Source organism: Kitasatospora griseola (assembly GCF_014648555.1).
In the GTDB taxonomy this organism is placed as follows: domain Bacteria; phylum Actinomycetota; class Actinomycetes; order Streptomycetales; family Streptomycetaceae; genus Kitasatospora; species Kitasatospora griseola.
The window spans coordinates 181,380-236,427 of sequence record NZ_BMRI01000001.1; the positions used below are offsets into that span (position 1 = coordinate 181,380).

The following is a 55,048-nucleotide window of genomic DNA, read 5'->3' on the forward strand; positions in this document are numbered from 1 at the left end:
GAGACCTCGCCCTCGACGGCGACCAGCTGCCCGGCCAGCGCGGTGGTCGGCGGGGCGCCGACGAAGTCGAACACGGCCTGCGCGCCGAGCCCGCCGGTCAGTTCGCGGACCTTCCCGGCGGCCGAGCCGTCCGACCGCACGGCCTCGTGCGCGCCGACGGCGCGGGCCAGTTCGAGCTTCTCCTCGCTGATGTCCAGGGCGATCACCCGGGCCGCGGTCATCGCCCGCAGCAGCTGGACGGCGACGTGCCCGAGGCCGCCGGCGCCGATCACCACGGCCGTGGAACCGGGGACGAGCTTCGGCAGCGCGCTCTTGATCGCGTGATAGGGCGTCAGCCCGGCGTCGGTGAGCGGCACGGCGCGCACCGGGTCGAGGTCGCCGAGCGGGACCAGGTGCCGCGGGTCGTCGACCAGCAGGTACTCGGCCATCGCGCCGGGCGCGCCGAGCCCGGGCGGCGCGATGCCCAGCTCACGCGCCCGCAGGCAGTAGTTCTCCTTGCCCTCCGCGCACTTGGCGCAGCTGCCGCAGCCCCACGGGCCGTACACGGCGACCGACTCGCCCTCGGTGAAGCCGGTGACGCCGGCGCCCAGCGCGGCGATCGTGCCGACGCCCTCGTGGCCGAGGGTGAGCGGCAGCGGGAACGGCAGCCGGTCGGCGGGCCAACTCATCACGGCGATGTCGGAGTGGCAGGCCCCGGCGGCGGTGACCTTCAGCAGGACCTGCCCGGGGCCGGGCTCGGGGTCGGGGACGGTGACCACCTCGGGGTGGCCGCCGACGGTGCGGTACTGGACTGCCTTCATGTGCTCGGAACCCTCTCTGGTGCGCGCCCCCTCGACGGACGGTCAGCGGGCGGAGTAGCCGCCGTCGACCAGGTGGTAGCTGCCGGTGACGAAGGACGCCCGGTCGGAGAGCAGGAACGCGGTGAGCTCGGCGACCTCCTCGGCCCGGCCGAGCCGTCCGGCGGGGTGCAGCGAGATCAGCAGCTCGCGCCCGGCCGGGTCGGTGTCCTTCAGCAGCGGGGTGTCGATGAAGCCGGGGCCGACCGCGTTGACCCGGACGCCCTGCGGGGCGTACTCGATCGCGGTCGTCTTGGTCAGGCCGACCACGCCGTGCTTGGCGGCGACGTACGCGGGCGAGCCGGCGAAGCCGTTGGTGCCGAGGATGGAGGCCATGTTGACGATCGCCCCGCCGCCCGCGGCGAGGATCTCCGGGAGTTCGTAGCGCATCGAGTAGAAGACGCCGTCCAGGTTGGTGGCGAGCACCCGCCGCCAGGCCTCCGGCTCGTACGCGCCGGTGGGGGCGATCGCGCCGCCGATGCCGGCGTTGTTGACGGCCAGCGAGAGCGGGCCGAGGCCCTGCACGGTGGCGCGGACGGCGGCCTCGACGGAGGCCGGGTCGGTGACGTCGACCTGCACGGCGAGCGCCTCGGCGCCGGTCGCGCCGAGGGCGGCGGCGGCCTCCCGGGCGCCGTCCAGGTTGTAGTCGGCGACGGCGACGTTCGCGCCGCGCTCGGCGAGCAGGGTGGCGACGGCCAGGCCGATGCCGGAGGCGGCGCCGGTGACGAGAGCGGTGCGGCCGGTGAACTCCTGTGCGGTCATGGGTGGTCGGTCCTTTCGTGCGCCGCGCCCGGGGCGGGCGCGGGTGGTGCGGGGGTTTCTGACGGTCGGTCAGCGCGGGGGTTCGGCCGCGACCAGGTCGAAGGCGCGGTCGATCAGGGCGGGCAGGTCGCCCGCCGGGTCGCGCACCCAAGTGCGGGTGGCGGCGTGCAGGGCGGTGACGCCGAGACCGACGGCGACGGCGGGCCGCAGGTCGGTCTCCGGGTGCAGGCCGAGCCGGGCGGCGACCAGCCGGATCGACAGCTCCTCCTCGGCGACGGCGATCCGCCGGTAGGCCGCGGTCAGCGCGGGCTCCTCGTCGATCAGCGCGAACAGCGCGCGCATGCCGGGACGGCGGTGCCAGGCGGGGTGGTCGCCGTCGTGCAGCCAGGCGGTGACGGCGGCCCGGTACGCGGCGACCGGGGCCTCGGCGGCGGGCCGGGCGGCGAGGCGCTCGTTGATCCGGGCGAAGTCGGCGCGCAGCGAGTCCAGGACGGCGTCCTCGCGGGACGCGAAGTAGCGGCTGAAGGTGCGCCGGGAGACGTCGGCGGCGTCGGTGACCTGCTCGACGGCGAGGGCGGCCGGGCCGTGCTCCAGCGCCAGGCGCAGCGCGGCGTCGGCCATCGCCTCGCGGGTGCGGCGGGCCTTGCGGTCGCGCCGCCCGGGCGGGACCGGCGCCTGCTGCGGGTCGGTGCTCATACGAACACCGTACTACCGGAAATGTCCCGGCGGGACATCAGTCCCACCGGGACACTCGGGCCCGGAACGCGCTGCTCACGTCCCGGACAGGTGCGGGACGGGACTCACTGGCCCGCCGGGCCCCACAGACGGTCGGTGCAGCGGGCGTAGGTGTCGCGCCAGTGCGGCCAGTGGCGGACGGTCTCGTCGTCGCAGTCGGCCAGCAGCCGGTCGATCTGCACCGGGTCGACGCCTTCCAGCAGCCAGACCAGGGCGTCGGACGCGGACGGGCCGTCGGCCAGGCGCAGCAGGTCGAGCAGTTCGGGCAGGGTGCCGATCCGGGAGCCGGGCTGGAAGACGCCGGCCATCCGGGGCAGCAGCTGGCGCTCCTCGATCCGCAGGTGGGTCTCCACCCGGGCGGCGAGCTCCTCCACCGCGTAGGAGACCGGCCAGGAGCTGGCGGGGTCGCGGGTGGCGATGCCGACCAGCGTGGTGGTGCGGGTGAAGCACTGGTCGAGGTTGTGGTGGTCGGACTCCAGCCAGTTGAGCAGCAGCCGCAGCTCGGGCGCGAAGCGGCGCAGCAGCGGCCACAGCCGGGTGTCCTGCTGCTCGTGGTGGCAGGTGACCATGGCGGTCACGAAGTCCCAGTGCCGCTTGAGCGCGAGCGCGCTCTCGTGGTCGTCGGGCTGGAGCAGTCGCAGGGCCTGCGGGATCCGGGCGAGGTCGCGCCGGACGGCGGCGTGCACCAGGCTCAGCCCGGCGAACGGGAGGGGTTCGACAGCCGGCGCGGAAGGGAGCTCCTCGCGCGGGGCGGGAATGGTCGTCGGGCCGACGGACAGCAGGTGGCGGGACATGGCGCTCTCTTCACGACTGGCTGGGGCTGGGCCGGAGCGGGGGCCGCGGTTGCGGCGCCCCGGTCCAGTTCTCCGGTCCACGGGTTCCAGGGTGGGAGCAGTGCATCAGGGTCGAATGAACGACCGATTGATGTGCAGGTCAGCGCGCTTTCGGGGCCGCCCCGGGCGGTTTCGCGACCGTTCCGGACCGGCCGTCCGACCAGCCGGCCGCCGTCCGGTCAGTCCGACTCGGGCCCGGCGGTGTTGGCGGTCAGCCACTCCAGGGTGTGCGGGATCATCTTCTTGAAGTCGGAGGTGAGGTGCTTGCCGCCGGGCTGCTCGTAGTACTCGACGGTGGTGGGGGCCTTGGCCTTCTCCACCCAGGCCTTCACCAGCTTGGTCTCGTACGGGTTGGCGCCGCCCGCGGTGGCCAGCATCCGCACGTCGGCGGTGCCCGCGCCGATCAGCTGGTCGGGGCTGTTGGCCTGGCGCTCCTGCTCGTGGCCCTTCCACAGCGGCGAGTCCGGGTTCCAGTAGCCGTCGATCGGCACCGCGGCCTTGAACACGTCAGGGTGCTGCAGGGCGAGCTTGGCGCTGCAGAACGCGCCGGTGGAGGCGCCCATCACGGCCCAGCCGTCGCGGCCCTTGACGGTGCGGAAGTTGGCGCGGACGAAGTCGGGGATGTCCTCGGCCATCCAGGTGCCGATCTTCGGCTGGCCGGGGATGTCGGCGCACTCCAGGGCCCTGGACTCGGCGGAGTCCAGGTTCTGCACCGGCATGATCATGATGAACGGGTGGGCCTTGCCCTGGGAGACCATCTGCTGGTCGATCTCCTGGATCGGCAGCTGGTTGTCGGTCCAGGTGTTGTAGCCGGCGCTCTGGCCGCCCGCGTACAGGGTGAGCACCGGGAAGCCGGTCTTGGCGTACTTCGGGTCGTTGTACTGCGGGGGCAGCCAGACCCACACCTTGCCGCTGACGCCGGACTTGGCGCCGTTCAGGGTGGTCATCATGATCGGTCCGGCGGCGGTGTCGCGGACCTTGGACAGCTGCGCGGCCGGGCCGCTCGGCATCAGGACCTTGGACGGCTTGGGCGGCGCGCTGCTGCTCTTGGCGGCGGACGGCGACGAGTGGTCGCCGGAAATGGCGGCCTTGGCCTCGCCGGAGGTTCCGGTGTTGCTGCCGCAGGCGGCCAGCGGGGTGGCGAGGGCGAGCAGGGCGGCGGCGGTCAGCAGACGGCGGGCGGCGGAACGGGGCTGCGGCAGCACGGATCGGTCTCTCCGGGCGGGGGCCGACCCGGCAGTCGGGAGGGGCCCTGGTCATTGGGCTTCGCCGGGTCCGCCGTGCGCTGATGGCCGGCGCTCCCCGGGAACGGCCGCGGTCGCACGAGGGTGCGTCGGCCGGGCCGTCCGAGATCCTATGACGTGCCACCCCGGACCCCGGTTGCGGCGGGGTGAACAACCCCCCGCACGACGGGGGCAGCCCCCGCCGTCCGGCGGGGGCTGCGAGGCCGCGGCGCGCGGCCGCGGGCGCGGGATCAGGGGCGCCAGGTGTCGTTCAGCGCGATCCGCCCGCTCGCCGGGACGCTCGCGGTGCGGTTGGCGCCGCTCTCCCAGGTGACGTTGCCGGCGGCGTCCTTGCGGAGGTACTTGTACTGGATCGCGGCCCCGGCCGGCAGCGCCACGTCCAGCTTCCACACCGGGTACGAGGCGGATCCCAGCAGCAGCGCCTTGGAGGTGTCCCAGCCGCCGAGCGCGGCCGCGTCGCCGACCACGTAGAGGTTCTGGCCGAGCGTGGTGGTGCCGTTGACCGCGAACGAGGCGCCGGGCGCGGTGCTCGCGGCGGTGGCGCCGACGTACAGCGCGACGGCGTCGCCCGCGCCGACCGAGGCGGTGAACTTCCCGTCCGAACCGACGGTGTAGGTCGGACCGGAGCAGCCGCCGCTCACCGGGTCGCCGTGCTGGACGTCGCAGTAGACGCCGGCGGGCAGCGAGGTCTGGAAGGTCTGGGTGATCGCCGAGGTCTCCCGGTTGATCGCCACGTAGCCCTTGCTGCCGCGGCCGAAGCCGATCGCGTTGTTGCCGTTGGACCACCAGTTGGTCATCGCGGCGCCGGCGACGGCGTTGCGGAAGCCGACCATGTTGGCGACCTGCCGCCAGGCGTGGACGCAGTTCCAGCCGTTCTGGTAGCAGGCGGTGACGGCGCCGCCGTTCGGCGGGCCGTCGTCGTTGGCGTTGAACGCGTACCCGGAGTAGACGTTCGGCGAGCCGTACGGGTGGGCCAGCATGAAGACGTTGGCCAGCGTGTAGGTGGAGCCGTCCTTGTAGGTCAGGGTGGAACCGTTGCGCTCGGTGTCCCAGTTGTCGACGAAGGTGCGGGCCTGGGTGGAGGCGAGCAGGCCGCTGCCCCAGTTCTGCAGGTCGGAGATCTTGCCGCCGCTGAAGGCGCTCTTCAGCCACGTCCCGGAGCGGAACTCGTCCACGTCGCCGTTGCCGGTGTACTCGGAGGGCTGGACGGCCTCGCCCGCGCCGTAGATGACCTCCTGCACCCAGTAGGCGTTCGGGTTGGTCATCTTGGCCTTGACGGCCGCCAGGTCGGTGGCGGCCATGTGCTTGGCGGCGTCGATCCGGAAGCCGTCCACGCCGAGCGAGAGCAGGTCGCTGAGGTAGTTGGCGATGGTCTGCTGGACGTAGGCGGAGCCGGTGTTGAGGTCGGACAGGCCGGCCAGTTCGCAGTTCTGGACGTTGCTGCGGTCGCCGTAGTTGCTGATGTTCGTCCGGCAGCTGTGGAAGTCCTGGTCCTGGTAGTAGCCGGGGTAGTTGTACTTCGTGTAGGCGGTGCCGCCGGCGCCGGTGCCGCTGCCCGCGCTCATGTGGTTGATCACCGAGTCGGCGAGCACCTTGACGCCCGCGTTGTGGCAGGTGGTGACCATGTTCTTGAACGCGGTGCGGTCGCCGAGCCGGCCGGCGATCTTGTAACTGACGGGCTGGTAGGAGGTCCACCACTGGGCGCCCTGGATGTGCTCCTGGGGCGGGGAGACCTCGACGAAGCCGTAGCCCTTGGGGCCGAGGGTGTCAGTGCAGGCCTTGGCCACCGAGTCGAACTTCCACTCGAACAGGGTGGCGGTGACGCCCTTGCTGCCGGGCGTGGCGGCCGCGGCGGTGGGCGCCAGCGAGAGCCCGGCGCCGGCCGGGAGGCCGAGCGCCACGAGGGCGGTGCAGGCTGCGAGGACGCGCTTCCTGCGGGCGGGGGCGAGGGTGGGCAAGGGAGCACTCCTGGGGGGGAGGCCCGGTCCGCGGACGCACGTCGCGGCCGGGAGGCGGCAGGGTGGGGGCCGCGACGGCCGGGGGTGTTGGGGCCCCCGGCCGTCCGCGCGAAAGGGGGGCCGTCGCTACTGCAAGGATCCTGCAAGAGACTGCAAGAACGCCGAAACTTGCTGGAAATTTGCAGTGGCATGACCATATGGTCGGCCCGGACGGCCGTCAAGGGAGCCCGCGACCGCTTCTGGGGCCCCGAAAACGGCCGCGCCGGCCCGCCGCTGACAGTTCGTCAACGGCGGACCGGCGCGGGCCGGGCGGGATGCCGGAGGCGGGCGCCTCAGCCCAGCTGCTGCTCGATCAGGTCGCAGGCGCGGGCGGTGCCGCCCTCGCCCTTCGCCAGGGCGCTCAACTCCCGCAGGCGGGCGGCCACCGCCTCGTCCGCGACCAGCTCGGTGAGTGCCGACCACAGCGCCTCGGGCGTGGCGTCGGCGGTCTCCAGGCGGCGGGCCACGCCGAGCTCGACCAGCCGGTCGGCGTTCATGGGCTGGTCGGCGGCCTGCGGCACCGCGATCATTGGCACGCCCGCCAGCAGCCCTTCGGCGCAGCCGCCCATTCCGGCGTGGGTGACGAAGGCGTCGGCCTGCTCCAGGATCGCCCGCTGCGGCACCCACGGGTGCACCTCGACGTTGGCCGGGACCTCCCCCAGCTCGGCCGGGTCGACGAACTTGCCGATCTGCAGCACCACGTGCCAGCCGGGGCGGTCGCCGAAGGCGGCCAGGCAGTTCCGGTAGAACGCGGGCTGCCGGGTGAACGCCGAGCCGAGCGACACCAGCAGCACCTTCTCGGCCCCGGCCGGGCGCTGCCAGGCGCCCTGCTCCGCCCCCAGGTCGAAGCACGGCCCGACGAAGTCGACCGCCTTGCGGTCCACCCGCTCGGCGTTCGGCTGCATCGCCTCGGTGATCATCGCGACGACGCGCGCCGGCTGCCCGACGAACGCGTCCACGTCCACCGTGGTGGCGCCGCTGCCGGCCAGCCACTCGGAGAAGAGATCGAAGTAGGCGTCTGCCCCCGGCAGTTGCCGTATCTGCCCGCCCACCTCCTCCTGGTAGCCGTCCCAGGCGACCATGGCCGGCGAGAGCTGGACGACCGGCCGGCCCTGCGCCTCGGCGAGCGCCCGGGCGGCGTACGCGCCGATGTCGTACAGGTAGAGGTCGGCCGGGTCGGCGTCGTACTGCGCGCGCAGCCGGGGCAGCATCGCGATCGCGTCCTCCAGGAAGACCCGCATCTGGCCGATCGGGTCGGCCGGCCAGTCGTGGTCGGCGACCGGCAGCGTGGACGGGTACGGGACGAACTCGGCGCCGGTGGGGACGATCAGCTCGGCCGCCGACGGGTCGTTGAAGTACGTCACCCGGTGGCCGCGGGCGACGAGTTCGCGGATCACTTCGAGGCTCGGGCGGACGTGGCTGACGGCCGGGATGCCGATCATGGCGATATGGGCACGACGGGTCATGGCGGAGCACCTGCTTCCGGTCTACGGGGGTGGGAAAGGAACGCCGCACCGCCGACGCGCCGTCGAAGGGCGTCGGGGCGTGCGGGACGCGAGGCTCGGGGCGCTGCCCCGGCCGCGTCAGCCGTAGATCTGGTGGAAGAAGGACATGGCGGGACACTAACCCGCCGGGCCGGCCGCACGCATCCGATTAAAAACGCGCCCTCGACCAATATTTGACAGTTCATCAGATCACCGGACAAGGGCATGCCGGTGCCCGGCGGCCGCCGAAGCGACCGCCGGGCACCGGCCCTTGAGGGCGTGTCAGCTGGTCTGGATCGCGGTGTCGTCGACCACGAAGGAGGTCTGCAGCGAGACGTCCTCGACGGCGTTGAACTTCACCGTGACGGTCTGGCCGGCGTAGGCCGACAGGTCGATGGTCTTCTGCGCGTAGCCGGTGTTCTTGTCGAGGTTGGAGTACGTGGCGACCGAGGTGCCGTTGACGGTGACGGTCAGCTTGTCGTACGCGGTGGAGGTGGTGGTCTCAGCGGTGTCGATGTGCAGCCAGAAGCTCAGCGACGCCTTGCAGCCGGCCGGGACGGTGACGGTCTGCGAGATGGAGTCGGTGTGGGCCGAGCCGTAGCCGTCCATCCACGCCTTCCACGAACCGCCGTGCGCGGCCTGCGAGGCGGAGTTGTCGACCACGCCGCTGGTGGTGGTCCACGGGGCGGCGGTGCCGGTCTCGAAGCCCGGGTTGCCGAGCAGCTGGGCCGGGGTGCAGCTGCCGCCGCCACCACCGGTGACGGTCCAGGTGAAGGACACCGAGCCGGTCTTGTTGGCCGCGTCCTTCGCGGTGACGGTCACGTTGTAGGTGCCGGCCGCGGTGGCGGTGCCGGTGATCTTGCCGGTGGCGGCGTCGATCGACAGGCCGGTGGGCAGGCCGGTGGCCGAGTAGCTCAGCGGGGCGGTGCCGCCGGTGGCGTTGATCTGCAGGCTGACCGCGGCGTTCAGCGCGGTCGACTGGTTGCCGGGGCTGGTCACGGTCGGGCCGCCGGTGCTGGGCACCGAGCCGACGTTGACGGCCGCCCAGGCGGTCGCGGTGGCGTTGTACTCGGCCGAGTTGGCGCCGTACAGGTCGGTCGCGGCGGACAGCATGCCGGCCCGGGCGTTGGCGTAGTTGGTGGTGGAGGTCCAGTACGTGGTCAGCGCCCGGTACCAGATGGCGGCGGCCTTGTCGTGGCCGATGCCGGTGACCGGGATGTTGTTGTAGGTCGGCGAGTTGTAGTTGACGCCGTTGATCACCTTGGCGCCGCTGCCCTCGGACAGCAGGTAGAAGGCGTGGTTGCCGACGCCGGACGAGTAGTGGACGTCCTTGTTGCCGACCGTGGAGGACCAGTTGTCGGCCGAGGACCCGTCCTTGGACGGCTGGTCCATGTACCGCAGCGGCGTGCCGTTGCCGTTGATGTCGATCAGCTCGCCGACCAGGTAGTCGGGGTTGTCCTTGGCGATGTTGGCGTACCACTCGACCATGTTGCCGAACACGTCCGAGGTGGCCTCGTTCAGGCCGCCGGACTCGCCCGAGTAGTTCAGGTTGGCGGTGGCGGCGGTGACGCCGTGCGTCATCTCGTGGCCCGCGACGTCGAGTTCGGTCAGCGGGTGGGTGTTGCCCGAGCCGTCGCCGTAGGTCATGCAGAAGCAGCTGTCGTCCCAGAAGGCGTTGACGTAGTTGCTGCTGTAGTGGACCCGGCTGTAGGCGCCGACACCGTCGTTGCGGATGCCGTTGCGGCCGAAGGTGTCCTTGTAGAAGTCCCAGGTCTTCGAGACGCCGAAGTGGGCGTCGACGGCCGCGGACTCCTTGTTGGCGGCGGTGCCGTCGCCCCAGGTGTCGGTGGACTTGGTGAACAGGGTGCCGTTGCCGCTGGTCCCGTTGTTCATGTTGGTGGTGTACATCCCACCGCGGGTGCCGTCCTTCAGCTGGTACGTCGAACCGGACAGCGTGGTGCCGATGGTGACGTTGCCGACGAAGACGCCGGTGCCGGTGCCGGTCTCGACGCCCTCCCACTTCTGGATGACGTCGCCGCTGGTGGCGTCGGTCACCACGTGCAGCTTGCTCGGGGTGCCGTCCTTCTGGGTGCCGCCGACCACGGTCTCCCAGGCGAGGCGCGGGTTGTTGTCGGCGGCCCAGACCACCAGGCGGGGCGCGGTCTCCACCGCGGAGCCGGACTCGGCGGCCAGCGCGGTGGCCTGACCCTTGGCGGCGGCCAGCTTCGGGGTGGTGGACAGGCCGTTCAGCGACGCCGAGGAGGCCCGGTCGACGCCCTTGGTGGAGCCGTTCGCGGCCTGGTGGACGACCATGTCGCCACCGAGGACGGGGAGTCCGTTGTAGGTGCGCTCGTAGCGGACGTGCTGGGTGCCGTCGGCGTCCTTGCTGGCGTCCTTGACCACCAGCTTCTCGGCCGAGCCCAGACCCAGGCCCTGCGCGGTCTGAACGGCGCGGGCGCCGGCGTCCGAGATCAGCTGGGCGCGCCCGGCGGCCGCCTGCTGACCGGCGACCTGGGCGGCCGCGGACGGGCCGGCGGGGGCGGCCTGGGCCACCGCCACCGGAATCGCGGTCACCAGCAGGGCGGTGGTGGCCGCCAGGGCGGCCATGCTCACGCGGGCATGCGTGTAGCGAGACATGCAGACTCCTTTACCGACCGTCGCGGGGTCACGAGCGGTGGAGAGAATCTGGCCGCGGTTGCGGCGCAGCGGGGGCCCCAGCCGCTTGTCGCGGCGCGGGGTGCGGTGCATGTGCGCGGTGCGGTGCTGCGGGCTGCCGGTGGCCTGGGGAGGGCTCCACCGGCAGGAAGTGGGGCTACCTGTCTTCGCAGCGAGGGGAATCGTGGCAGCAAACACCCCACGAATGACAGATGCATGCCACGGATTGACTCATTTATGACCGCCCTACAAGACGCCCAAGGGCCCGCCATGGTCCGGCATTTGGGATGGCGTCCCGGTAAACCTGACGTTCGGTCGGGCCGACCGATGCTTTTCGGCCAACCCGCAAGGGGTCCCACCCGAAGGTGAGACCCCTGTTACCGACGGGGAACCATCACTTCTGGACGAACACCGCCACCGTCCGGCCCGGCACCGTGAAGGTCCCCGAGGCCGGGTCGAAGGCTGCCTGCCGGACCACCGGGTCGGCGCCCGCGGCCTGCACCCGGTGCAGCGCCTGCACGGTGCCGCTCAGGCCCGCCACGGTCTGGTTCTGCGCGGTCGGAGTGGCGTTGAAGACCACCGTGAGGCCCTTCTCCGCACCCGGCAGCCCGGTGCCGTCCAGGTGCATGGTGATCACGCCCGGGTTCTCCCCCGCGGTGCCGGACAGCGGGAAGGACAGCCGGCGCTGCACCTCGGCCGCGCTGGACAGGGCGAACAGCGGCGAGGACTGACGGATCCTCAGGAACTGCTGGTAGAGGGCGGTGCTCGCACTCATCTCGTTGCAGCCCATCCGCAGCTTCGGGTCGGCCAGCAGCTGCTTGTCGCGGGCCCACATCGCCTGGTTGTCGGCCGCCGTCGGCAGGCCGCGGCCCCAGCCGTTGCCCAGCCCGCAGTCCCAGTTGACGGAGTTGAACCAGTCGCCGGAGTCGTAGGAGTTGGCGTCCAGCGACTTCGAGCGCAGCAGGTCGCTGCCGGCCTGGGCGAAGCCCGGGCCCTGGGCGAGCGCGGTCAGCGACAGGCCGAGCGCCTGCATCCGGGCCCGGTCGGCGGGCGAGGTGCCCTGCGGCAGCTTGAACGCCAGCGCGTCGTACAGGTCGGCGTTGTCGTGCGCGTCCAGGTACTCCACCGCCTCGCCGGGCTGCGCGGCGTAGCCGGTCGGGGCGCCGTTGTAGTCGACTCCCTTGCCGGTGACGGCCTTTCCGGCGGAGTCGGTGAACGCGTAGCCGGCCAGGTTGCCGGTCAGGCCGACCTTGATCTGGTCCATCTGGTGCAGCAGCCGGGCCTTCTGGTCCGCCGGAGTGCCGTTGTCGGCCGAGCCGTTCGGGTCGGTGAACAGGCCCGAGGCGAAGCCCTGCTGCGGGGCCGAGGACAGCATGAAGTTGCCGCCGCGCCCGGCGTCCCGGATCCGGTCGTTGAAGGTGGCGATGCCGGTGCCGGCCATGTTGGCCTGGGTGGCCTGGACGAACCGCGCGTCGTTGGCGACGGCGCCGAAGTTCCAGCCCTCGCCGTACAGGAAGATGTTCTTCCCGTCGACGCCGTCCTTCTGCGGGGTCAGTCCGGCGAGCGCCGACTGCACGTCCAGCATGGTGGACTTCGGGTCCAGGCCCATCAGGTCGAACCGGAAGCCGTCCACCCGGTACTGCCTGGCCCAGGTGACCACCGAGTCGACGACCAGCTTGTTCATCATGGTGTGCTCGGGCGCGGTGTCGGCGCAGCACGAGTCGGTGGTGACCTTGCCGCTGTCGCTGAGGCGCTGGTAGTAGCCGGGGACGACCTTGTCCAGCACCGAGTGCTCGTCCTGCCCGGCCGCCGCGGTGTGGTTGTACACCACGTCCAGCACCACCCGCAGGCCCGCGTCGTGCATCGCCTGCACCATCTCGCGGAACTGCACGGTGCGCGCCGTCCCGGTCGGGTCGGTGGCGTACGAGCCCTCGGGGACGGTGTAGTGCAGCGGGTCGTAGCCCCAGTTGTAGGCGTCGTCGGCCTTCACCGCCGCCACGCACTCCTGCTGCTTCTCCGACGCCGCGGGCAGCGCGGCCAGGTCGCAGGCGGGGAGCTTCTGGTCGGCCCGGTTCTCCCGGATGGTGGCGATGTCGAAGGTCGGCAGCAGGTGAACGGTCGTCACCCCGGCCGCGGCGAGCTCCTTCAGGTGCCGCATGCCCGCGGACTTGGACTGCGTGAACGCCAGGTAGGTGCCGCGCTCGTCGGCCGGCACGGTGGTGTCGGCGGCCGAGAAGTCCCGCACGTGCAGTTCCTGGATCTGCTGCTTGACGGCCGGGATCGCCGCCGGGCTGCGGTGCTGGTCCCAGCCCTTGGGCTTGGTCGCGGCGGCCGACAGGTCGGCGACCAGGCTGCGCTTGGAGTCGGCGGCCAGCGCCGTCGAGTACGGGTCGGTGACGGTGTTGGTGACCACCTTCTGCACGCTCGGCGCCCACACCTTGACCTGGTACAGGTAGTACTTGCCGTCCAGCTCCTTGGCGTCCTTGGTCAGCGACCACACGCCGGACGCCTCGTCGCGCTTCAACGACACGGTCCTCGGGGTGCCGCCGCTCGCCCGGTCGAACAGCTGCACCGCCACCTCGGTCGCCGTCGGCGCCCACAGCGACAGCGTCACCTTGCGGTTGCTGCCGTTGCCCCGGCCCGGGCCCGTGTACACCGGGCCGAGCTGCGCCTGGGCGGCCTTCCCCGCGTACAGGTCGTCCAGCACGCCGGGGATCTGCACGCCGGTGGCGGCCAGCGCCGCGCCGTTCGGCAGGTGTTCGGCGAAGACCAGCTGGCTGCGCAGCGCGTCGGTGATCCGGCCGGCGTCGCGCGCGTCGACGGTGAAGGCCCGGTAGCCCGCCAGGTGCGGGAACTTCGTCTTCTGGGCGTCCGTCAGGCCGGCGGCCGCGTTGAGCCGGATCCAGTGGCCGGGCTCGGACAGCACACCCTGCTGGACGCTCAGGCCGCCGGCCGGGTCGTAGATCAGCTGGGCGCTGGTGCCGCCCTTCAACTGCGGGTCCGCCGCACCGTAGTTGGCGGGCACAACGACGGTCTTCGCGTCGATCCACTGGGCCTTCGCGGAGCCCAGGTCGAGCTGCGAGGAGACGCCGGCGGCCTGCGGCAGCAGATGGCCCTCCTGGCCGCCGATGATCCACACCTCGCGGCCGGAGACGGCGAAGTCCAGCGACTGGTCCTGCGGCAGGTCCTTGTCGTTGCCGTTGTGGATGATGTAGCTCAGGCTGGTCGCGCCCGGCGCCAGCGGCACCTCGAACACCGCGCCGAACGCGTCCTTGCGGGCCGGCATCAGCGGGTTGCCCCAGTCGGTCGGGGTGGCCGCGCCCGTCCAGTCGTGCAGGCCCCAGCCGTCGTAGTTGCCGTCAGCACGCCGGTAGTGGATGACCGCCTTGCCCTCCGGCACCGGCTGCGCCCCGTCCGGGTTCGCGGTGCGGACGGCCGGGTCGCCCTGCTTGATCCACACCTCACCGGTGGCGGAGATGTCGATGTGCCGGTCCTGCTCGACGTCCTTGACGCCGTTCTTCTCCACCACGAACCCGACGTCGGACGCCCCGCCCTTCAGCTTCACGTACGCGAACGCGCCGTACGCGTCCCGCCCGACGAAACCGTGCCCGTCCGGCCAGGTGGTGCCCTCGCCGTCGGCGATGTCGCCCCAGGTGTACAGGTTCCAGCCGTCGTAGTCGCCGTCCTGCCGCTGGTAGTGCACCACCGCGTACGGCCGGGACACCGCGCTGGGCGCGGGCGTCGGCGGCTGCTGCCCGGTGGTGAACTGCCCACTGGCGGAGGCGAGTCGGCCCGCCGAGTCCTGCACCACGGCCTTGAACCGCACCACCGTGCCCGGCGCGACGCCGTCCAGGTTCTGGGTGACGCGGTACACCCCGTTGTCGGCCGTGCCCAGCGTCTGCCACGGCCCGTTGCCGACCTGCGCGGCGAACGTCACCCGGTCGAAGCCGCCGCCGGGCACGCTCGCCCCGAGCGTCACCGTCCCGTACGAACCGTCGGCGGGGGCGTTCACGGTGATCGAAGGGCCGGCCGACGGCTTGGCCGGCTTGTGCTTGGCCTTCAGCACCAGCGAGGACGTCGCCGGGACGGTGACCGTCACCTTGCGGTCCGCGCCGCTGGTGGCCTTCCCCTGGAACCCGTACAGGCCGTCGAAGTCCATGCCCGCCGAGAAGGTGTCCAGCGTGACGGTCTTCGCCTCGGCCGCGTTGTTCACTGCCACCAGGTACTCCACCTGGTCCTTGGCATCGATCCGGGAGAACGCGTACACGCCCGGCCCGTCCGCCGCGTACCGCTCCACCTGCGCGCCGTCCGCCAGCGCCGGGTTGTCCTTGCGCAGCTTCGCCAGCCCGGCGATCCCCTGATAAAGGGCGCCGTCCTTGCCGTACCGGTCCTTCGAACCGGACGCCCCGCCGATCACCGGGTCGCTGTTGTACGAGGGGGTCTTCGAGGCGAACATGTCCTGCCGGGCGTCCTTGTCGCCGCCCGCGCCGGTGAAGCCCTGCTCGTCGCCGTAGTAGACCACCGGCTGGCCGCGGGTCAGGAACTGCAGCTCGTTGGCCAGCCGGTCCTTGGCCAGCAGCGCCTGGTCCGACGCCCCCGGGTTGTCGCTCCGCAGGAACGACCCGAACCGGCCCATGTCGTGGTTGCCGAGGAAGGTCGGCAGCTCGTACGCGTCGGTGTCGGCCGTGGTGTAGCGGTAGTCCTGCGCGTACAGCTCGCTCAGCGCCTTCGCCGAACCGTTCTGCGACACGTACTTCCGCGCCGCCTCCTGGAACGCGAAGTCCAGCGTCGCCTGCAGCTTGCCCTTGGTGACGTACGGGGAGGTCACCGCCGGGTCGCCCGAGTACACCTCGCCGAACATGAAGAACTTCTTGTTGCCCTGCCGCGCCGCGAACTGCTTCAGCGCCGGCGCCCACTGCTCCCAGAACGCCAGGTTCACGTGCTTGACGGTGTCGATCCGGAACCCGTCCACCCCGGTGTCGGCCACCCACTGCTGGTAGATCTTCGCCATCCCCGCGACGACCTTCGGGTTCTGCGTGTCCAGGTCGTCCAGGCCGGAGAAGTCGCCCTCGGTCGCGGACTCGCCGACGAAGGTCGAGTTGCCCCGGTTGTGGTAGAGCGCCGGGTCGTTCAGCCAGGACGGGGTCTTCGCGGTCGCGTCCGCCGGGCTCCGGAACACCGGGGTGTAGGGGAAGGAGTCCTTCGAGACGCTCGGCCACTGGGCCCGCGCGTCGGCGACCGCCGTCTCGTCCACCGGGTTGCCGTCCGCGTCCAGCGTCGGATAAGCGCCGGTGGAGCGGTAGTCGTAGCCGCCCTCCGCGAAGTCGATCACGTCCGCGGTGTGGTTGGTGATGACGTCGAAGAAGACCTTGATGCCGCGCCGGTGCGCCTTGTCGATCAGCTCCTTGAGCTGCGCGTTGGTGCCGAAGTGCGGGTCGACCTGGGTGAAGTCGGTGATCCAGTAGCCGTGGTAGCCGGCCGAGGAGTCCGCCCCCGTGCCCTGCACCGGCTTGTTCTTGAAGATCGGGGCCATCCAGATCGCGGTGGTGCCGAGGTCCTGGATGTAGTCCAGCCGGTCGATCAGGCCCTGCAGGTCACCACCGTGGTAGAAGCCCTTGTCCGCCGGGTCGAAGCCGTTGTCCAGCCGGCCCCCGGTGATCCCGCCGGCGTCGTTTCCGGTGCTGCCGTTCGCGAACCGGTCCGGCAGCACGAAGTAGAACTGCTCCCGGGTCAGGTCGTGCCGGGCCGCGGTCGCCGCCAGCGAGGCGTCCGAGGGCGCGGCCGGCGGAGCGGACGGCGCGGCCGACGCGAGCGGCACGGCGCCCAGCGTGGCGGCGATCAGCGAGGCCGCCACCAGGACGGAGGCCCGTCCGGGACGGCGGTACGGGGTGGTGCGGCGCGGGGAACGGGCTTGGGCGTCGGCCACGGCAGGGCTCTCCCTCTGAGGCGCTCGGGCAGGGTGGGTGGCGTGGAACCTAGCGCCCTGCAAGATGTTTCAGCAAGATGCGAAAGCCGTTCCAGGCGCGAGTCATACCGAGTCGTGACCTGAGCCCCTATGGGCGCTTTCCGCTCCCCCGCGGCGTCCGGGCACGAACGAGACCCCGGTTCGACCCCCGGTAACCCGCGCGACACAATGGACCGCATGCGCCTCGAGAACCGATCGACCCCTACCCCCGTAGGGGGACAGTCGGTGAAGAATCCCCGACCAGAGGATGAGCAAGCGGCCACACCTCGTCTGGCAGACTTCTCGTCCATGGGGGAACCGACCGAGATCCACGCAGCCGGCGCCGACCGCGCCGAGAGCACGCGCGGCGGTTCCGACCCGGGCACGGACCACACCGCCCGCAAGCCCGGCGGAGCCACCCGCGTCGCCCAGCCACCCGCCACCGGCCTCCGCGGCCGCCTGCGCGAACAGCGGCGCACCCCGCGTCGCCCGCACCTGTTCTTCGAACTCGCCCTGATCGGCATCAGCTACTGGCTGTACTCGCTGGTCCGCAACGCCGTTCCCGAACAGGCCGCGATAGCGCACAAGCACGCCGACTGGGTCTGGAACCTCGAACACACCCTCGGCATCGCCGTCGAGCGCTCGATCAACCACGCCGTGGATTCGGTCACCTGGCTGATCGTCGGAATGAACTACTACTACGCCACCCTGCACTTCATCGTCACCATCGGCGTACTGGTCTGGCTCTACCGCTCCCACCCCGGCCGCTACGCCGCTGCCCGCACGGTGCTCTTCGTCACCACCGGCATCGCGCTCCTCGGCTTCTACTTCTTCCCGCTCGCCCCGCCCCGCCTGATGGACGCCGGCTTCATCGACACCGTCACCGTCCACCAGACCTGGGGCTCCATGGCTTCCGGCGCGGGCGCACACGTCTCCAACCAGTTCGCAGCCATGCCCTCCATGCACATCGGCTGGTCCATGTGGTGCGGCCTGACCATCTTCTTCCTGGCCCGCCGCACCTGGGTCCGCGTCCTGGGCCTCGCCTACCCCCTGGTCACCCTCAGCGTGATCATCTCCACCGCGAACCACTTCTGGCTGGACGCGGTCGGCGGCGAGATCTGCCTCTTCATCGGCTTCGTCGCGGCCCGCCTGATCTACCACAACTGGGTCTACCGCCTCCCCCGCGACCCGGACGACGCCTCGGACCACGCTCTGACGGTTCCGGTCTCCTGGGACGCGAAAATTTCCGCATAGGGAACATCCAGGGAGCGCACCTCGCCCGTCCTACTCCGCGCCGTAGAACAGTCGCTCCACCGCGTGCCGCGCCCGTCGCGTCACGCGACGGTAGTCGTCCAGCAGCTCCCCGGAGTGCCCGACCCCGTACCCCAGGTACCGGGCCACACCCGCCAGCTCCCTCGCGTCGCCCGGGAAGCTGTCCCCCGCCCGGCCGCGGACCAGCATGACCGCGGCCCGCACCCGGGAGGCCAGGACCCACGCGGCGTCCAGGACCTCCGCGTCCTCCCGTTCCACCAGGCCGGCCGCCGTCGCCGCGGCCAGCGCCGCCCGGGTGCGGGTGGTGCGCAGGCCCGGGATCTCGTGCCCGTGCTGCAGCTGCAGCAGTTGCACCGTCCATTCGACGTCCGCCAGCCCGCCGCGGCCGATCTTCGTGTGGGTGGTGGGGTCGGCGCCGCGGGGCAGTCGTTCCGCCTCGATGCGGGCCTTGATCCGGCGGATCTCCGTCAGGTCGCGTTCGGGGACGCCCACCCCCGGATAGCGGAGCGGGTCGATCAGGTCCCGGAACCGCGCCCCGAGGTCGAGGTCCCCGGCCATCGGTTCGGCCCGCAGCAGCGCCTGGCTCTCCCAGGCGTGCGACCAGCGGGCGTAGTACCCGGCGTACGAGGCGAGGGTACGCACCAGCGGACCGTTGCGGCCCTCCGGGCGGAGGTCCGCGTCGACCTCCAGCGGCGGTTCGACGGAGGGCGCGGCGAGCAGGGTGCGCATCTCGCCGATCACGGCCTTCGCCGCCCCCGCCGCGTCCTCCTCCAGGACGCCGAGCCGCGGCTCGTGGACGAAGAGCACGTCCGCGTCGGAGCCGTAGCCGAGTTCGTGGCCGCCGAACCGTCCCATGCCGATGACCGCGATCCGGGTGGGCAGTTCGCCGTTCCGGTCCTCCCAGCCGTTGACGGCTGCGCGCAGCGCGCCCTGCAGTGTGGCGGCGGTGATCGAGGTGAGGGCTTCGCCGGTGGCGTCCAGTGCCTTCGCAGGGTCGTCGTCGAGGCGTCCGAGCAGGTCGGCGGCGGCGGTGCGGAACAGTTCGCGGCGGCGCACCGACCGGGCCGCGGCCACCCCCGCCGCCGGGCCCGCGGCGCGGCCGACCGCGGCGAGGATCTCCGATTCGAGCGCGGCCCGGCTGCGCGGCGCCAGCCCGGTGGAGTCGCCGAGCATGGCGACCGCCTCGGGTGCGCGCAGCAGCAGGTCGGGGGCCAGCCGGCCGGCGGACAGCACCCGGGCCAGCTGTTCGGCGGCCGCGCCCTCGTCGCGCAGCAGCCGCAGGTACCAGGGGGTGGTGCCGAGCGCATCGGAGACCTGCCGGAAGTTGAGCAGGCCGGCGTCCGGGTCGGCGGAGTCGGCGAACCAGCCGAGCAGCACCGGCAGCAGGGTGCGCTGGATGGCGGCCTTGCGGCTGACGCCGGAGGCGAGCGCGGAGATGTGCCGGAGCGCGGCGGCCGGGTCGGCGTAGCCGAGCGCGGCGAGGCGCTGCCGGGCGGCCTCGGCGGTGAGCCCGGCCGCGCCGGAGCGGGTGACCCGGAGTTCGGCGACCGGCAGTTCGGCGACGGCGTCGAGCAGCGGGCGGTAGAACAGCCGCTCGTGCAGGCGGCGCACCTCCACGGAGTGCCGCTTCCACTCGCGTTGCAGCGCGGTGACCGGGTCGTCCCTGGTGTCCCCGTTGATCAGCGGGGCCATGCTGCGGGCCAGTCGGCGCAGGTCGTCGGGGTCGGTGGGCATCAGGTGGGTGCGGCGCAGCCGGTGCAGCTGGATGCGGTGTTCGAGGGTGCGCAGGAAGCGGTACGCGCCGTCCAGCGAGGCGGCGTCGGCGCGGCCCACGTAGCCCCCGGAGGAGAGGGCGGAAAGCGCTTCCAGGGTGTTGCCGCTGCGCAGGCTCTCGTCGGTCCGGCCGTGCACGAGCTGCAGCAGCTGGACGGCGAACTCGACGTCCCGCAGGCCGCCCGGGCCGAGTTTCAGCTGCCGTTCCAGCTCTCCGGCCGGGATCGCGTCGACCACCCGTCGGCGCATCTGCTGGACGTCGGCGACGAAGTGCTCGCGGGCGGCGGCCTCCCACACCAGCGGGGCGACGGCCTCGCCGTAGGCCCGGCCGAGCTCGGCGTCCCCCGCGATCGGGCGGGCTTTCAGCAGGGCCTGGAACTCCCAGGTCTTGGCCCACCGCCGGTAGTAGGCGAGGTGGCTGGCCAGGGTGCGCACCAGTGGGCCGTTGCGGCCCTCGGGGCGCAGGTTGGCGTCCACCGGCCAGATCACGCCCTCGCCGGTGGTGTCCGAGCAGAGCCGCATCAGGTGCGCGGCGAGCCGGGTCGCGGCCTGCATCGCCCGCTGCTCGTCCACGCCGTCGCGCGGCTCGGCGACGAAGATCACGTCCACGTCGGAGACGTAGTTCAGCTCCCGGCCGCCGCACTTGCCCATGCCGATCACCGCCAGCCGGCAGGCGGCCGCGGCCTCCGGGTCCTCGGCGGCGGCGAGGTCCAGCGCGGTCTGCAGGGTGGCGCCCGCCAGGTCGGCCAGTTCGGCGGCGGTCTGCGGCAGGTCGGCGGTGCCGGACAGGTCGCGGGCGGCGATCGTCAGCAGGCAGCGCCGGTACGCGACGCGCAGCGCGTCGGCCTCGCTCCCGCCGGGCTGGACGCGACGGGCGAGCTCGCCGAGGAAGTCTCCGGCCCCGGGGTGGATGTCGCGCAGCTCGAAGCTGACCAGGGCGTGCCAGTCCCGCGGGTGGCGGGCCAGGTGGTCGCCGAGCGCGGAGGACGCGCCGAGCACGCCGAGCAGCCGGTCCCGCAGCGGCTTGGAGGCGGTGAGGGTGTCGCGCAGGGTGTGCCGCTCGTGCGGATCGAGCGCCTCCAGCAGCCGGGCCAGGCCGAACAGCGCCTGGTCGGGGTCGGCCGCCGCACCGAGCGCGTCCAGCAGCACGGGATCGGCGGCGAGCCCGTGCAGCGCCGGTTCGTCGAGCAGCCGCACCGCCTGGTCGGGGTCGGAGAACCCGCGCCGCACCAGTCGGGTCTCCAGCCGGCTGACCCGGCTCCCGGACCGTTCCTCCACCGCTCCGCCTCCCGTTCGTCCCCGTTCGTCGTCCGAAGCGTACGTTCCCGCCGGGCCCGGGCACCGCCCGTGACGCACCGTCCGCCGCGCTCATTGGCCCGGGGGCGACTCCACTCCCGTCCCTCACCGGCCTGCGTGTCCTGGCCGCCCTGCTGGTGGTCGGCCGCCCCGTCACCGCTGCCCTGTGGTCGCTCCCCCCTGCTGCACCCCTGGAACCGCGCCACCGTGATGGGCGGCAACCCGGCCGGACGGTCACCCGGCGACGAGGCCTGGTTCCACCTGCTCTTCCCGCTGCTGTTGCGACTCCGCCCCGGCCTGCGCACGCCTTCACGCCACCTGTAGGAGTCCTCGTGTCACGCTCTGAGTCATGAAGCCCGCCAGCGCCGGAACCACCGAGAACCTCTCCGTTTCCATGCCCGCAGACCTCATCGCGGAGCTCCGCACACGCGCTGGACGCCGCGGCGTGTCCGACTACGTCACCGGGGCGGTCCGACACCGACTCGCCATGGACGGCCTCGCAGAAATCGTCGCCGCGCACGAGGCCGACCACGGCGCACTGACGGAACAGGAGATCGAAGAAGCCCGTCGCGAGCTGTTCGCGGAGGACACCGGACGGGACGCCGCGTGAAGGATCAGCTCGCCCGATCGATCCGGCACGACTGCACTGGATCCTGCCCCGGCTGCGAGTGGAACCAGTCACCCCGGAGGCCTCGCTGACCGCAGTGGCCCTGCTTCGGAACGCAGGCGGACTGCACGGGCACGAATACGCCATCGCCGCGCTCGTCGCCTCACTCGTGCTCCGGCTCCCGGGCCCGGTGCTGATTTCCGACCGCGACGACTGGTCGAAGCTCTGCGGGAACCGCGTGGTCATCAGGGACGTGTGACGGCCACGAACCGATCGGTTCGCGCATCATCGGCACCATCCACCGCCACGCGCTGCCCCCGACGGCTCCGCTCCGACCGCCCGTCAGCTCAGCCCTGCTCGGACTCCGGCGGCAGGGCGTCCAGCAGCCGCCGTTGAAGGGCGGCCACCGGCTCGGCGGTCGCGGGGATCACCCGGACCAGCGTGGCGAGTTCGACGTGCAGTAGGGCGATCTGCCCGGCCGACGGGGCGGCCTGCAGGAACGACTCCAGCACGCGAGCGGCTTCGGCCGGGTCCGGTGCGACGGTGTGGGCGAGCACCAGGTTGCTCAGGTCGTCGATGCCGTGACCCGAGCCCAGGAGTTCGACGGCGCGCGCGAGACAGGCGTCCCGCTCGGGCCGGCCAAGGGCGTGCAGGACGACCGCCTTCTCCAGGTGGAACCAGCCGGTGTCCGGATCCTCTTCGAGCGCCCGGTCGAGATCGGCCAGCGCCACCGGGTAGCGGTCCAGCAGACGGTACGTCAGTCCTCGCGCCGCAACGGCCCAGACCGGAGCATCGAGCTCTACGGCCCGGTCGTAGTCGGCCAACGCCTCCTGGTGCCGACCCAGGAGCCGCTTCACGAGAGCCCGATGCGCATGATGGAGCATTGAGCCCGGATCGAGTTGCACCGCACGATCGCATGCCGCCAAGGACTCTGTGAGTCTCCCCATGGCCCGGTAGGTCAGGCCACGCATACCGGCGACCCCGGCGTCCTCAGGGGAGAGTGCGGCCGCCTGGTCGAAGTCTGCCAGTGCCTCCTCGTACCTCCCCATCACTCGGTAGGCATTCGCCCGCTGCATGACGGCCCAGTTGCTTCCGAGGTCGAGCGCCACGGCCCGGTCGAAGTCCACCAGGGCTTCCGTGTGCTGCTCCATCGCCAGGTGCTGGCCGCCGCGCCGGACGAGGTTCTCCAGGTTGTCGGGTTCGAGGGCGAGCGCCCGGTCGAAGTCGTTCAGCGCCTCCTGGCGATCTCCCATCGCCTGGTGAGTGGCGCCCCGAGCGGCGAAAACCTCTGCCTCGTCAGGCATGAGCCGGACGGCGTGGTCGAGGTCGGCCAGCGCCACCTGGTGATGTCCCAGCTCCCCGTGCACCTGCGCTCGTGCCAACACTGCCAAATGGGAGTTCGGGTCGAGTTCCACCGCCCTGTCGAAATCGGCCAGCGCTTCCTCGAACCGGCCGAGTTCGCAGAGGGCGTCACCTCGCGCGATGACTGCCGGGACGTACCCGGGGTCGAGCTCGATGGCCCGGCCGAGGTCGGCCAGTGCCTTCTCCAACCGCCGCAACTCCCGACAGGTTTCGCCACGAAGGAAGAGAACCGACGCGGAGTCGAGGCCGAGCTCGATCGCCCGGTCGAAGTCGGTCAGCGCCTCCTCGAACCGCCCCGACTCCCGATAGAGCTCTCCTCGCACTATGAAAGCCGCGGCATACTCAAGGTCGAGCTCAGCCGCCCGGTCGAGGTCAGTCAGTGCCTCCTCGACCCGGCCCAACTCCTGGTAGACCTGACCTCGGCGAACAAGGGCCAGGACGTTCGCTGAATCGAGCTCGATCGCCCTGTCGAAATCGGCCAGCGCTTCTTCGAGCCGGCCCAACTCCTGGTAGGTCTGACCCCGGAAGACGAAGGCCAGAGCGTACTCGGAGTTGAGCTCGATCCCGCGGTCGCAGCCGATCAGCGCTTCCTCGAACCGCCCCAACTGCCGGTAGATCTCGCCTCGAACGGTATAGGACCAGACGTTCTCAGGGTCAACCTCGATCGCTCTGTCGAGAGTGACAAGCGCCTCCTCGAACCTCTCCAGCCCCCACTGGAGCTGCCCACGACCGACCAGGGCCCAGATGTCCTCGGGATTGAGCTCAATGGCCCGGTCGAAGTCGGTCAGCGCCTCCTCGGTCCGGCCCAACTCCCGGTAGGTCTCGCCACGATGCGCGATGGCCCAGCTGTGGCCGGGGTCGAGCTCGATGGCGCGGTCGAAGTCGGTCAGCGCCTCCTGCCGCCGTCCCAGCAGTCGCAGGGCCTCTCCCCTGGTGGCGAAGGCCGCGGCGTAGTCCGGGTCCAGCTCGACGGCCCGGCCGAGGTCGGTCAGCGCCTCCTCGTGGCGCCGTAGGGCGATCAGGGCGCGCCCGCGGCTGTGCAGGGCCTCCGGCCAGTCCGGGTCCAGGGCGACTGCCTGGTCGAAGTCCACCAGTGCCAGGTCGTGCCGGCGTTCCGAGTGGTGTCCGATGCCGCGCAGCCGGTGGGCCGCGGCCCGGCCCGGGCGGTCGAGGGCCGGGCCCGACAGCAGCAGCGTCATCGCGGCGATTCCGGGCTCCGGCTCGCCCATCGCCGCGACCAGCCGGTCGCCCCACTCCCTCACCTCCCGGGCGTCCGTGTCGTTCCCGGCCCGGGCCAGCATCTGGACCCACCGGCGGAGCGTCGCGGTGCTGTCGCTCCAGGCGTCGAGCAGTTCCCGCAGCGCGAGCGGCAGCGCCCGGTCCGGGTCCGCGCACAGCCGGTGGTACGTCTCCTGGAGGCGGTACCCGCACCACCGCTCGTCCCGCCAGCGCTCACTCAACCCCAAATCGTCACAGGCGAGTTGGGTGCGCCACCCGGCGAAGGTATCGGCCAGCTGCGCGTGCTGCTGCCGCCACCGCGTCGGCGACTGCTGCCGTTGCAGGCGCAGCATCGCCGTCCGCACCACCTCGTGGTAGTGGCACCGCCCGGCCCGGTCGATCACGAACGGCATCGACCGCAGCCACCCGAACAGCTCCCGGGCTTCCTCGTCCGCCACGGCGGCCCGGTACACGTCCTCGTCGAGCTCCTGCGGCAGCGCGCACGCCAGCGCGGCCGCCCGCCGCTCGGGCCGGGCCTCCCACTTGAGGAAGCGTTCGACGGCGGTGCCGCTCGGGTCGCCGACCTCGGCGGCCGCCGTAGGGTGCGACTCGGCAAGGGTGGAGACCAGCAGCGGCAGCCGCCCGGACAGCCGCAGCACCACCTCGATGACGTGCTCGTCCGTCACACCCTTGGCCGCGAGCAGCTGCCGTGCCTCGGTCTCGGTGAACACGTCGAGCGGCAGATCCGCGACCAGGTCCAGCCAGTCGCCCCAGCACTGCGTGTCCAGCCGCCCCTGCCCGGCGAGCACCACCAGGACGTTCGCGGGCAGTTCGCCGTACCGGTCGCTGACCAGGACGTCCCGCAGCCAGGTGTCGAGCATCGGCCCGGTGCGTTCGTAGGTGTCGAAGAACAGCACCACCCAGCTGCGGCGCTGCGCGATCTCCGCCAGTTCCTGGAGGAATACCGGTGCCAGCGCCTGGACGGGCGACAGCACCAGCTGGACGTCCTCGTGGCTGCGGAACCTCGCGCTGAGCATGCCCTTCAACTGCTCGGCCCCGGCAGCGACTTGATTCGCGTCCAGCGCCCCGGTGAACGCCCCGACCCCGGGGATCAGCCCCAGCCCGACCAGGCCGACCCGCGACGCGATCACGCTGCCCGGCGACGGCGCAGGGCTGCCCTCCACCACACCGGCGTCCGCCTCGTGCCGCCGCTGCTGATACGTGTTCAGCAGCCGCTCCAGCGCCTTCATCTGCGCGCCCTGCTGAGCGAACTGGGCGGCGACCGCCTTCATCGCCTCGACCGGGTCGGTCACCGACTCGTCCACGTACCCGGTGACGGCCTGCGCCTCCCGCGCCGCCGTCTCCATCTGCCGCACCAGCGTGGACTTCCCGACGCCACCGGGCCCGTGCACATGGAACAGGAACTGCGTCGCGTCCTCCGGCGCCTGCCGCAACACCTCGGTGAACGTGGCCAGTTCACTGCGCCGGCCGACGAAGCCGGTGCGCCGCCGACGCCGGATCAGCTCCTGCCGCGAAGGCGCCCGGCCGCCGCCGCTCACTGGGCCAGCACGCCTGTCGGCGCGGCGTCGCGCTGCTGGGCCTCGGGCGGCTGTTCCAGTTGGAGTTCCTTCTTGCGCTGCTCCTCCTTCAGCCGCTCCACCTCCTCGGCGAAGCAGGCCGCGGCGTCCTCCGGCGGCAGGCGCTTGTAGCGGCGGATCCCGAGGTTCAGCGACTGGATCTCCATGTCGAGCGCATCGGCGGTCTGCTGGAGGTTCATGCTCCGCTCGCGGAACTTGAAGTAGGTGATGACGCCGGCCGAAATGCTCACCGTCGCGCTCAGCGCCACCGCGATCCAGCGCCAGCCGTCGTCCTCGGCCGAGGCCGTGGTGAAGACCGACGTCAGAATCGACCCCACCAGGACCGAGACCTGGAAGAAGTTGTGCCGGTTCCGGTATTTCGCGGCGCCCTGCCGGTAGCTGTCGCGGATCTCGACGACCGACTCGCGGTATTCGTGGAACGAACTGGCCACGGCCTGGTTCTGCCGCGCCAGGATCGACCTGCGCTCGGATTCCAGCTTCTTCAGTTTCGTCCGGACGGAGAGCAGCTTCCCTCGCAGGTCGAACCACATCGTGGGCGCCATGAAGAGCGAGAAGGCGAGGGGAGCCCCGAGCAGGAAGTTCAGCCCGATCCGGCCCTGTCCGGGGCGCGAATAGTCGACGAAGACGTTGACGGCGACGATTCCGAGCACCAGCACCGGAATTCCGCCGAACCCCCACAGCATCGACAACCGCTTCCGGAACATCAGTTGATCGATTTCCGCCTCGGCGTCGATCACCTCGTGTTCCACAACCAGCAACTCGCGCGGCCCGGCCATGATCACCCCCCGGCGCGGCAGCCTAGCAAGCCGGACCCCGGCCCGGCAGGCCTTCGCCGCCGAACCGGGGTCCCGTACGCGCTACAGCACCTGAAGGATCTTCTTCAGCTCGAACGGGGTGACCTCGGAGCGGTACTCCTCCCACTCCTGCCGCTTGTTGCGGAGGAAGAAGTCGAAGACGTGCTCGCCCAGCGTCTCGGCGACGAGTTCGCTGCGCTGCATGAGATCGATGGCTTCGCCGAGGTTCTGCGGCATGGGCTGGATGCCGAGGGCGCGGCGTTCGGCGTCGGTCAGGGCCCAGACGTCGTCGTCGGCGCCGGGCGGGAGTTCCAGGTTGTCCTCGATGCCCTTGAGGCCGGCGGCGAGGGTGACGGCGTAGGCGAGGTAGGGGTTGCAGCCGGTGTCGAGGGAGCGGACCTCGATCCGGGTGGAGCCCTGCTTGCCGGGCTTGTACATGGGGACCCGGATGAGGGCGGAGCGGTTGTTGTGGCCCCAGCAGATGTAGGAGGGGGCCTCGCCGCCGGCGCCGGCGGTGCGCTGGGAGCCGCCCCAGATGCGCTTGTAGGAGTTGACCCACTGGTTGGTGACGGCGGCGGTCTCGGCGGCGTACTTGAGCAGGCCGGCGATGAAGGAGCGGCCGACCTTGGAGAGCTGGTACTCGGCGCCGGACTCGTGGAACGCGTTGCGGTCGCCCTCGAACAGCGAGACGTGGGTGTGCATGCCGGAGCCGGGGAAGTTGGAGAACGGCTTGGGCATGAAGCTGGCGTGGGCGCCCTGTTCGAGCGCGACCTCCTTCATGACCAGCCGGAAGGTCATGATGTTGTCGGCGGTGGAGAGCGCGTCGGCGTAGCGCAGGTCGATCTCCTGCTGGCCGGGGGCGCCCTCGTGGTGGCTGAACTCGACCGAGATGCCCATGGATTCGAGCATGGTGATGGCCTGGCGGCGGAAGTCGTGGCCGATGCCGCGCGGGGTGTGGTCGAAGTAGCCGGACTGGTCGGCGGGGGTGGGCGGGGTGCCGTCGCCGGGGAGGTCCTTGAGCAGGAAGAACTCGATCTCGGGGTGGGTGTAGAAGGTGAATCCCTGCTCGGAGGCCTTCTCCAGGGTGCGCTTGAGGACGTAGCGCGGGTCGGCGTAGGACGGCGAGCCGTCGGGCATCAGGATGTCGCAGAACATCCGGGCGGTGCCGGGGTTCTCGGAGCGCCACGGCAGTATCTGGAACGTGGTGGGGTCCGGCTTGGCGATCATGTCGGACTCGTACACCCGGGCGAAGCCCTCGATCGCGGAGCCGTCGAAGCCGATGCCCTCCTCGAAGGCCTGCTCCAGTTCCGCGGGGGCGACCGCCACCGACTTCAGGAAACCGAGGACATCGGTGAACCACAGCCGGACGAACCGGATGTCACGCTCTTCGAGCGTGCGAAGCACGAACTCCTGCTGCTTGCCCATGGGGACAGTCTCACCTCTGCTCTTTACGCCCGTGTTACGCCCTGCGCGTCCCACGCGTCGTGCGCGCCGTGTCGTGCGCGCCGCGCCGGACCCGCTGCACGCCGGATCCGCACCGCGCCCGAACGCGCCGTCCCCATCATGGCGGATCCCCGCCCGCTTGCCGACCGCGGCGGCCCCGGAGGCACCCACGTCCGAGGGCCACCCCGAGCGACATAACGTCAGTTAGACGATTACACTCGTGGTCATGCCGAATCTGCGTCTCGCCCTGTGCCAGATCGACCCCTGGGTCGGTGACCTCGCCCGCAACAGCGAGGAGGTGCTGCGCTGGTCGAAGCGGGCCGCCGAGTCCGGCGCGGACCTGATCGCGTTCCCCGAGATGGTGCTGACCGGCTACCCGGTCGAGGACCTGGCGTTCCGCAACTCGTTCGTGGAGGGCTCGCGCGCCGCCCTGGTGGACCTGGCCGCCAAGCTGAAGGCCGAGGGCCTGGGCGAGGTCCCGGTGGTGGTCGGCTACCTGGGCCGGGGCGAGCCCGGCAGCACGTACGCGGGGAAGCCGCAGAACTGCGCGGCGGTGCTGCGCGGCGGCGAGGTGGTCACCCGGTTCGCCAAGCACTTCCTGCCGAACTACGGCGTGTTCGACGAGTACCGCTACTTCGTGCCGGGCGACCAGCTGACGGTCCTTCGGCTGCACGGCGTGGACATCGCGCTGGCGATCTGCGAGGACATCTGGCAGGAGGGCGGCCGGGTCGCCGCGACCGGCCAGGCCGGCGCGGGGCTGCTGCTGTCGATCAACGGCTCGCCGTACGAGCGCGACAAGGACGACGTCCGGCTGGCGCTGGTCAAGCGCCGGGCCGCCGAGGCCGGCTGCCCGCTGGTGTACCTGAACATGGTCGGCGCGCAGGACGAGCTGGTCTTCGACGGCGAGTCGCTGGTGGTCCGCGAGGACGGCGAACTGCTGGCCCGCGGGCCGCAGTTCGAGGAGGCGCTGCTGGTCATGGACCTCGACCTGCCGACCGCGACCGAGCCGGGCCTGCCGGACGGCACCGTGCTCGCCGACGGCCTGCGGCTGACCCGGGTCGACCTCGGCGGCGCGCCGAAGCCCGCCCCGGCCGAGCCCGTGCGGCCCCGGATCGGCGAGCGCCTCGACGACGAGGCCGAGGTGTACGCGGCGCTGGTCGAGGGCACCCGGGCGTACGTCCGCAAGAACGGCTTCCGTTCGGTGCTGATCGGCCTGTCCGGCGGCATCGACTCGGCGCTGGTCGCGGCGATCTCGGTGGACGCGATCGGCGCGGAGAACGTGTACGGCGTCTCGATGCCCTCGCGCTACTCCTCGCAGCACTCCCGGGACGACGCCGCCGAGCTGGCCCGCCGCACCGGCCTGCACTTCCGCACCGTGCCGATCGCCCCGATGTTCGACGCCTACCTGGGCGCCACCGAGCTGACCGGCCTGGCCGAGGAGAACCTGCAGTCCCGGCTGCGCGGCACCCTGCTGATGGCGATCTCCAACCAGGAGGGTCAGATCGTCCTCGCTCCTGGCAACAAGAGCGAACTCGCGGTCGGCTACTCGACGCTGTACGGCGACTCGGTCGGCGCGTACGGTCCGATCAAGGACGTCTACAAGTCGCTGATCTTCCGGCTGGCCCGCTGGCGCAACGCGCAGGCCGAGGCGCGCGGCGAGGTGCCGCCGATCCCGGAGAACACCATCAGCAAGCCGCCGTCCGCGGAGCTGCGGCCCGACCAGGTGGACAGCGACTCGCTGCCGGACTACGACCTGCTGGACGCCGTCCTCGACCGGTACGTCGAGGGCGACCAGGGCCGGGACGCGATCGTCGCCGAGGGCTTCCCCGCCGAGGTGGTGGACCGGGTGGTGCGCCTGGTCGACACCGCCGAGTACAAGCGCCGGCAGTACCCGCCGGGCCCGAAGGTCTCGCCGAAGAACTTCGGCCGCGACCGCCGACTGCCGATCACCAACCGCTGGCGGCAGGGCTGACAAGGCGGACGGCAGGGGCTAGGGTGAGCGCCGCGAGACGCGCCCGATCATGGACGGCGCACCGGCCGAAGGAGGTGGGAGAGATCACCGTGCAGGTTGTCGAGGTGCTCCCCCGCCGTCGGGCCGCGGTCTGACCGCACGGGAGCCCGCAAGGCTCTTCGAAGAGGTCTTCGTGTCGTTCCCCCTTCCCTCTGCCGAACTTTCCCCCGCCTGCCTGGCCGACCGGCTGCGGGCGGCCGGCTGCGTCTTCGCCGAGGACGAGGCCCGGCTGCTGCTGTCCGCCGCCGACCACCCCGCCCGGCTCGCCGAGATGCTCGAACTGCGGTGCGCAGGGCACCCGTTGGAGCAGGTGGTGGGCTTCGCCGAGTTCGCCGGGCTGCGCATCGCCCTGGCCCCGGGCGTGTTCGTGCCGCGCCGGCGCAGCGAGTTCCTGGTCGAGCGGGCCGCCGCGCTGGGCACGCCCGGCACGGTGGTGCTGGACCTGTGCTGCGGCTCCGGCGCGATCGGCGCGGCGCTGGCCGACCGGCTCGGCGAGGTCGAGCTGCACGCCGCCGACGTCGACCCGGCGGCCGCCGCCTGCGCCCGCCGCAACCTGGCCCCGTACGGCGGCGCGGTGCACCTGGGCGACCTGGACGCCCCGCTCCCGCGGGCGCTGCGCGGCCGGGTCGGGCTGCTGGTGGCCAACGCCCCGTACGTGCCGACCGGCGAGATCCCGCTGCTGCCGCCGGAGGCCCGCGACCACGAGCCGCCGGTCGCCCTGGACGGCGGCGCCGACGGCCTGGCCGTACAGCGCCGGGTGGCGGCCGCCGCACCGCGCTGGCTGGCGCCCGGCGGCCACCTGCTGATCGAGACCAGCGAACGGCAGGCCCCGGCGACGACCGCGCTGATGGCCGATCAGGGCCTGACCGTCCGGGTCGAGCAGGACGAGGACCGGGACGCCACCGTGGTGATCGGCGGGTTCTGAGGCCTGCCCCAGCTAGTAGCGGTAGCCGGCGACCACCGCGAGGTGGTCGCTGGCGTCCGCCGGCAGGGTGCGGGAGTCGGTGGGGACCAGCCCGCCCTTGCTGAGGATCTGGTCGATCCGGGCCATCGGGAAGGACGCCGGCCAGGAGAAGCCGAAGCCGTCGCCGGCCGCGCCCTGGGCGGAGCGCAGCTGCGAGGTGATCGGGGCCAGGCTGCGGTCGTTCACGGTGCCGTTGAGGTCGCCGAGCAGCAGCACCTTGCGCAGCGGTTCGTGCGCGACGGCGTCCCCGAGGGCCTGCACGCTGACGTCCCGGCGGCCGGCGGTGAAGCCGCTGTCGAACTTGACCCGCACCGAGGGCAGGTGGGCGACGTACACGGCGAGCGGGCCCTTGGGGGTGGTGACCTCGGCGCGGAAGGCCCGGGTCCAGCCCATCTTGATGTCGACCACCTCGACGCCGTCGATCGGGTAGCTGGACCACAGGCCGACGGTGCCCTCGACCGCGTGGTACGGGTACGCCTTGGCCAGCCCGGCGACGTACACGGGGACGGCGGATCCGGAGAGTTCCTGCAGGGCGACGATCTGCGCGCCGGAGCCGGTGAGCATCCGGATGGTGCCCTGCGGGTCGTCGTTGGCGGCGGCGACGTTGTGGCTGAGCACGGTGAAGTCGCCGGGGCCGCTGCTCTTGTCGACCAGCAGCGCGCCGAACAGGTTCAGCCACACCGCGGCGGGCAGCAGCGCGGCCAGCACGGCGACGCCGGAGCGCCGCCACAGGGCGAGCGCCAGCAGCACCGGCACGGTCAGGCCCAGCCAGGGCAGGAAGGTCTCCAGCAGGCTGCCCAGGTTGCCGACCGCGTTCGGCACCTGCGCGTGCGCCACCAGCAGCACCGTCACCAGCACGCCGAGCAGGGTGAGCGGCCGGCCGCGCCGCCAGTCGAACCAGCGGCGCAACCGGCCGCGCCGGGTCTGCTCCTGCTCGTCCGCCGCTACCGCCGGGCCCTCCGCCCGCACCATGCCCGCTCCTCGCCGCCGTGTCCGTCGTGTCCGCCGACTCCCCGTCGACCCCGTCCGACCTGCTCCGATCCGATTCTCGGCTCAGCCTATGACGGGAGGGACGCGACAAAGTGTGCGAAGAGTTCCCGCCGAAAGCCGGCGGGGCTCAGCGGGCGGCGAGGCCGTCGAGTGCGGCGTCGATCATCTGCCGGGGCAGGTCGGGGTCCTCCAGCGGCGCGTCGTCCCACAGGACGGTGCGCAGCAGGATCGGCCCGATCAGCATCTCGCAGAGCAGTTCGACGTCCAGGTCGGAGCGGAGTTCGCCCGCCTCGACACCGCGGCGGACGATCTGCCGGATCAGCTCGCGGCGCGGACGGACCACCCGTTCGTGGTACGTCTGCTTGAGTTCGGGCCAGCTGTTCATCTGCCCGAGCGCGGACTTGACGATCCACCGGGAGCGCTTGATCAGGCCGCGCCGGCGCATGTAGTCGACGGCGCTGATCAGGTCGTCCCGGTAGGTCGGGCCGGCCAGCGGCGGCATCGGCTCCTCCAGCCGGTCGACCACGTCGACCAGCAGGGCCTCCTTGTTGGGCCAGCGCCGGTAGATGGTGGCCTTGCCGACGCCCGCCTCGGCGGCGATCCGCTCGATGGACAGCTCGGCCAGGCCGACGCCGTCCTCCATCAGCTTCTCGACGGCGCCGAAGATCGCGTGCTCGGCGGCCTCGCTGCGCGGACGGCCCCGCCGCGGAGCGTCCTGCTCCGTGGCGGGGCCGTGGCACGGCTTGAGCGGAGTGTCGGCGCTTGTCATGGCCTTATTCTCCACCCTTGCGATCAGACCTTGGCGGGACTCGCGTCGGAGTCCGTCCGACCCTGCGCGCCGGGCTTCCCGGCGGGGGCGGCGGAGGCAGCGGGGAGCTTGCCGGGCAGCAGCGCCATCGCGAGCACCGCGCCGAGCACGGTGACGCCGGCCGAGACCGCGGAGACCACGTGCATGGCGTGGATGAACGCGTCCTTGGCAGGGTCGACCAGGGCCTGCAGGTGCAGCCGCTCGGCCGCCCCGAGGGTGGACTCGATCGACTCGCCGGCCCGGGAGCGGAACTGCTCCGGCACCGCGCCGAGGTGGTCCTCCATGCCGTTGCGGTACACGGTGGACAGCAGCGCGCCCAGCACCGCGATGCCCAGCGAGCCGCCGACCTGGCGGAAGGTGTTGTTCAGCGCGGAACCCGCGCCGGCCTTCTCGCGCGGCAGCGCGCCCATGATCGCGACGGTGACCGGCGGCATCACGTGCGCCATGCCGGTGCCCATCACGAAGCCGAGCACGACCAGCAGCCAGATCGGGCTGGTCGCGGTCAGGAACACGTAGCCGAGGAAGCCGACGGTGACCAGCAGCATGCCGCCGGCGCAGGTCAGCCGGATGCCGATCCGGTCCACCACCAGGCGGGCCCGGGGCGCGAAGATCAGCTGGGCGACGGCCAGCGGCAGCATCAGCTCACCGGCCTGCAGGGCGCTGTAGCCGCGCACGCTCTGGGTGTAGAACACGCCGAAGAACGAGACGCCCATCAGCGCGAAGAACACGATGCCGACCACGCTGATCGACGCGGAGAACACCTTGTTCCGGAACCAGGTGACGTCCAGCGCGGGGTGGCTGGTGCGCTTCTCGAACAGCACGAAGGCGGCCAGCGCGAGCAGGCCGACCAGGGTCGGCACCCACGCCTCGGGGGCGGTGAAGTCGGCGAGTTCGCCGCCCTTGATGATGCCGTAGATCAGCGCGACCAGGCCGATCACGGACAGCAGCACGCCGACCGGGTCGAGCTTGCCCGGGTTGGGGTCCTTGGAGTCCGGGACCAGCCAGCCCATCAGGCCGAGCGCGAGGATCACGATGGGGACGTTCACCAGGAACACCGAGCCCCACCAGAAGTGCTCGATCAGCAGGCCGCCGGTGATCGGGCCGATGGCGATCGCCAGGCCCACCGCGCCGGCCCAGATGCCGATCGCCTTGGGCTGCTCGTGCCGCTCGAAGACGTTCATGATGATGGCCAGCGTCGCCGGCATCACGAACGCGCCGCCGAGGCCCATCACCGCGCGGTAGCCGATGAGTTCGCCTGGGCTGGCGGCGAACGCCGACAGCAGCGAGCCGAGTCCGAAGACCACCATGCCGGACAGCAGGGTCCACTTGCGGCCGAACCGGTCGCCCAGCAGGCCGGCGGTGAACAGCAGCCCGGCGAACACCAGGGTGTACGAGTTGATCGCCCATTCCAGGTCGCTCTGGCTCGCGCCGAGGCCCACCGGGGCGGGGGTGGCGATGGTCTTCATCGCCACGTTGAGGATCGAGTTGTCGAGTACGACGACGAGCAGGGCGAGCACCAGGGTGCCCAGGATCCACCAGCGTCGGCGGTGTACGGCTTCCGGCACCCGAGGGGCCTGGAGCGGCGCGGTCGGCGAGGTCATACGAACACACTAGCCGTCGTTTCGATACGAGACGGTTCCGTATCGTAACGGTCGGGACACCGAACGGCAAAGACCTTCCCAAGAACCCCCTGGCGGTCGAGAACCCCCGACGGACTTCCGCCTCTTTGCTGACGGCCCGTGGCGTGCAAGCATGGAGCCAGATCCGGGGACGCCGCACGGCGCCACGAGACGACACACACCAGGAGTCTGTTCGATGAACGCCTCTCCGCTTCAGCCTGCCCAGACGCAGGACGCGCCCGTTAACACCCTCTACGGCGGGGTCACCAGCCGACGGGTGACCGTCCGGGACCTCGCCAAGGCCAAGCGCAACGGCGAGCGGTGGGCGATGCTCACCGCCTACGACGCCCTCACCGCCGGCGTCTTCGACGAAGCCGGCATCCCCGTCCTGCTCGTCGGCGACTCCGCCGGCAACTGCCACCTCGGCTACGAGACCACCGTGCCGGTGACCATGGACCAGATGGTGATGCTCTCCGCCGCCGTCGTCCGCGGCACCCAGCGCGCCCTCGTCGTCGCCGACCTCCCCTTCGGCTCCTACCAGGAGTCCCCCGCCCAGGCCATGCACAACGCCGCCCGCCTGATGAAGGAGGCCGGCGTCCACGCCGTCAAGCTCGAAGGCGGCGAGCGCAGCGCCCGCACCATCGAACTCCTCGTCGAGGCCGGCATTCCCGTGATGGCCCACATCGGCCTCACCCCCCAGTCCGTCCACGCCTACGGCGGCTACCCCGTCCAGGGCCGCGGCGACGAGGCCGCCCACCAGCTGCTCCGCGACGCGAAGGCCGTCCAGCAGGCCGGCGCGTTCGCCGTCGTCCTGGAAGCCGTCCCGGCCGAACTCGCCGCCGAGGTCACCACCCACTCCGCGATCCCCACCGTCGGCATCGGCGGCGGCCCGGGCACCGATGCCCAGGTCCTGGTCTGGACCGACTTCGCCGGCATGACGGCCGGCCGCGTCCCCAAGTTCGTCAAGCAGTATGCCAACCTGCGCGCGACGCTGGCGCAGGCCGCGAGCGAATTCGCGGCGGACGTGCGCGAAGGCGCCTTCCCGGGCCCGGAGCACAGCTTCCAGTAAGGGCGAAGAGGGCGCGAACACAGGGGCGCTGGGGGTACCCCCGGCGCCCCTGGTTTGCCACCTGCCCGCGCCCCCGGTCTTCCACTGTCATCGCACCCTCCTGGCCTGACAGTCGGATGAAGGTCGTCTGACAGGCGCCCCCGGCACGGTGTTCCCATGACGCGAATCGAACGGAACGCCGTGGAGGTCCACGGCATCGTGAAGCACTACGGGGAGACGAAGGCCCTCGACGGGGTCGATCTGACGGTGCGCGAGGGGACGGTGCTCGGGCTGCTCGGGCCGAACGGGGCCGGGAAGACGACGCTGGTGCGGGTGCTGTCGACGCTGATCAAGCCGGACGCGGGCACGGCGTTCGTCGGCGGGTACGACGTGCTGCACCAGCCCAAGCAGTTGCGGCGGACCATCGGTCTGACCGGCCAGTACGCGTCGGTGGACGAGCTGCTGTCCGGCTACGAGAACCTCTACCTGATCGGACGCCTGCTGGACCTGTCCGGGAAGGAGGCCAAGGCCCGCGCCGCCGAGCTGCTGGAGCGGTTCTCGCTCACCGAGGCGGCCCGGCGTCCGGCCAAGGGCTACTCGGGCGGCATGCGGCGGCGGCTGGACCTCGCGGCGTCGATGATCGGCCGCCCGAAGGTGCTGTACCTGGACGAGCCCACCACGGGGCTGGACCCGCGGACCCGCAACGAGGTGTGGGACGAGGTGCAGCGGATGGTCGGCGAGGGCTCCACGGTGCTGCTGACCACGCAGTACATGGAGGAGGCGGAGCAGCTCGCCGACGCGCTGACCGTGATCGACAAGGGCCGGGTGATCGCCAACGGCGGCATTCAGGAGCTGAAGGCCCAGGTCGGCGGCAAGAGTCTGCAGGTGCGTCCGCTGCGTCCGGCGGAGCTGCCGGAGATGGCCCGGTGCCTGCGCGAGTCCGGCGTCCCGGCGACGTTCTCGGACGAGTCCGGCCTGCTCTCGGTGCATCTCACCGACGAGGAGCAACTGACGACCGTCATAGGGGCGTTGGGCACCCGCGGGTTCGGGATCGCGGGCATCGACACCAAGCTGCCCAGCCTGGACGAGGTCTTCCTGACCATCACCGGCAAGCCGTCCGTCCCCGCCCCGGCCCGTGACAAGGAGCCCGTCGCATGAGCACCGCCACTCTGAGCCCCGCACCCGCGTCCGCTCCCAGCCGGGCGAGCGGCGACGACACCCGGATCGGCCTGCGGGCGAACCTGCGCCATCTGGGTGCGCTGACCCGCCGGAACCTGATGCGGATCAAGGCCGACCCGGAGTCCATGCTGGACGCCCTGCTGGTGCCGGTCATCATGATCCTGCTGTTCGTCTACGTGTTCGGCGGCGCGATGGCCACCAACCAGCACGAGTACATGCAGTACATGGTGCCCGGCCTGCTCGGCACCACCGGCCTGAACCTGGCGATGGCGCTGGGCACCGGCCTGAACACCGACTTCCAGACCGGCGTGATGGACCGCTTCCGCACCCTGCCGATCGGGCGCTCCGCGGTGCTGCTGTCGAAGATGATCGCGGAGACGCTGCGGGCGCTGGTCGCCTTCGCGGTGCTGATCGGCTTCGCGCTGCTCCTCGGCCTGGAGGTCAAGGGCGGCCCGCTGAACCTGCTGGCCGCGGTCGGTCTCTCGCTGGTGTTCGGCGCCTCGCTGATGTGGGTGTCGATGCTGCTGGGCATGGCGCTGCGCAGCGCCCAGGCGGTGCAGGGCATGGCGATGATCGTGATGATGCCGCTGCAGTTCGGCAGCTCGATCTTCGCCAACCCCTCCACCATGCCGGGCTGGCTGCAGGCGTTCACGAAGCACAACCCGCTGTCGGCGCTGGCGGACGCCTGCCGCGCGCTGATCAACGGCGGTGCGGTCGGCAACTCGGTGGTGACGGTGCTGATCTGGTCGGCGGCGATCACGGTGGTGACCGCGCCGCTGGCGGTGGCCCGCTTCCGCAAGCGCACCTGATCCCGGGCGGCGGGCGCTCCGGACCGGCCCTCCGGCGGGGCGTTCAGAACTCCCCGGGATCGTTCAGCAGGGCGGACGCCTCGTGCAGGGTGAGGCGTGCGCCCTGCTGCCGCATCGTCAGGAACTCGTCCTCGCCCAGCAGTTCACGCAGGATGCGCTCGCAGCGGGCGCGCTCGGCGCGCTCCATGAAGGAGCCGGACGCGCCGCTGAGGCCGTCGTGCGCGCCGAGCAGTTCCGCGCCGCGCCGGGCGGCGGCCAACTGGCCTTCCTGTTGGGCGAGTTCGGCGAGGACGGCGGCCAGCGGGACCATCAGCATCATGCCCATGTGTTCGACGAAGACGGTGGCCCGGCCCTCCGCCTCGGCCATCGCGCGGCGACCCTCGCGGGTCAGCGCGAGGCCGGCCCGCGGGTCGCCGGCGCGGGCCGTCACCCAGCCGCGGATGGCGGTGACGATGCCGGCGAACACCCAGGGGAGCGGGCCGCGGGACGGCATCTCTGCGGACAGCCGGTCGAGCACGGCGAGCGCCTCGGCGTACTCGCCGCGCTGCACGCACAGGTTGCACAGCACCAGTCGGCCGTACAGCCGCGCGCCCTCGGCGTCCCGGCCGTCCTCGGCAGCCTCGGCGACGGCGTCGCGGACCATCCGCTCGCCCTCCTCCGGGTCGTACTCGGCGACCACCTCGCCGAGCCGGGCGCGCAGCACCGGCACCTCCTGGCGGGCGCCGAGCCGGGTGGCCAGGTCGATGGCCTCCCGGAAGGCCCGTTCGGCGAGGGCGCTGTCGCCGGACTTGGTGGCGTTCTCGGCCTTCGCGGCCAGCGCGTCGGAGCTTCCCCACAGGTCCCCCTGCGCGGTGTACAGGGCGAGCGCCTCCTCGCTGTCGGCGATCGCCTGGGCCAGGCCCCCGGCCAGGTCGTTGAGCAGCCGGGCGCGCAGTTGCAGGGCGTAGGCGAGGTCTCCGGGGCCGCCGTGGCGGCGGGCGCCGGCCACCGCGTCGTCCAGCACCTCGCGGGTGCGGTCCATCTCGCCGGTGAGGAAGACCGCGAACACCCGGCTGAGCACCGGCGCCCGGTAGGACTGCGGCAGGTTGGAGGTGTAGACGTCCAGCACCCGGCGGGCGGTGTGCATCGCGGCGGAGTCGTGCAGCATCCCGAAGTCGTCGGAGAACATGCTGATCAGCCGGTGCAGGCCCAGGTGGCGGCGGCCCTCCTGGAGCAGCTCGGGCGGCAGCGGCGGCGGCTGGTCGAGCGGGCCGGTGGCGAGCGGGACGGGCGCCGGGGCGTCGTCGCCGTACGGGTCGGGGGCGAATGCCGAGACCGCCCGGAACCAGCCGCCGGCCTCGGCGCGGTAGTCGCGCAGCGCCCAGTAGGGGGCCATCGACAGCACCAGCACCAGCGCCTCCTGTTCCTGGCCGGCGTCGACGGCGCGACGCAGCGCGGCCCGGATGTTCTCCTGTTCGCGGTCGAGCCGGGCGAGTTCGTCGAGCTGTCCGGCGCCGCGCAGGAGCAGTCCGGCGCTCCGGGCGACCTCCCGGTAGTGCCGGGTGTGGCGGTCGGCGACCTCGGGTTCGGCGGCCTCGGCGAGCCGTTCCGCCGCGTACTCGTGGATGGTCTCCAGCATCCAGTAGCGCGGTTGCTCGCCCAGTCCGGCCACCAGCAGGGACTTGTCGACCAGCGACAGCAGCAGGTCGGCGACCTCCGCCCGGGGCACCCGCTCGTCCGCGACGACGGCCTCGGCGGACTCCAGGGTGCAGCCGCCGGCGAACACCGAGAGCCGCCGCAGCACGGCGTGTTCGCGGGGGCCGAGCAGGTCCCAGGACCAGTCGACGACGGCGCGCAGGGTCTGCTGGCGGGGCAGCAGGGTGCGGGAGCCGGCGGTGAGCAGCGCGAACCGGGAGTCCAGCCGGTCGGCGAGTTGACGCGGCGTCAGTCCGCGCAGTCGGGCGGCGGCGAGTTCGATGGCCAGCGGCAGGCCGTCCAGGCGGCGGCAGAGTTCGGCGCAGGCCTCCGGGTCCTGGTCGGTGCGGAAGCCCGGCCGGGCGGCGGCGCCGCGTTCGGCGAGCAGGCGCAGCGCGGACGGGGCGGGCAGCGGTTCGACCGGCAGCACGGTCTCGCCGGGGACGCCGAGCGGTTCGCGGCTGGTGGCGAGGACGGTGACGCCGGGGCAGTCGGCGAGCAGCCGGTCGGCGAGGTCGGCGGCGGCCTGGACGACGTGCTCGCAGTTGTCGAGCAGCAGCAGGACGCGGCGGCGGCCGAGGTGGTCGACCAGCCGGGAGACCGGGTCCTTGCGGCCGCCCTCTATCGCCTCGACGACGGCGCCGCCGGTGTGCAGCACGGTCTCGCGCAGGCCGAGGGCGATGGCGACGGCGTCGGGGACGGCGGCCGGGTCGTCCAGCGGGGCGAGTTCGATCTGCCAGACGCCGCCGGGCCAGTGCGCGGCGTCCTGTTCGCGGCGGCCGGCCTCGACGGACAGCCGGGTCTTGCCGGAGCCGCCGGGGCCGGTCAGGGTGGTCAGCCGCCCGGCCGTCAACGCGCCTGCCACGGTGGCGAGTTCGCCTTCGCGCCCGACGAAGCTGGTGCGGCCGGGGCGCAGGTTGCCGGCGGCGGGGGCCGCTGCGGCGGCGCGCGGGGGTTCGGCCGCAGTGGTGAGCAACTCGCGGTGCAGGGCGCGCAGTTCGGGGCCGGGGTCGGTACCGAGCTGTTCGGCGAGGGCGCGGCGGATCTCCTCGTAGCGGACGAGTGCCTCGGCGGTGCGGCCGGCCGCGCGCAGGGCGCGCAGCCGGAGTGCCTGGAGCTGTTCGTCGAGCGGGTGGTCGCGGCAGAGTTCGGCGAGCTCGGCGGTGACCTCGGCGGCCCGGCCGAGGGCGAGTTGCGCGGTCAGCCGGTGCCGGCGGGCCTCCTCGCGCTGCGCCTCCAGACGGGCGGCGGGGGCGGTGCGGTCGGGCAGGTCGGCGAGCGCGGGGCCGCGCCACAGCGCGAGGGCGGCGACGAGCCGGTCGGCGGCGCCGGCCGGATCGCCGTCGGCGAGGGCGCGGGCGCCGTCGCCGGCCAGCCGCTGGAACTCGGCGACGTCGGTGTGCGGGCCGGTCAGCCAGTAGCCGGCCGGTCCGGAGCCGATCTCGGCCCGGCCGACGGTGCGGCGCAGCCGGCCGACCAGGGTCTGCAGTGCGGCGGCGGTGTCCTGCGGCGACTCGTCCGCCCACACCTCCTCGGCGAGCAGCTCGGCCGGGACGGGCCGGCCCTGGCGCAGCACGAGCGCGGCCAGCAGGGCGCGCAGCCGGGCGCCGCCGAGCGCGATCGGGGTGCCGTCGTCGTGGTGGGCGGTGGTGGTGCCGAGGATGCCGTAATGCACCCGCCCATTCTGCGCGACGCGCGGAACCCCGGGCGCACATCCGTGCGGAACGCCCGGCTGCCGCCGTCCGTTCATCGTGGGCCGCTTGTCCGGCGCGCCCGGCGCCCGGCATGATCGGACGTCCATCCGCCCCCAGCTCCGGAGCCTTCTCGCCATGACCTACGCCAGCACCGGCCAGCGCAGCGCGGAGAGCCGGGTCAGCCCGATCTTCCTGGCGCTGGCCGGCACCTTCGTCGCCGCCGGCCTCGCGCTGGCCACCGGCTGGGGCAACGACCGGTTCGGCATCTTCCTGTTCGTGGTGGCGGGCTGGATGGTGTCGCTCTGCCTGCACGAGTACGCCCACGCGCGCACCGCGCTGGCCGGCGGCGACATCACGGTCGGCATGAAGGGCTACCTGACGCTGAACCCGCTGAAGTACGGGCACGTGGTGATGAGCTTCGTGCTGCCGGTGGTGTTCGTGCTGATGGGCGGCATCGGCCTGCCCGGCGGCGCGGTCTACATCGAGCGGGACCGGATCTCCGGCCGCCTCAAGCACAGCCTGATCTCGGCGGCCGGCCCGCTGGTGAACGCGGCGTTCGGCGTCCTGCTGCTGGTGGCGGTCAGCCAGGGCTGGTTCGACAACCCGGACGTGCCGGCCCACTACGACGGGCAGGAGCTGGGATTCTCCCCGCTGCCGGCCGCCCTCGGCTTCCTCGCCTACCTGCAGGTCACCGCGGCGGTCCTGAACCTGCTGCCGGTGCCCGGCCTGGACGGCTACGGCATCATCGAGCCCTGGCTGTCGCTCAAAACCCGCCGCGCGATCGCCCCGTACGCGCCCTACGGCATGCTGCTGCTGTTCGCGCTGGTGTGGCAGAGCCAGGTCGGCCAGTGGCTGTACGACTTCACCATGGGGATCTTCGACCTGTTCGGCGCGGACTCGCACTACGCGACGGTCGGCCGGCTGCTGTTCAGCTTCTGGAAGACCTACTGAGCCGGCCGGGCCCGGGCCGGACCTACTGCGCCTGGGCCTGCTCGGCCCGGGCGGCGCGGTCCCGGCGCAGGTAGTACCAGGCGATGTTGCTGGACACGCCGGCCATCAGCACCCACACCACGCCGAGCCAGTTGCCCTGGATGAACGAGACCACCGCGGCGATCACCGCCAGGACCAGGACGATCGTGGCGTACAGGGCGTTGCGGGGCATGGCGGGACTCCTCGGGCGGGCGCGGTGTGGCCCCGCCATTCTCGCCGACCGAACACGCCGCTCCGGCCGGGGGTGGCGGGTGCGCGCCGCGGCGTCGGTCACACCGCGGCGCCGTCTCCCGCTCAGACGTCGGTGATCCGCAGGCCGGCGTGCGCCTTGTAGCGGCGGTTGACCGAGATCAGGTTGGCCACCAGCGCCTCCACCTGGTGGGCGTTGCGCAGCCGCCCGGCGAAGACGCCGCGCATGCCGGGGATCCGGCCGGCCAGCGCCTGCACGGTGTCGGTGGCGGCGCGGTCCTCGCCGAGCACCATCACGTCGGTGTCGATCGACTCCACCGACTCGTCCTGCAGCAGCACCGCCGACAGGTGGTGGAAGGCCGCGGTGACGGTGGAGTCCGGCAGCAGTGCGGCGGCCTGCTGGGCGGCCGAGCCCTCCGGGACCTGCAGCGCGTAGGCGCCCTGCTTGTCGAAGCCCAGCGGGTTGACGCAGTCCACCACGATCTTCCCGGCGAGTTCGGCGCGCAGCGAGGTCAGCGTCTCGGCGTGGCCGTCCCACGGCACCGCGACGATCACCACGTCGCTCTCCCGGGCGCACCGCGCGTTGTCGGCGCCGCGGACGCCGAGGCCGAGCTCCGCGGCGCAGTCCTCGGCGCGCTCGGCGCTGCGGGAGCCGATCATCACCTGCTGGCCGGCCTTGGCGAGCCGGTAGGCCAGGCCGCGGCCCTGGTCGCCGGTGCCGCCGAGGACGCCGACCACCAGGTCGGAGACGTCCGGCAGCTGTCGGCCCGGTCCGGCCGTCGCGTTCACTGAATCGGGTTGCGTCATGCCGAAGATCCTGCCAAATCCGTTGCCCGGGCAGCATGCTGTCGCGCATGGACGCGGTGAGAGTTTCCGCACTCCGGCAGTCACTGGCCGGCACCGGCTGGCCCGAGCGGGCTGGCGCCTTCGCCGCCGCGCTGCGCGGCTCGGTCACCCGGCGCAGCGCCACCGGCCTGCTGCTGGTCGGCACCCCCCGCTACGAGCCGTGGCACCTGGCGGCGCACCTGAGCGACGAGGCCGCGTACAGCGGGGTGCCGGAGCTCGTCCCGACGCTGCTGCGGCACACCGTCCCGCCGGGCGCGCCGAGCCACCTGGCGTGCGGGCTGCCCCGGCTGGGGGAGGCGCGGAACGGCGCGACGGTGCTGCTGGTCGCCCCCGCGCCCGCCGACGCGCCCCTGCTGGAGCGGCTCGACGACGCCCGCCGGGCCGGCGCGGTGCTGCTCACCCTGGACGACGGCGACCCCGAGCTGACGGCGCTGGCACACGAGCGGCTGACCGTGCCGGAGGCCGAACCCGAGCCGTTCGAGCTGGTGCAGCACCTGGTCAGCTCGGCCACCTCGACGGTGCCGCCGCGCTCCCGGCTGGCCCGGCTGGTGGAGCGGCTGACCGCCTCGCCGGTGGTGCGCTGGTGACGGGCCGACAGAAAACCTGTTGCCCCGGTCCGCCCGCCTCCCGCAGCATCTGACCATGTGACAGCTGCTGCCCGCTTCCTCCGCAAGTTGATCCCGGATCTGACGCCCTGGCGCGCCTCCCGGGAGTTCCGGCTGCTCTGGACGTCGGGGTGCGTCACCGCCTTCGGCAGCTTCCTCACCTACATCGCGGTGCCGATCCAGATCAAGCAGCTGACCGGCTCGACCCTCGCGGTCGGCCTGGCCGGCGCGTTCGAGCTGGTGCCGCTGGTGGTGTTCGGCCTGTGGGGCGGGGCCCTGGCGGACGCGCTGGACCGTCGCCGCCTGGTGCTGCTCAGCGAGGCGGGGCTGACGCTGATGGCCGTACTGCTGCTGGCCAACTCCCTGCTGCCGCACCCGATGCTGTGGCCGATCTACCTGGTGGGGGCGCTGACCGCGGCGCTGGACGGCATCCAGCGCCCGGCGCTGGACTCGATGTTCCCCCGGGTGGTGGCGCACGACCAGCTGCCCGCCGCGTTCACCCTCGTCTCGCTGTACCGCAACGCCGCCTCGGTGGCCGGCCCGGCGCTGGCGGGCGTGGTCGTCGCGGTGGCCGGGGCGCGCAGCGCCTACGCGCTGGACGTGCTGACCTTCCTGGCGTCGCTGGCGCTGATCGCCCGGATGCGTCCGATCCCGCCCGCCGAGAGCGCCGACCGGCCCTCGCTGCGCAGCCTCGGGCAGGGCCTGGCCTACGCGTGGAGCCGCAAGGACCTGCTGGGCACCTACGCGATCGACACGGTGGCGATGCTGTTCGCCTTTCCGGTCGCGGTCTTCCCGTTCCTGGCGGACTCGCTGGACGCCGAGTGGGCGCTGGGCCTGCTGTACGCGGCGACGGCGGTCGGCGCGCTGCTGGTGTCGGCGACCGGCGGCTGGCTGTCGCGGGTCCACCGGCACGGGCGGATGCTGCTGTTCGCGGCGCTCGGCTGGGGCGGGTCGATGGCGCTGGCCGGCCTGGCCGGGAACGTCTGGCTGGTGCTGCTGTGCCTGGCGCTGGCGGGCGCGGCCGACCAGATCAGCGGCGTGGCCCGGTCGACGATCTGGAACCAGTCCATCCCCGACGAGCTGCGCGGCCGCCTCGCCGGGGTGGAGCTGCTGTCGTACTCGGTCGGCCCGCAGCTCGGCCAGGTCCGGGCCGGCGGAATGGCCGCGCTGGTCGGCACCCGGGCCTCGATCTGGACGGGCGGCGTGATGTGCGTGCTGGGCGTGCTGGCCCTGACGGCGTCCATCCCGAAGCTGCTGGCCTGGGACTCCCGCACCGACCCGCACGTCCTGGCGGTGCGGGCGCAGCACGAGAAGCAGCAGGCCGAGGCCGCGGCCGCCGAGGTGTGAGGGGGCGTCAGGCCTCGGGCGTCTCGTCGTTCCAGCGCGGGTCCTGCTTCCACTCCTGGTTGCGCTCGGCGGCGGTCTCCAGGGCGTGCGCGGCCTCCTCGCGGGTGGCGTACGGGCCGAGCCGGTCCTTGGCCGGGCACTCCGGGCCCTCCTCGACCTTGCCGTGCTTGATGCAGTAGAACCACTCCCCCGGCTTGCCGGTGGGCTTGCTGCGGCCGAACACCATCGTCTCGTCTCCCGTCCTGGTGGGCCCTCGCGGCGGCGGCCGCGGCGGTCAGCTGTGATCATTCCCGGCGGCCCGCCCGCGCACACGGCCCGGGGCGGGCGGACGGCGGCCGATACACTCGCGGTCATGGCTCTGGTACCCGGCACGCAGTCCCCCACCCGCAAGGTCCCCGCGCACATCGCGCGTCCGGAGTACGTCGGCAAGCCCGCGCCGACCCCGTACACCGGCCCCGAGGTGCAGACCGCGGAGACCGTCGAGAAGATGCGGATCGCCGGCCGGATCGCGGCGCAGGCGATGGCCGAGGCCGCGAAGCTGATCGCCCCCGGTGTCACCACCGACGCCCTCGACGCCGTCGCGCACGAGTACATGTGCGACCACGACGCGTACCCGTCCGACCTCGGCTACCGGGGCTTCCCGAAGTCGGTCTGCACCTCGATCAACGAGGTGATCTGCCACGGCATCCCGGACTCGACCGTGCTGCAGGACGGCGACATCGTCAACATCGACGCCACCGCGTACATCCACGGGGTGCACGGCGACCTGAACGCCACCTACCTGTGCGGAGACGTGGACGAGGAGTCCCGGCTGCTGGTGGAGCGCACCCGGGAGTCCCTCGACCGGGCGATCAAGGCGGTCAAGCCCGGACGACAGATCAACGTGATCGGGCGGGTCATCGAGTCCTACGCCAAGCGGTTCGGCTACGGCGTGGTCCGCGACTTCACCGGCCACGGCATCAACACCTCGTTCCACTCCGGCCTGATCGTCCCGCACTACGACAGCGACCGGGCCACCGAGGTGATCAAGCCGGGCATGACCTTCACCATCGAGCCGATGCTCACCCTGGGCAGCTACGACTACGACATCTGGCCGGACGGCTGGACGGTGGTCACCAAGGACCGCAAGCGCACCGCCCAGTTCGAGCACACCCTGGTGGTCACCGCCGACGGCGCGGAGATCCTCACCCTCCCCTGACCGGACAGCACAGCGGCCCGTCGCCCCGAGTGGGGCGACGGGCCGCTGCGTCGTTCCTGCGCCGCGTGCCTGCTCGGCTCAGCCGATCAGCCACTGCTCCTCGGCGACCGCGCCGACCTCGGTGCACGCGTCGGTCAGCACGTCCAGCACCCGCAGCGGGTCCGGCAGCGGCTGGTCGGGGCCGCGCAGCCAGCGCACCCGGGAGCCGTCGGTCAGCGCGGCCGGCGGGACCAGGGTGTACGAGCCGCGGCAGTGCCAGCGCAGCCCGGGATGCTCGGAGACCGTCTCGGGCGTGGAGTCCAGCGCGCTGGGCCACCACTCGTCCTCGTCCTGCGGGGTGCCGCGGGTGGCGGTGAAGAACAGGTACCGGTCGCCGCCGACCGCCGCCACCGGACCGCCCACACCGAGCGCGTCCAGCCGCCGCAGCGCCAGCTCGCCGGCCTCGGCCGGCACGTCCAGCACGTCGTGCACGCGGCCCGTCGCGGTGACGAAGTTCGCCTCCGGGTCACGCGTCAGCCAGTGCGCCAGCTGCTCGGCGTCGACGGTGGCCTGGGACTGCCAGGCGAAGGACACCGGGTGCTGGGCCGGAGCCGGACAGCCGACCCGGTCGCACGAACACCGGTACCCCGCCGCCGGGTGCGCCGCCGGCGCCACCGGGAACCCCGCCCGGACCGCCCCCAGCAGCAGATCCAGCTTCGCAGCCGCGTCCTCCGTGGCGTCCGGGTCGTCCTTCCGGTCCCGCCGCCACCAGGACGTCCACCTGCTGCTGGCTTCCATCTGGCCCCTTCCGCACCTGCTGAGCTGCCGCACCTGGTACGGCACGGCCACCGACGCAACACCCGACGCCAACGCACGGAGCCGCTCGCTGCTTCCCGAATCGGTGCACCGCGCGCGGGGGCGTCTGCCGTCGACCGGGGCCGGGTTCTCCGGCCGGCCGACGTCCGGGGCGGGTACGGAGTTCGAGAGTCTCGCTCGGCGGGCGGGCGCACCTCGGCGCGCCCCACCCGGCCCGTACGGGCCCGCGGACCCGGGGCAACCCCCGGGGGCGTACGTAGCAGGATAAGGGTCCGAAGGCCCTTCCCATGACCGTCGGCGATGCTGTCCGCGTCACATCCGCCGCGACGCGACGGACACACCCGCCCGCACCGGACATCCCGCCGCGTGCCTACCCTGGACCGGTGAAGAGCGCCGACACCGAATTCCTCGGGGGGCCGCTGGACGGCCGAGTCCTGCCGATCCTGCTGAGCCCGCTGCACACCGTGCCGAAGGTCTACCGGGTGCCCGTCCCCGCGCACGGGGACACCCCGGCGATCACGCTGGTCTACCGGCGCGCCAAGGAGTACAACGCGAAGGGCCGCTTCCGCTGGCGGTACGAGTACGACGACGCCGCCAGCGGCTGACCGTCCGTCACTCCCCGCCCCGGGGTGGGGCTCAGGCCTCCTCGGCCAGGATCAGGTACAGCTTCTTCTTCGTCTCCGCCAGCACCGCCAGGCCCTTGGCGCGCTGCTCCTCGGTGCCCGTCATCATGACCTGGCGCACCGCGTGGTCCACCGCCGCGAGCGCGGCGCCGACCTCCTGCACGGCCTCCCAGTCGTCCCGCCGGCCGGCCTCGTCCCACGGGGACTCGGGACCCTGCTCGGCCTCGGCCCGGCCCTGCTCGGTCAGTTCGAACAGCTTCTTGCCGGACTCCTCGTTGGCCTTGATCAGGCCTTCCTCCTCCAGCAGCTGGAGCGTCGGGTACACCGAGCCCGGGCTGGGCCGCCAGACACCGCCGGTGCGCTCGCCGATCTCGGTGATCATCTCGTAGCCGTGCATCGGACGCTCCCGCAGCAGCGCGAGCAGCGAGGCCCGCACATCACCGCGCCGCGCCCGGCCCCCGCGCCGCCCGCCGTGCCCGCCGCGCACCCCGTGACCGCCGAAACCCCGCCCCCGCGGCCCGAACCCGGGCCCGAACGGCGGCATCGGCCGCCCCTGCGCCCCGAACGGCCCGAACGCCGCCCGCGCCTCGAACTGCTCCCCCTCCTCGGGCCTCTCGGCCCACCGACGCCGACCCTCACCGCGATAACGCTTGTCGTACCGCATGACGAACACTCGCTTCCCATGGTTGTCGGACACTCCGATCGTCGAAGCATCTCGATAACTCGACGATATATCGGTAACTGTCGAACGACAAGGGATATCGACACCCGGCCACTGACCCGCGCGCAGTGCTACGGCCCGGCCTCGGTGATCGCGGCGTAGGCCGCCGCATTCGTCCACTCCTCGGCGCTGCTGTCGGTGGTCAGGTTGATGTAGATCGCCCGGGACTGCAGCAGGTAGCGGTGGTTGTTCATCCGGTAACCCGACTGGGTGGCGCTGCGGATGTCCGTGCCCCTGTCGCAGAGCTGGGAGCCGGGGCCGGTCGTCGGACACCAGAGGCTCCAGTCCGTGATAGAGAACTCCGCGAGCGCCTGCTTGCCCTGGTCGGCGGCCTGTGCATCGGGCAGGGGTATCACCCAGACCGCCACCGCGATCCTGGCGTTGGCGTCGATGTACGTCCCGACCACCTGCTTGTCGCAGCCGGCCTTGCGCAGCGCCGCTTGGAGGTTCTCCGTCATGGAGTCGTCCGGGCAGTCCCCCGTGGAGCCGCTGTTCCTGGTGTAGGTCACGCCCTTGGAGTCGGTGAAGGAGGCGGACAGCAGCGCGCTCGCGGTCAGCGGGGTCCGGTCGGTCTGCGCACTGTCGAGCGACCTGGGGTCGAAGGTGGGGGTGGTGGTGACGGGCGCAGGCGTACGGGTCGGGCTCGCGGAGGTCGGAGCAGGGGTCGGCGGCCGGGTGGTGCCGGGCCCCTCCGCGTGGTCACCAGCGCCTCGGGAGCGGACGATCATGACGGCCAGGAGGACCAGGACGAGCACCACGAAGACGACGGGGGCGACGAACGAGGACTTCGACCGGCCCTGTGGCGCGGTCGCCCCGTCGGAGGCCGCGTCGTCGGAGGCCGCGTCGGCCGGTGGTGCGGCGGAGGCGGTGGGGACCGTCGGGGCGGCCGCCCGGAGGCACTCCGCCCACTCGGCCGGCGACGGCCGGCGGGCCGGGGCGGGGTCGAGGCTCCGGCGGGCGAGCTCGCCGAGGTCCGGGCTCAGCGCCGTCAGTGCGGTGGGGTCGGTGGTGACCTGGTCCCGGGCGATCAGGCGGACGGCGAGGAGCCCGAGTTTGTGGACGTCGCCGGCCGGGGTGGCCTTCTCCTCGCCCGCCGGGAGCTGCCAGTCCGGCGTCTCGGCCTGCGGCAGGACGCTGGCGCCCCGCAGCCGCATCGCGTCGCAGTCGATGAGGAAGCACTCGGGCGGACCAGTGGTGGCGAGCAGCAGGTTCTTCGGGGACAGGTCCCCGACGCCGATGCCGATGCGGTGCAGCCGGTCGAGCGTCCCGGCCAGGTCGGCGAGCAGCAGGAGGCGGTCCCGTTCGCCGACGGTGAGTCCGATTCCGGCCGTGTACGCGTCGTCGTTGAGCAGGAACTCCAGGTTCGCCAGTCGGCGGGTGCCGCTGCCCGCGCCGCTCAGGCTGCGGAAGTCGAACCGGAACCGGTCCGGGGCGGCTCGCATGAGGAACCCGCTGACCTGGCCCTCCGTGCGGACCACGGCGGCCGGCCAGGCGGTCTTCTCGCACAGCCACCGGCCCTCGTCGCCGCTCAGCTCGTCGAGCAGGTCCACCATCGCGGTCAGCGCGACGGCATCGAGGTCGGGGAGCAGGGCGGGCGCGTACTCCTTGTAGACCACGTCCCAGCCGCCGTCGGCGGCGGCCTGGTTGATCCTCAGGTTGGCCACCCGGTGGACGACGCCCTGGCCGCCCTGCCCGAGCCGGCGGTCGAGGACCAGGGCGCCGCGGTCGACGGCGCCGCCGGGAGTGGCGTTCATCGCGGCGGGGCCGGGCTGCGCCGCCAGATCGCCAGCAGGGTCCGGTCGTCGTCGAAGGTCTCCCGGGAGAAGTCCAGCACGTGTGCGAGCCACAGGGGTGACGGTGGTGCGGCGAGTTGACGGGCGAACAGCGCGCCGACCTGGCCGTCGCCGTCGCCGAGCGGGTCGCCGAAGCCGTCGGTGCCGACCACCAGCACCTGGTCCGGGGTCAGGCGCAGGGTGGCCTGTTCGAGGGCGGCGGGGACGCTGGGCAGCGCCGTGACCTCGTTGGAGACCAGCAGGGCGTCCGAGCCGGTCTTCGCCGGGAAGACCGGCCAGTAGGCGCCCCGCCGGCTGTCGAGCAGCCAGGCGCCCGAGTCCCCGATCCTGCACAGTTCGACGACCGGCCCGTCGGGGTGGGGCCGGACCAGGCCGGTGACCAGCGTGGTCGCGTACCGGCCCGCGACCTCGGCGGTGCTCGGCCCGGCCGGGTCGAGCCGCCCGCGGACCAGCCGTCGCAGCTGCTCGGCGGCGTGCCGGGCGACATCGCGGAGGTCGAGCGCGTCCGGGCTCCAGGCGAGTTGGAGCAGGATCCGCTCCAGCGCGGCCCGGCACGCCTCGCCGGCGCCGCGCTCGGCCCTGGTGGCGCTGGAGACGCCGTCCGCGACGGCGAACACGACGGCCCCGGTGGGCGTGTGCGGTACGGCGCGGGCGGCGTCCTGCCTCGGCTTGCCGTAGTAGCGGTGGTGCGCGCCCCGCACCGACGCCAGCCGCACGGTGAGGCCCGCGGTGGACCAGCCGTCACACTCGGTGTCGGGCACGTCGAGGACGTCCTCGCCGGGCGGCCGGGCCTCGAACTCGACCCCGGGCGCCCCGACGGCGATCCGCTGCCAGGGCAGCGGGGACGGCGTGCCCTCGGCGCCGTCCGGACTCACAGGCCGACCTCGTCGATGGCCATGGTGAACTGGTCCGGCCGGTTGACGACGAGTTGCGGGTTGGCGGAGTTCAGCGCCTGGCCGGAGGAGACCAGGCTCGCGGTGAGCGAGTGGAAGAACTCCGAGATGGCCCGGCCGATGTCGGCCCCCGGCACGGCCACGAAGGCGAACTCCGGCCGGGTCGCGACCTCCAGCATGGTCCGGGCCTCGGCGCTGCCGATGCCGCAGGCGATGATGTTGGGCGCCGTGGGAGTGCGGGCCCGGTCGACCAGCAGGGCGTGCGACCGCCGCCAGCCGTCCCCGTCGGTCGGCTGGCCGTCGCTGAGGAAGAACACCACCGGGCGGTGCACCTTGTACCCCTGGCCCCGGAGCCACTGCACGTCGGTGGGAATGCGTTGCCGCAGGTCGTCGAAGACCGCCCGGTAGCGGGTGGTCCCCCGGATGACCACCTCGGGCAGGCTGGTCTCGGCCCGCATGTCGGCGACCGCGAGCCGGACCTGCACGTCGTCGGCGAACCCGAGCACGGCGAGCCGCAGCTTCGCCGCGACCATCGGCTCGGCCCGCAGCCCCTCGCAGAGCGAGACCAGGCCCTCGGACAGCTCCTCCCGGTACGGGCCCATCGAGCCCGATTCGTCGGCCAGCACGTACGCAGGCAGCAGCACACCTTTGATCTCGGCCATTGCGTCCCCCATCCACGTCGCGCGAGCGACACCTGATGTCCCACTGTCGGCGGTGCTTCGGGCGTCAGGGCAGCAGTGCCCTGACCGCCTCGTCCAGGCCCTGGATCTCGGCGGCGATCGCGGTGGTGGCGGCCACGCCCTGGCCGGCCCGGGAGAGGAAGCGCAGGACCTGGTCCCAGCGCCGCACGGGCTCGGCCACCACCTGCTGGAGGTCCTCCGCCGCCCGGACCGCGTCGGGGTCGGGGCTCTGCCGCAGCCGCTCGACGAGGGCGAGCACCCGTCGGACGACGGCCTCCTCGTCCACCGCCGAGGCGTGGACGGTCGCGGAGGAGTCCTGGCCCGCGGCGATCGCGCCGCCGCTGATGGTGACCTGGGCATTGCCGCTGATGTGGAGTCCGCCGGTGATGCGCCGGTCCTCGGTCATCGGCCTTCCTTCCTTCTGCTGCCCGAGGCGCGTTCGGCCAGGCGCACGAGTCTGCTGCCGGCACCGGCGGCCACCGGGGAGTTGACGAAGCTGACGTTGGCGTTGCCGGAGGCGAAGACGCCCCCGTTGTAGATCACGCTCTGGCGCTCCCGGAGTTCGGAGACGTCGACCTGCCGGTCGGCCAGGAAGTCGGTGAGCGTGTCCAGCGCGCGCCGTTCGACGATCTTGGTGTACATCTGGCTGTCGACCTGCTGGAAGTACCGGTGGAACCTGGGCTCGGCGGCCGCCTCCCGAATGCTCAGCTCAGCGCCGTGGTTGAAGGCCCCGAGGGCGATCAGGCGCAGTTGTTCCTTCTTCTTCCGACGGTCGGTCAGGCCGCCGACCAGCAGTTCGAACGTCTTGAACGGGCTGACGAGCAGTCCGCGCGGCACGGCGCCGGCCGAGGAGGCGACGATGGCGAGCAGTTGCCGCCAGGTGGGGTGGTCGAGCAGGTGGTCGACCTGGTGGTACCGGTGGTGGATCGGGGGGAGCAGCGTGGTGCCGCCCTCGACGAAGAGCAGGTCCCGGGCCGCGCTCAGCGAGAACCGGACCACGGAGCCGGCCACCAGTTCGCCGCTCCACCCGGAGACCGTGGTGACCAGGTAGGGGCGGGCCCGTCCCGAGCCGTCCTCCCGCAGCCGGTCGAGCACGTCCGGGCGCAGCTCCGTCCGCGGCCTGCCGTCCGGTTGGGGGAGCAGCAGCCGGCGGAGCGCGGGGTCCAGCCCCTGGGCCAGGTCGGCGCCGTTCACGAAGACCCGCTCGGAGACCGCCACGCCGGGCAGCCCGAGGGCCTGGAGTGCGCCGGTGACTTCGGCGGTCAACTCCTGGAGGGTGAACGGGACGACGTGATCGGACTGTTCGTCGGGCCGGTCCACGGCGATGGTGAAGTTCCACGGGGAGACGAGCCTGCCGTAGCCGAGGAACGGTTCGAAGCCCGAGAAGACCGAGACGTTCCCCTTCCGCTCCTCGGCGGCGACCTGGCCCAGCAGCTTCTCCTCGTGCGGATCGGCACGGGGAGCCCGGGCCGGGTCGAAGGCGTCCCGGCTCAGCTTGGCCCTCAGCACGCCGTAGAACGTGATGAGCCGTTCGGCCAGCACGATCCCCCAGGCCACACAGAGCAGGGGGACGACGAGCGGCGGCAGCGGCACCGGCAGGACGGTCTCCGTGCTGTCCGGGAAGGACTGGAAGGCGAGGGAGGCCAGCACGCCGAGCGCGACGAGCGTGAGCAGGGCCCGGGTGGCGGCCTGCCGGACCTGCGCGGCGATCGCGTACCGCAGCACGCAGACCAGGTCGACGCCGGGCGAGAACGCGACGGTGCGGTGCGGCTCCTTGAGGACGGACTCGACGGCCCGGTCGCACAGCGCGCTGTCCAACTGGACGGCGACGCACAGGTAGCGGGTGGCGTCCGCCGCCGACCGCGGAGGCTGCCGGAGCGGGGCCTGGGGAGCGACCGCCCAGGTGCTGGACGAAGGCCCCGCCGCAGCGCCGGCCGGCGGATCGGGCGGCGCGAACGTGGGCTTCATCGGCGGCACGGCATTCCCGGGCGCCTTGTTGTTCGGGTCCGTGGTCATGTCACCCCCCTTGAGCACTACCTGCGGCACAGAACACAGCACGCGACAGAACTCACCACAGAGGTGGTACCACCGTCCGCACAGAGCAAACAAAAACCTTACCCATGAAGGGAGTTGACGATTCTCCCGGACGGTCGGAGCCGCCCGGCGCACAGCTTGCCGGCACCGGCGCGCGAGCCGGCGCACGCGAGCCCGCCCCGGGCGACGGCGCCTCCGGCCGAAAGTTCCGGCCGCCCCGACACGCCCCCGCAGCGCCCCGGTCGTCGCCCGGAGCCACTACGGTGACGGCCATGGCAGGCGAACGCGATCTTCGACAGCTGCTCTCCGGCTTGAGCCCCGTCCTCAACCCCGGCCGCTACGTGTACTGCACGCTGCCGGGCCGGGTGCCCGCCGGGCTGCGGCCGGTCGTCACGGTGGCCGAACCCGAGGGCGTCACGTTCGTCGTCCTTGAGGAGGAGGCCGACTCTCTCCGCCTGCCGCACGCGTTCACCGCCGCCTGGATCACCCTGCGGGTGCACTCCGCGCTGGACGCCGTCGGCCTGACCGCCGCCGTCGCCACCGCGCTCGCCGAACAGGGCATCAGCTGCAACGTGGTGGCCGGCTTCCACCACGACCACCTGTTCGTCCCGGCCGCCGACGCCGACCGGGCCCTGGCCGCTCTCGACGCCCTGGGCGCACGGCACACCTGACGCGTCGTCGGCAGCCCGGTTTCCGGCGTCCGGCACGGGCGAGAATCCGAACGGACGCCGACACCGGCCGGGACGAGAGGGACGCCGTGCAGGACTCCATTTGGACCGCCGCCACCGCCGCCGACCTCGGCGCCGCCCTCGCCGAGACCGTGGACGGCGGGCTGTTCCCCGGCGGCGTGCTGACGGTCGGTCGGGCGGGAGGCGACCGGGTCACCGTCGGCCACGGCCTGGTCGCCCCCGAGTGCGGCGCCGCCCGGCCCGGCCCGCACACCCGCTACGACCTCGCCTCGCTCACCAAGGTGCTCGCCACCTGGCCGCTGGTCGGCGCCGCCGTCCGCACCGGCCTGCTCGACCTGGACGCGCCGCTGCGCGCGGTGCTCCCCGAACTGCCCTCCCCCGGCGGCGACCTGACCGTTCGGCAGCTCCTCACCCACACCTCCGGGCTGCTCCCGAAGACCGGGCTGGCCCGCTACGAGCACTCCGGCCGGCCGCTGATCGAGCACCTGTGCGCGGAGCCGCTGGTGAGCCCGCCCGGCAGCCGCCACCGCTACATCGACCGCGGCTTCATCCTGCTCGGCCTGCTGCTGCCCGCCGTCCTCGGCCGCCCCCTGCACCTGCTCGCCGAGGACCTGTGGCGCGAGCTCGGCCTGACCCGCACCGCCTACGGGCCGCTGCCCCGCGACCCGCAGCTCGCCCCGACCGAACAGCGGCTGCGCGACGCTCCCCGCACCTGGGGCGCCCCGCACGACCCCAGCGCCGCCCTGCTCGGCGGGGTGGCCGGCCACGCCGGGGTGTTCTCCTGCGCCGACGACCTCGCCGCCTACGCCGAACACCTGCTGACCGGGGCGAGCCCGCTGGCCGACTGGTTCGCCGAGAGCCGCCGCCCGCGCGCCGCCGTCGAACCCGGCCTGCACCGCGGCCTCGCCTGGCTGGTCACCGACGACGGCGGGGCGGCCTACCACCACGGCTTCACCGGGACCAGCCTCTTCCTGGCCCCGGACACCGGCCGCTACG

At 72.5% G+C, this 55,048-nt stretch carries 42 protein-coding genes and 1 pseudogene; 16 read left to right on the forward strand and 27 right to left on the reverse strand.

Translation table 11 applies throughout. From position 1 onward, the window contains the following. The 9 genes from IEZ12_RS00840 to pulA all read right to left on the reverse strand — a co-directional run. Positions 1-800 (reverse strand): NAD(P)-dependent alcohol dehydrogenase (locus IEZ12_RS00840; RefSeq protein WP_229847121.1); only part of this gene is annotated, 800 nt, incomplete at its 3' end. A gap of 42 nt (positions 801-842) precedes the next feature. Then, on the reverse strand, positions 843-1,598 hold the full coding sequence (locus IEZ12_RS00845; protein WP_189270293.1) for an SDR family NAD(P)-dependent oxidoreductase: 756 nt from the start codon (positions 1,596-1,598) through the stop codon (positions 843-845). Between the two features lie 69 nt (positions 1,599-1,667). Further along, positions 1,668-2,294, reverse strand: a complete 627-nt coding sequence (locus IEZ12_RS00850) for an acyl-CoA-like ligand-binding transcription factor (protein ID WP_189270294.1) — start codon at positions 2,292-2,294, stop codon at positions 1,668-1,670. A 104-nt stretch (positions 2,295-2,398) separates the two neighbouring features. Next, positions 2,399-3,127 carry a hemerythrin domain-containing protein gene (locus IEZ12_RS00855; RefSeq protein WP_100585888.1) on the reverse strand — a complete coding sequence of 243 codons (729 nt, stop codon included), beginning with the start codon at positions 3,125-3,127 and terminating at the stop codon, positions 2,399-2,401. A gap of 218 nt (positions 3,128-3,345) precedes the next feature. Beyond that, the gene (locus IEZ12_RS00860) at positions 3,346-4,371 is read right to left on the reverse strand and encodes an alpha/beta hydrolase (protein WP_189270295.1); all 1,026 of its coding nucleotides are present in this window, start codon (positions 4,369-4,371) and stop codon (positions 3,346-3,348) included. 269 nt (positions 4,372-4,640) lie between these two features. Next, the gene (locus tag IEZ12_RS00865; protein WP_189270296.1) at positions 4,641-6,368 is read right to left on the reverse strand and encodes a carbohydrate-binding module family 20 domain-containing protein; all 1,728 of its coding nucleotides are present in this window, start codon (positions 6,366-6,368) and stop codon (positions 4,641-4,643) included. 332 nt (positions 6,369-6,700) lie between these two features. Then, complete coding sequence (locus IEZ12_RS00870) at positions 6,701-7,873, reverse strand: macrolide family glycosyltransferase (protein ID WP_229847122.1); 1,173 nt, start codon at positions 7,871-7,873, stop codon at positions 6,701-6,703. A 300-nt stretch (positions 7,874-8,173) separates the two neighbouring features. Next, on the reverse strand, positions 8,174-10,528 hold the full coding sequence (locus IEZ12_RS00875) for a M4 family metallopeptidase (protein ID WP_189270297.1): 2,355 nt from the start codon (positions 10,526-10,528) through the stop codon (positions 8,174-8,176). Between the two features lie 412 nt (positions 10,529-10,940). Next, positions 10,941-16,472 (reverse strand): pullulanase-type alpha-1,6-glucosidase, encoded by a 5,532-nt coding sequence (gene pulA, locus IEZ12_RS00880; protein ID WP_189270298.1) that lies wholly within the window; start codon positions 16,470-16,472, stop codon positions 10,941-10,943. Between the two features lie 327 nt (positions 16,473-16,799). On the opposite strand from pulA, the gene IEZ12_RS00885 reads away from it, so the two are divergent. Next, positions 16,800-17,744 (forward strand): phosphatase PAP2 family protein, encoded by a 945-nt coding sequence (locus IEZ12_RS00885; RefSeq protein WP_189270299.1) that lies wholly within the window; start codon positions 16,800-16,802, stop codon positions 17,742-17,744. A 30-nt stretch (positions 17,745-17,774) separates the two neighbouring features. Here IEZ12_RS00885 and IEZ12_RS00890 read toward each other — a convergent pair whose 3' ends face one another. Then, positions 17,775-20,813, reverse strand: a complete 3,039-nt coding sequence (locus IEZ12_RS00890) for a bifunctional [glutamine synthetase] adenylyltransferase/[glutamine synthetase]-adenylyl-L-tyrosine phosphorylase (protein ID WP_189270300.1) — start codon at positions 20,811-20,813, stop codon at positions 17,775-17,777. 135 nt (positions 20,814-20,948) lie between these two features. Here IEZ12_RS00890 and IEZ12_RS00895 point away from each other — a divergent pair, with 135 nt between their 5' ends. The 3 genes and pseudogenes from IEZ12_RS00895 to IEZ12_RS37480 all read left to right on the forward strand — a co-directional run. Further along, a complete protein-coding gene (locus tag IEZ12_RS00895; protein ID WP_189270301.1) occupies positions 20,949-21,155 on the forward strand; it encodes a hypothetical protein in 207 nt (68 codons plus the stop codon). Positions 21,156-21,180: 25 nt separating this feature from the next. Continuing rightward, positions 21,181-21,441 carry a hypothetical protein gene (locus IEZ12_RS00900; protein ID WP_189270302.1) on the forward strand — a complete coding sequence of 87 codons (261 nt, stop codon included), beginning with the start codon at positions 21,181-21,183 and terminating at the stop codon, positions 21,439-21,441. A gap of 19 nt (positions 21,442-21,460) precedes the next feature. After that, positions 21,461-21,697: pseudogene (locus tag IEZ12_RS37480) on the forward strand (DNA-binding protein); the annotation flags it as partial. Positions 21,698-21,785: 88 nt separating this feature from the next. Here IEZ12_RS37480 and IEZ12_RS00905 read toward each other — a convergent pair. The 3 genes from IEZ12_RS00905 to glnA2 all read right to left on the reverse strand — a co-directional run bounded on the left by IEZ12_RS00905 (position 21,786) and on the right by glnA2 (position 27,835). Further along, positions 21,786-25,577: an ATP-binding protein gene (locus IEZ12_RS00905; RefSeq protein ID WP_189270303.1), complete on the reverse strand. Its 3,792-nt coding sequence runs from the start codon at positions 25,575-25,577 to the stop codon at positions 21,786-21,788. Continuing rightward, positions 25,574-26,392 (reverse strand): DUF4231 domain-containing protein, encoded by an 819-nt coding sequence (locus IEZ12_RS00910; protein ID WP_229847123.1) that lies wholly within the window; start codon positions 26,390-26,392, stop codon positions 25,574-25,576. Before IEZ12_RS00910 ends, IEZ12_RS00905 begins: the two co-directional genes overlap by 4 nt. Positions 26,393-26,473: 81 nt before the next feature. Then, a complete protein-coding gene (gene glnA2, locus IEZ12_RS00915) occupies positions 26,474-27,835 on the reverse strand; it encodes a gamma-glutamylpolyamine synthetase GlnA2 (RefSeq protein ID WP_043913642.1) in 1,362 nt (453 codons plus the stop codon). Positions 27,836-28,079: 244 nt separating this feature from the next. On the opposite strand from glnA2, the gene IEZ12_RS00920 reads away from it, so the two are divergent. Then, entirely contained in the window at positions 28,080-29,825 is a 1,746-nt protein-coding gene (locus IEZ12_RS00920) for an NAD+ synthase (RefSeq protein ID WP_189270304.1), read from the forward strand. A 172-nt stretch (positions 29,826-29,997) separates the two neighbouring features. Next, complete coding sequence (locus tag IEZ12_RS00925) at positions 29,998-30,789, forward strand: putative protein N(5)-glutamine methyltransferase (protein ID WP_229847124.1); 792 nt, start codon at positions 29,998-30,000, stop codon at positions 30,787-30,789. Positions 30,790-30,801: 12 nt separating this feature from the next. Here IEZ12_RS00925 and IEZ12_RS00930 read toward each other — a convergent pair whose 3' ends face one another. The 3 genes from IEZ12_RS00930 to IEZ12_RS00940 form a co-directional block, all read right to left on the reverse strand. Continuing rightward, a complete protein-coding gene (locus IEZ12_RS00930; RefSeq protein ID WP_043913648.1) occupies positions 30,802-31,800 on the reverse strand; it encodes an endonuclease/exonuclease/phosphatase family protein in 999 nt (332 codons plus the stop codon). Between the two features lie 145 nt (positions 31,801-31,945). Next, positions 31,946-32,587: a TetR/AcrR family transcriptional regulator gene (locus tag IEZ12_RS00935; protein ID WP_043913650.1), complete on the reverse strand. Its 642-nt coding sequence runs from the start codon at positions 32,585-32,587 to the stop codon at positions 31,946-31,948. A gap of 23 nt (positions 32,588-32,610) precedes the next feature. Beyond that, positions 32,611-34,227 (reverse strand): MFS transporter, encoded by a 1,617-nt coding sequence (locus IEZ12_RS00940; RefSeq protein ID WP_189270306.1) that lies wholly within the window; start codon positions 34,225-34,227, stop codon positions 32,611-32,613. 214 nt (positions 34,228-34,441) lie between these two features. Between IEZ12_RS00940 and panB the strand changes: the two genes are divergently transcribed. The 3 genes from panB (at position 34,442) to IEZ12_RS00955 (ending at position 37,281) form a co-directional block, all read left to right on the forward strand. Then, the gene (gene panB / locus IEZ12_RS00945) at positions 34,442-35,314 is read left to right on the forward strand and encodes a 3-methyl-2-oxobutanoate hydroxymethyltransferase (protein ID WP_189270307.1); all 873 of its coding nucleotides are present in this window, start codon (positions 34,442-34,444) and stop codon (positions 35,312-35,314) included. Between the two features lie 156 nt (positions 35,315-35,470). Then, positions 35,471-36,451, forward strand: a complete 981-nt coding sequence (locus IEZ12_RS00950; RefSeq protein WP_189270308.1) for an ATP-binding cassette domain-containing protein — start codon at positions 35,471-35,473, stop codon at positions 36,449-36,451. After that, the gene (locus IEZ12_RS00955) at positions 36,448-37,281 is read left to right on the forward strand and encodes an ABC transporter permease (protein ID WP_189270309.1); all 834 of its coding nucleotides are present in this window, start codon (positions 36,448-36,450) and stop codon (positions 37,279-37,281) included. The genes IEZ12_RS00950 and IEZ12_RS00955 overlap by 4 nt, the downstream gene beginning before the upstream one ends. Positions 37,282-37,324: 43 nt before the next feature. Here IEZ12_RS00955 and IEZ12_RS00960 read toward each other — a convergent pair whose 3' ends face one another. After that, on the reverse strand, positions 37,325-40,630 hold the full coding sequence (locus IEZ12_RS00960; RefSeq protein WP_189270310.1) for an ATP-binding protein: 3,306 nt from the start codon (positions 40,628-40,630) through the stop codon (positions 37,325-37,327). 154 nt (positions 40,631-40,784) lie between these two features. Between IEZ12_RS00960 and IEZ12_RS00965 the strand changes: the two genes are divergently transcribed. Next, positions 40,785-41,600, forward strand: coding sequence for a site-2 protease family protein (locus IEZ12_RS00965; RefSeq protein ID WP_189270311.1), 816 nt, complete (start codon positions 40,785-40,787; stop codon positions 41,598-41,600). 22 nt (positions 41,601-41,622) lie between these two features. Here the strand turns inward: IEZ12_RS00965 and IEZ12_RS00970 are convergent, their stop codons facing one another. Next, positions 41,623-41,811, reverse strand: a complete 189-nt coding sequence (locus tag IEZ12_RS00970) for a hypothetical protein (RefSeq protein ID WP_100585870.1) — start codon at positions 41,809-41,811, stop codon at positions 41,623-41,625. Positions 41,812-41,933: 122 nt separating this feature from the next. Then, the gene (gene npdG, locus IEZ12_RS00975; RefSeq protein WP_100585869.1) at positions 41,934-42,635 is read right to left on the reverse strand and encodes an NADPH-dependent F420 reductase; all 702 of its coding nucleotides are present in this window, start codon (positions 42,633-42,635) and stop codon (positions 41,934-41,936) included. Between the two features lie 47 nt (positions 42,636-42,682). Here npdG and IEZ12_RS00980 point away from each other — a divergent pair, with 47 nt between their 5' ends. Beyond that, entirely contained in the window at positions 42,683-43,261 is a 579-nt protein-coding gene (locus IEZ12_RS00980; RefSeq protein ID WP_189270312.1) for a hypothetical protein, read from the forward strand. A gap of 57 nt (positions 43,262-43,318) precedes the next feature. Then, on the forward strand, positions 43,319-44,626 hold the full coding sequence (locus IEZ12_RS00985; RefSeq protein WP_189270313.1) for an MFS transporter: 1,308 nt from the start codon (positions 43,319-43,321) through the stop codon (positions 44,624-44,626). Positions 44,627-44,633: 7 nt separating this feature from the next. Here the strand turns inward: IEZ12_RS00985 and IEZ12_RS00990 are convergent, their stop codons facing one another. Beyond that, positions 44,634-44,852, reverse strand: coding sequence for a hypothetical protein (locus IEZ12_RS00990; protein WP_043913668.1), 219 nt, complete (start codon positions 44,850-44,852; stop codon positions 44,634-44,636). A 126-nt stretch (positions 44,853-44,978) separates the two neighbouring features. Here IEZ12_RS00990 and map point away from each other — a divergent pair, with 126 nt between their 5' ends. After that, complete coding sequence (gene map, locus IEZ12_RS00995) at positions 44,979-45,824, forward strand: type I methionyl aminopeptidase (RefSeq protein ID WP_189270314.1); 846 nt, start codon at positions 44,979-44,981, stop codon at positions 45,822-45,824. Positions 45,825-45,902: 78 nt separating this feature from the next. Here map and IEZ12_RS01000 read toward each other — a convergent pair whose 3' ends face one another. After that, positions 45,903-46,601: a bifunctional DNA primase/polymerase gene (locus IEZ12_RS01000; protein WP_043913671.1), complete on the reverse strand. Its 699-nt coding sequence runs from the start codon at positions 46,599-46,601 to the stop codon at positions 45,903-45,905. A 401-nt stretch (positions 46,602-47,002) separates the two neighbouring features. Between IEZ12_RS01000 and IEZ12_RS01005 the strand changes: the two genes are divergently transcribed. Next, positions 47,003-47,224 carry a DUF8847 domain-containing protein gene (locus tag IEZ12_RS01005; protein ID WP_043913673.1) on the forward strand — a complete coding sequence of 74 codons (222 nt, stop codon included), beginning with the start codon at positions 47,003-47,005 and terminating at the stop codon, positions 47,222-47,224. Between the two features lie 31 nt (positions 47,225-47,255). Here the strand turns inward: IEZ12_RS01005 and IEZ12_RS01010 are convergent, their stop codons facing one another. From IEZ12_RS01010 to IEZ12_RS01035, 6 genes are all read right to left on the reverse strand, one after another. After that, a complete protein-coding gene (locus IEZ12_RS01010) occupies positions 47,256-47,906 on the reverse strand; it encodes a PadR family transcriptional regulator (protein WP_189270315.1) in 651 nt (216 codons plus the stop codon). 128 nt (positions 47,907-48,034) lie between these two features. Next, positions 48,035-49,717: a protein kinase family protein gene (locus tag IEZ12_RS01015; protein WP_189270316.1), complete on the reverse strand. Its 1,683-nt coding sequence runs from the start codon at positions 49,715-49,717 to the stop codon at positions 48,035-48,037. Continuing rightward, the gene (locus tag IEZ12_RS01020; protein WP_189270317.1) at positions 49,714-50,631 is read right to left on the reverse strand and encodes a protein phosphatase 2C domain-containing protein; all 918 of its coding nucleotides are present in this window, start codon (positions 50,629-50,631) and stop codon (positions 49,714-49,716) included. Before IEZ12_RS01020 ends, IEZ12_RS01015 begins: the two co-directional genes overlap by 4 nt. Then, on the reverse strand, positions 50,628-51,311 hold the full coding sequence (locus tag IEZ12_RS01025; RefSeq protein ID WP_043913680.1) for a vWA domain-containing protein: 684 nt from the start codon (positions 51,309-51,311) through the stop codon (positions 50,628-50,630). The genes IEZ12_RS01020 and IEZ12_RS01025 overlap by 4 nt, the downstream gene beginning before the upstream one ends. 64 nt (positions 51,312-51,375) lie before the next feature. Beyond that, entirely contained in the window at positions 51,376-51,735 is a 360-nt protein-coding gene (locus IEZ12_RS01030) for a hypothetical protein (protein WP_043913681.1), read from the reverse strand. Then, on the reverse strand, positions 51,732-53,345 hold the full coding sequence (locus IEZ12_RS01035; RefSeq protein WP_189270318.1) for an AbeC-like domain-containing protein: 1,614 nt from the start codon (positions 53,343-53,345) through the stop codon (positions 51,732-51,734). Before IEZ12_RS01035 ends, IEZ12_RS01030 begins: the two co-directional genes overlap by 4 nt. A gap of 290 nt (positions 53,346-53,635) precedes the next feature. Here IEZ12_RS01035 and IEZ12_RS01040 point away from each other — a divergent pair, with 290 nt between their 5' ends. Together IEZ12_RS01040 and IEZ12_RS01045 are read left to right on the forward strand one after the other, a co-directional pair. Then, positions 53,636-54,034 (forward strand): ACT domain-containing protein, encoded by a 399-nt coding sequence (locus tag IEZ12_RS01040; RefSeq protein ID WP_189270319.1) that lies wholly within the window; start codon positions 53,636-53,638, stop codon positions 54,032-54,034. Between the two features lie 86 nt (positions 54,035-54,120). Continuing rightward, positions 54,121-55,048: serine hydrolase domain-containing protein (locus IEZ12_RS01045; protein ID WP_229847126.1), on the forward strand; the 928-nt coding region annotated here is incomplete at its 3' end.

Excerpts from the sequence above, each read along its gene's own strand:
- IEZ12_RS00845 (WP_189270293.1), bottom strand. The coding sequence starts at position 1,598 with ATGACCGCACAGGAGTTCACCGGCCGCACCGCTCTCGTCACCGGCGCC.
- IEZ12_RS00850 (WP_189270294.1), bottom strand. The coding sequence starts at position 2,294 with ATGAGCACCGACCCGCAGCAGGCGCCGGTCCCGCCCGGGCGGCGCGAC.
- IEZ12_RS00855 (WP_100585888.1), bottom strand. The coding sequence starts at position 3,127 with ATGTCCCGCCACCTGCTGTCCGTCGGCCCGACGACCATTCCCGCCCCG.
- IEZ12_RS00870 (WP_229847122.1), bottom strand. The coding sequence starts at position 7,873 with ATGACCCGTCGTGCCCATATCGCCATGATCGGCATCCCGGCCGTCAGC.
- IEZ12_RS00875 (WP_189270297.1), bottom strand. The coding sequence starts at position 10,528 with ATGTCTCGCTACACGCATGCCCGCGTGAGCATGGCCGCCCTGGCGGCC.
- IEZ12_RS00885 (WP_189270299.1), top strand. The coding sequence starts at position 16,800 with ATGGGGGAACCGACCGAGATCCACGCAGCCGGCGCCGACCGCGCCGAG.
- IEZ12_RS00900 (WP_189270302.1), top strand. The coding sequence starts at position 21,181 with ATGAAGCCCGCCAGCGCCGGAACCACCGAGAACCTCTCCGTTTCCATG.
- IEZ12_RS00910 (WP_229847123.1), bottom strand. The coding sequence starts at position 26,392 with ATGGCCGGGCCGCGCGAGTTGCTGGTTGTGGAACACGAGGTGATCGAC.
- glnA2 (WP_043913642.1), bottom strand. The coding sequence starts at position 27,835 with ATGGGCAAGCAGCAGGAGTTCGTGCTTCGCACGCTCGAAGAGCGTGAC.
- IEZ12_RS00920 (WP_189270304.1), top strand. The coding sequence starts at position 28,080 with ATGCCGAATCTGCGTCTCGCCCTGTGCCAGATCGACCCCTGGGTCGGT.
- IEZ12_RS00930 (WP_043913648.1), bottom strand. The coding sequence starts at position 31,800 with ATGGTGCGGGCGGAGGGCCCGGCGGTAGCGGCGGACGAGCAGGAGCAG.
- IEZ12_RS00935 (WP_043913650.1), bottom strand. The coding sequence starts at position 32,587 with ATGACAAGCGCCGACACTCCGCTCAAGCCGTGCCACGGCCCCGCCACG.
- IEZ12_RS00940 (WP_189270306.1), bottom strand. The coding sequence starts at position 34,227 with ATGACCTCGCCGACCGCGCCGCTCCAGGCCCCTCGGGTGCCGGAAGCC.
- panB (WP_189270307.1), top strand. The coding sequence starts at position 34,442 with ATGAACGCCTCTCCGCTTCAGCCTGCCCAGACGCAGGACGCGCCCGTT.
- IEZ12_RS00950 (WP_189270308.1), top strand. The coding sequence starts at position 35,471 with ATGACGCGAATCGAACGGAACGCCGTGGAGGTCCACGGCATCGTGAAG.
- IEZ12_RS00955 (WP_189270309.1), top strand. The coding sequence starts at position 36,448 with ATGAGCACCGCCACTCTGAGCCCCGCACCCGCGTCCGCTCCCAGCCGG.
- IEZ12_RS00965 (WP_189270311.1), top strand. The coding sequence starts at position 40,785 with ATGACCTACGCCAGCACCGGCCAGCGCAGCGCGGAGAGCCGGGTCAGC.
- IEZ12_RS00970 (WP_100585870.1), bottom strand. The coding sequence starts at position 41,811 with ATGCCCCGCAACGCCCTGTACGCCACGATCGTCCTGGTCCTGGCGGTG.
- npdG (WP_100585869.1), bottom strand. The coding sequence starts at position 42,635 with ATGACGCAACCCGATTCAGTGAACGCGACGGCCGGACCGGGCCGACAG.
- IEZ12_RS00980 (WP_189270312.1), top strand. The coding sequence starts at position 42,683 with ATGGACGCGGTGAGAGTTTCCGCACTCCGGCAGTCACTGGCCGGCACC.
- IEZ12_RS00990 (WP_043913668.1), bottom strand. The coding sequence starts at position 44,852 with ATGGTGTTCGGCCGCAGCAAGCCCACCGGCAAGCCGGGGGAGTGGTTC.
- map (WP_189270314.1), top strand. The coding sequence starts at position 44,979 with ATGGCTCTGGTACCCGGCACGCAGTCCCCCACCCGCAAGGTCCCCGCG.
- IEZ12_RS01000 (WP_043913671.1), bottom strand. The coding sequence starts at position 46,601 with ATGGAAGCCAGCAGCAGGTGGACGTCCTGGTGGCGGCGGGACCGGAAG.
- IEZ12_RS01010 (WP_189270315.1), bottom strand. The coding sequence starts at position 47,906 with ATGCGGTACGACAAGCGTTATCGCGGTGAGGGTCGGCGTCGGTGGGCC.
- IEZ12_RS01015 (WP_189270316.1), bottom strand. The coding sequence starts at position 49,717 with ATGAACGCCACTCCCGGCGGCGCCGTCGACCGCGGCGCCCTGGTCCTC.
- IEZ12_RS01025 (WP_043913680.1), bottom strand. The coding sequence starts at position 51,311 with ATGGCCGAGATCAAAGGTGTGCTGCTGCCTGCGTACGTGCTGGCCGAC.
- IEZ12_RS01030 (WP_043913681.1), bottom strand. The coding sequence starts at position 51,735 with ATGACCGAGGACCGGCGCATCACCGGCGGACTCCACATCAGCGGCAAT.
- IEZ12_RS01035 (WP_189270318.1), bottom strand. The coding sequence starts at position 53,345 with ATGACCACGGACCCGAACAACAAGGCGCCCGGGAATGCCGTGCCGCCG.
- IEZ12_RS01040 (WP_189270319.1), top strand. The coding sequence starts at position 53,636 with ATGGCAGGCGAACGCGATCTTCGACAGCTGCTCTCCGGCTTGAGCCCC.